Annotated in this window: 48 protein-coding genes (1 of these 48 running past the window's edge); 15 read left to right on the forward strand and 33 right to left on the reverse strand. The window is 62.1% G+C overall.

Annotation, left to right across the window (positions count from 1 at the left end; translation table 11 throughout):
* Positions 1 to 346 precede the first annotated feature (346 nt).
* From QWZ03_RS06915 to QWZ03_RS06925, 3 genes are all read left to right on the forward strand, one after another.
* Positions 347 to 718, forward strand: coding sequence for a hypothetical protein (locus QWZ03_RS06915; protein WP_290332058.1), 372 nt, complete (start codon positions 347 to 349; stop codon positions 716 to 718).
* 329 nt (positions 719 to 1,047) lie between these two features.
* A complete protein-coding gene (locus QWZ03_RS06920) occupies positions 1,048 to 1,917 on the forward strand; it encodes a LysR family transcriptional regulator ArgP (RefSeq protein WP_290332230.1) in 870 nt (289 codons plus the stop codon).
* Between the two features lie 2 nt (positions 1,918 to 1,919).
* Complete coding sequence (locus tag QWZ03_RS06925; RefSeq protein WP_290332059.1) at positions 1,920 to 2,813, forward strand: cation diffusion facilitator family transporter; 894 nt, start codon at positions 1,920 to 1,922, stop codon at positions 2,811 to 2,813.
* Between the two features lie 86 nt (positions 2,814 to 2,899).
* Here QWZ03_RS06925 and QWZ03_RS06930 read toward each other — a convergent pair whose 3' ends face one another.
* From QWZ03_RS06930 to QWZ03_RS07005, 16 genes are all read right to left on the reverse strand, one after another.
* A complete protein-coding gene (locus QWZ03_RS06930) occupies positions 2,900 to 4,870 on the reverse strand; it encodes a PhoX family protein (protein WP_290332060.1) in 1,971 nt (656 codons plus the stop codon).
* A gap of 224 nt (positions 4,871 to 5,094) precedes the next feature.
* Positions 5,095 to 6,390 (reverse strand): condensation domain-containing protein, encoded by a 1,296-nt coding sequence (locus QWZ03_RS06935; protein ID WP_290332061.1) that lies wholly within the window; start codon positions 6,388 to 6,390, stop codon positions 5,095 to 5,097.
* Positions 6,391 to 6,606: 216 nt separating this feature from the next.
* A complete protein-coding gene (locus tag QWZ03_RS06940) occupies positions 6,607 to 6,903 on the reverse strand; it encodes a hypothetical protein (protein WP_290332062.1) in 297 nt (98 codons plus the stop codon).
* Positions 6,904 to 7,424: 521 nt separating this feature from the next.
* Positions 7,425 to 8,270, reverse strand: coding sequence for a sulfurtransferase (locus tag QWZ03_RS06945; protein WP_290332063.1), 846 nt, complete (start codon positions 8,268 to 8,270; stop codon positions 7,425 to 7,427).
* Positions 8,258 to 9,199: a DMT family transporter gene (locus tag QWZ03_RS06950; RefSeq protein WP_290332064.1), complete on the reverse strand. Its 942-nt coding sequence runs from the start codon at positions 9,197 to 9,199 to the stop codon at positions 8,258 to 8,260. The genes QWZ03_RS06945 and QWZ03_RS06950 overlap by 13 nt, the downstream gene beginning before the upstream one ends.
* 177 nt (positions 9,200 to 9,376) lie before the next feature.
* A complete protein-coding gene (ispF, locus tag QWZ03_RS06955) occupies positions 9,377 to 9,856 on the reverse strand; it encodes a 2-C-methyl-D-erythritol 2,4-cyclodiphosphate synthase (RefSeq protein WP_290332065.1) in 480 nt (159 codons plus the stop codon).
* The gene (ispD, locus tag QWZ03_RS06960) at positions 9,853 to 10,548 is read right to left on the reverse strand and encodes a 2-C-methyl-D-erythritol 4-phosphate cytidylyltransferase (RefSeq protein ID WP_290332066.1); all 696 of its coding nucleotides are present in this window, start codon (positions 10,546 to 10,548) and stop codon (positions 9,853 to 9,855) included. The genes ispF and ispD overlap by 4 nt, the downstream gene beginning before the upstream one ends.
* The gene (gene dnaQ, locus QWZ03_RS06965) at positions 10,545 to 11,285 is read right to left on the reverse strand and encodes a DNA polymerase III subunit epsilon (protein WP_290332067.1); all 741 of its coding nucleotides are present in this window, start codon (positions 11,283 to 11,285) and stop codon (positions 10,545 to 10,547) included. Before dnaQ ends, ispD begins: the two co-directional genes overlap by 4 nt.
* A 15-nt stretch (positions 11,286 to 11,300) precedes the next feature.
* Positions 11,301 to 11,648: a hypothetical protein gene (locus QWZ03_RS06970; RefSeq protein ID WP_290332068.1), complete on the reverse strand. Its 348-nt coding sequence runs from the start codon at positions 11,646 to 11,648 to the stop codon at positions 11,301 to 11,303.
* A 132-nt stretch (positions 11,649 to 11,780) separates the two neighbouring features.
* Positions 11,781 to 12,221 carry a ribonuclease HI gene (gene rnhA, locus QWZ03_RS06975; protein ID WP_284194612.1) on the reverse strand — a complete coding sequence of 147 codons (441 nt, stop codon included), beginning with the start codon at positions 12,219 to 12,221 and terminating at the stop codon, positions 11,781 to 11,783.
* Positions 12,218 to 12,793 (reverse strand): GNAT family N-acetyltransferase, encoded by a 576-nt coding sequence (locus QWZ03_RS06980; RefSeq protein ID WP_290332069.1) that lies wholly within the window; start codon positions 12,791 to 12,793, stop codon positions 12,218 to 12,220. Before QWZ03_RS06980 ends, rnhA begins: the two co-directional genes overlap by 4 nt.
* 57 nt (positions 12,794 to 12,850) lie before the next feature.
* On the reverse strand, positions 12,851 to 13,462 hold the full coding sequence (locus QWZ03_RS06985; protein ID WP_290332070.1) for an NUDIX hydrolase: 612 nt from the start codon (positions 13,460 to 13,462) through the stop codon (positions 12,851 to 12,853).
* Positions 13,463 to 13,550: 88 nt separating this feature from the next.
* Positions 13,551 to 14,186, reverse strand: a complete 636-nt coding sequence (locus QWZ03_RS06990) for a trimeric intracellular cation channel family protein (protein WP_290332071.1) — start codon at positions 14,184 to 14,186, stop codon at positions 13,551 to 13,553.
* Positions 14,186 to 14,722 (reverse strand): GNAT family N-acetyltransferase, encoded by a 537-nt coding sequence (locus QWZ03_RS06995; protein WP_284194616.1) that lies wholly within the window; start codon positions 14,720 to 14,722, stop codon positions 14,186 to 14,188. Before QWZ03_RS06995 ends, QWZ03_RS06990 begins: the two co-directional genes overlap by 1 nt.
* Positions 14,719 to 15,276 (reverse strand): cob(I)yrinic acid a,c-diamide adenosyltransferase, encoded by a 558-nt coding sequence (locus tag QWZ03_RS07000; RefSeq protein WP_284194617.1) that lies wholly within the window; start codon positions 15,274 to 15,276, stop codon positions 14,719 to 14,721. The genes QWZ03_RS06995 and QWZ03_RS07000 overlap by 4 nt, the downstream gene beginning before the upstream one ends.
* Positions 15,273 to 16,763 (reverse strand): pyridoxal phosphate-dependent decarboxylase family protein, encoded by a 1,491-nt coding sequence (locus QWZ03_RS07005; protein ID WP_290332072.1) that lies wholly within the window; start codon positions 16,761 to 16,763, stop codon positions 15,273 to 15,275. The genes QWZ03_RS07000 and QWZ03_RS07005 overlap by 4 nt, the downstream gene beginning before the upstream one ends.
* Positions 16,764 to 17,211: 448 nt before the next feature.
* Here QWZ03_RS07005 and QWZ03_RS07010 point away from each other — a divergent pair, with 448 nt between their 5' ends.
* The 4 genes from QWZ03_RS07010 (at position 17,212) to QWZ03_RS07025 (ending at position 22,348) form a co-directional block, all read left to right on the forward strand.
* Positions 17,212 to 18,522 (forward strand): putative bifunctional diguanylate cyclase/phosphodiesterase, encoded by a 1,311-nt coding sequence (locus QWZ03_RS07010; RefSeq protein ID WP_290332073.1) that lies wholly within the window; start codon positions 17,212 to 17,214, stop codon positions 18,520 to 18,522.
* 21 nt (positions 18,523 to 18,543) lie between these two features.
* A complete protein-coding gene (locus tag QWZ03_RS07015; RefSeq protein ID WP_290332074.1) occupies positions 18,544 to 19,425 on the forward strand; it encodes an HDOD domain-containing protein in 882 nt (293 codons plus the stop codon).
* A 51-nt stretch (positions 19,426 to 19,476) separates the two neighbouring features.
* Entirely contained in the window at positions 19,477 to 20,952 is a 1,476-nt protein-coding gene (locus tag QWZ03_RS07020) for an amidase (RefSeq protein WP_290332075.1), read from the forward strand.
* A 658-nt stretch (positions 20,953 to 21,610) separates the two neighbouring features.
* Complete coding sequence (locus QWZ03_RS07025; RefSeq protein WP_290332076.1) at positions 21,611 to 22,348, forward strand: helix-turn-helix transcriptional regulator; 738 nt, start codon at positions 21,611 to 21,613, stop codon at positions 22,346 to 22,348.
* Positions 22,349 to 22,542: 194 nt separating this feature from the next.
* Here the strand turns inward: QWZ03_RS07025 and QWZ03_RS07030 are convergent, their stop codons facing one another.
* Entirely contained in the window at positions 22,543 to 22,740 is a 198-nt protein-coding gene (locus tag QWZ03_RS07030) for a helix-turn-helix domain-containing protein (protein WP_290332077.1), read from the reverse strand.
* Positions 22,741 to 22,975: 235 nt separating this feature from the next.
* On the opposite strand from QWZ03_RS07030, the gene QWZ03_RS07035 reads away from it, so the two are divergent.
* A complete protein-coding gene (locus QWZ03_RS07035; protein WP_308446972.1) occupies positions 22,976 to 23,566 on the forward strand; it encodes an acyl-homoserine-lactone synthase in 591 nt (196 codons plus the stop codon).
* Positions 23,567 to 23,734: 168 nt separating this feature from the next.
* Here QWZ03_RS07035 and glgA read toward each other — a convergent pair whose 3' ends face one another.
* The 3 genes from glgA to QWZ03_RS07050 form a co-directional block, all read right to left on the reverse strand.
* A complete protein-coding gene (gene glgA / locus QWZ03_RS07040; protein WP_290332078.1) occupies positions 23,735 to 25,198 on the reverse strand; it encodes a glycogen synthase GlgA in 1,464 nt (487 codons plus the stop codon).
* A 312-nt stretch (positions 25,199 to 25,510) separates the two neighbouring features.
* Complete coding sequence (gene glgC / locus QWZ03_RS07045) at positions 25,511 to 26,794, reverse strand: glucose-1-phosphate adenylyltransferase (RefSeq protein WP_290332079.1); 1,284 nt, start codon at positions 26,792 to 26,794, stop codon at positions 25,511 to 25,513.
* A 152-nt stretch (positions 26,795 to 26,946) separates the two neighbouring features.
* Positions 26,947 to 28,578 (reverse strand): alpha-D-glucose phosphate-specific phosphoglucomutase, encoded by a 1,632-nt coding sequence (locus QWZ03_RS07050; RefSeq protein WP_290332080.1) that lies wholly within the window; start codon positions 28,576 to 28,578, stop codon positions 26,947 to 26,949.
* A 227-nt stretch (positions 28,579 to 28,805) separates the two neighbouring features.
* On the opposite strand from QWZ03_RS07050, the gene QWZ03_RS07055 reads away from it, so the two are divergent.
* From QWZ03_RS07055 to QWZ03_RS07065, 3 genes are all read left to right on the forward strand, one after another.
* Positions 28,806 to 31,979 (forward strand): response regulator, encoded by a 3,174-nt coding sequence (locus QWZ03_RS07055; RefSeq protein ID WP_290332082.1) that lies wholly within the window; start codon positions 28,806 to 28,808, stop codon positions 31,977 to 31,979.
* Between the two features lie 220 nt (positions 31,980 to 32,199).
* Positions 32,200 to 32,487 carry a hypothetical protein gene (locus QWZ03_RS07060; RefSeq protein WP_290332083.1) on the forward strand — a complete coding sequence of 96 codons (288 nt, stop codon included), beginning with the start codon at positions 32,200 to 32,202 and terminating at the stop codon, positions 32,485 to 32,487.
* A 177-nt stretch (positions 32,488 to 32,664) separates the two neighbouring features.
* The gene (locus QWZ03_RS07065; RefSeq protein ID WP_290332084.1) at positions 32,665 to 33,738 is read left to right on the forward strand and encodes a SagB family peptide dehydrogenase; all 1,074 of its coding nucleotides are present in this window, start codon (positions 32,665 to 32,667) and stop codon (positions 33,736 to 33,738) included.
* Positions 33,739 to 33,800: 62 nt separating this feature from the next.
* Here QWZ03_RS07065 and glgX read toward each other — a convergent pair whose 3' ends face one another.
* Both glgX and glgB read right to left on the reverse strand, forming a co-directional pair.
* Complete coding sequence (gene glgX, locus QWZ03_RS07070; RefSeq protein ID WP_290332086.1) at positions 33,801 to 35,885, reverse strand: glycogen debranching protein GlgX; 2,085 nt, start codon at positions 35,883 to 35,885, stop codon at positions 33,801 to 33,803.
* The gene (gene glgB, locus QWZ03_RS07075; protein WP_290332087.1) at positions 35,882 to 38,041 is read right to left on the reverse strand and encodes a 1,4-alpha-glucan branching protein GlgB; all 2,160 of its coding nucleotides are present in this window, start codon (positions 38,039 to 38,041) and stop codon (positions 35,882 to 35,884) included. Before glgB ends, glgX begins: the two co-directional genes overlap by 4 nt.
* A 433-nt stretch (positions 38,042 to 38,474) precedes the next feature.
* On the opposite strand from glgB, the gene QWZ03_RS07080 reads away from it, so the two are divergent.
* Positions 38,475 to 38,666: a hypothetical protein gene (locus QWZ03_RS07080; RefSeq protein ID WP_290332088.1), complete on the forward strand. Its 192-nt coding sequence runs from the start codon at positions 38,475 to 38,477 to the stop codon at positions 38,664 to 38,666.
* A 123-nt stretch (positions 38,667 to 38,789) separates the two neighbouring features.
* Here the strand turns inward: QWZ03_RS07080 and QWZ03_RS07085 are convergent, their stop codons facing one another.
* Complete coding sequence (locus tag QWZ03_RS07085; protein WP_290332089.1) at positions 38,790 to 39,755, reverse strand: M14 family metallopeptidase; 966 nt, start codon at positions 39,753 to 39,755, stop codon at positions 38,790 to 38,792.
* A gap of 341 nt (positions 39,756 to 40,096) precedes the next feature.
* On the opposite strand from QWZ03_RS07085, the gene QWZ03_RS07090 reads away from it, so the two are divergent.
* Positions 40,097 to 40,831, forward strand: coding sequence for an RCC1 domain-containing protein (locus QWZ03_RS07090; protein ID WP_290332090.1), 735 nt, complete (start codon positions 40,097 to 40,099; stop codon positions 40,829 to 40,831).
* A 54-nt stretch (positions 40,832 to 40,885) separates the two neighbouring features.
* Here QWZ03_RS07090 and QWZ03_RS07095 read toward each other — a convergent pair whose 3' ends face one another.
* The 10 genes from QWZ03_RS07095 to QWZ03_RS07140 all read right to left on the reverse strand — a co-directional run bounded on the left by QWZ03_RS07095 (position 40,886) and on the right by QWZ03_RS07140 (position 54,979).
* Positions 40,886 to 42,898: an ATP-binding protein gene (locus QWZ03_RS07095; protein WP_290332091.1), complete on the reverse strand. Its 2,013-nt coding sequence runs from the start codon at positions 42,896 to 42,898 to the stop codon at positions 40,886 to 40,888.
* 66 nt (positions 42,899 to 42,964) lie between these two features.
* Positions 42,965 to 43,510 (reverse strand): response regulator, encoded by a 546-nt coding sequence (locus QWZ03_RS07100; RefSeq protein ID WP_290332092.1) that lies wholly within the window; start codon positions 43,508 to 43,510, stop codon positions 42,965 to 42,967.
* Between the two features lie 40 nt (positions 43,511 to 43,550).
* Positions 43,551 to 44,879, reverse strand: a complete 1,329-nt coding sequence (gene nosR / locus QWZ03_RS07105; RefSeq protein ID WP_290332093.1) for a response regulator c-di-GMP phosphodiesterase, NosR family — start codon at positions 44,877 to 44,879, stop codon at positions 43,551 to 43,553.
* A gap of 17 nt (positions 44,880 to 44,896) precedes the next feature.
* Positions 44,897 to 45,760 (reverse strand): HDOD domain-containing protein, encoded by an 864-nt coding sequence (locus QWZ03_RS07110; RefSeq protein WP_290332094.1) that lies wholly within the window; start codon positions 45,758 to 45,760, stop codon positions 44,897 to 44,899.
* Positions 45,757 to 46,578: a response regulator gene (locus QWZ03_RS07115; RefSeq protein ID WP_290332095.1), complete on the reverse strand. Its 822-nt coding sequence runs from the start codon at positions 46,576 to 46,578 to the stop codon at positions 45,757 to 45,759. The genes QWZ03_RS07110 and QWZ03_RS07115 overlap by 4 nt, the downstream gene beginning before the upstream one ends.
* 29 nt (positions 46,579 to 46,607) lie before the next feature.
* Positions 46,608 to 47,996, reverse strand: coding sequence for an ATP-binding protein (locus QWZ03_RS07120; RefSeq protein WP_290332096.1), 1,389 nt, complete (start codon positions 47,994 to 47,996; stop codon positions 46,608 to 46,610).
* Positions 47,989 to 50,490, reverse strand: coding sequence for an EAL domain-containing protein (locus QWZ03_RS07125; protein ID WP_290332097.1), 2,502 nt, complete (start codon positions 50,488 to 50,490; stop codon positions 47,989 to 47,991). Before QWZ03_RS07125 ends, QWZ03_RS07120 begins: the two co-directional genes overlap by 8 nt.
* A gap of 12 nt (positions 50,491 to 50,502) precedes the next feature.
* Entirely contained in the window at positions 50,503 to 51,621 is a 1,119-nt protein-coding gene (locus QWZ03_RS07130; protein WP_290332098.1) for a sensor histidine kinase, read from the reverse strand.
* Positions 51,618 to 52,067 carry a response regulator gene (locus tag QWZ03_RS07135; RefSeq protein ID WP_290332099.1) on the reverse strand — a complete coding sequence of 150 codons (450 nt, stop codon included), beginning with the start codon at positions 52,065 to 52,067 and terminating at the stop codon, positions 51,618 to 51,620. The genes QWZ03_RS07130 and QWZ03_RS07135 overlap by 4 nt, the downstream gene beginning before the upstream one ends.
* Complete coding sequence (locus QWZ03_RS07140) at positions 52,064 to 54,979, reverse strand: ATP-binding protein (RefSeq protein WP_290332100.1); 2,916 nt, start codon at positions 54,977 to 54,979, stop codon at positions 52,064 to 52,066. Before QWZ03_RS07140 ends, QWZ03_RS07135 begins: the two co-directional genes overlap by 4 nt.
* A gap of 293 nt (positions 54,980 to 55,272) precedes the next feature.
* On the opposite strand from QWZ03_RS07140, the gene QWZ03_RS07145 reads away from it, so the two are divergent.
* Positions 55,273 to 57,189 carry a TOL_0244 family TonB-dependent receptor gene (locus tag QWZ03_RS07145; RefSeq protein ID WP_290332101.1) on the forward strand — a complete coding sequence of 639 codons (1,917 nt, stop codon included), beginning with the start codon at positions 55,273 to 55,275 and terminating at the stop codon, positions 57,187 to 57,189.
* Positions 57,190 to 57,310: 121 nt separating this feature from the next.
* Positions 57,311 to 57,671, forward strand: the 5' portion of a protein-coding gene (locus tag QWZ03_RS07150; protein WP_290332102.1) for a TOL_0243 family YfiR-like periplasmic protein. It continues 155 nt past the right edge of the window; the window shows 361 of its 516 coding nt (coding positions 1–361); it begins with the start codon at positions 57,311 to 57,313; the stop codon falls past the right edge of the window.

Genomic DNA, 57,671 nt, shown 5'->3' on the forward strand with positions numbered 1-57,671 from the left:
TTCTGGCTGGCGACGAAAGGGCGGCACTCTACCCGAGGCGGGTGAATGGTGGCAAGTCATTGTTATTGATAGATTTGCTGCAAAGCAGCAGGAATGAGGCTGGGTGCGGGTTTCGGGGCAACCGCTGTATCGATGGTGGGGGCGATGTGCGATCACGTAAAAATACGTCTGCTTGTCTAACCCCTTCCCCATTGCTTCCTGTATGTCTTCTTTTGCAACTTCCTCGGTGTGGCAGCCCGCGCCCAGATTTCGGGTCCGTACCAGTGGCCGGTTTGTGACCTGCCGGTTAGCGGAAGCCATTACTGGTAAAGCCAAAGGCGATATCCGGACCCGCAGCGGACGGCAGATGCTGATTGATACGGGGCTGACCGCGCATGAGCTGATGCTGGCTGCCCGCTTTGCGGGTTGGGAAATCGAGATGAGTCGATTGCAGGCTTGGTGCAAACCGCCACTCAGTGGCGGCGATGTGGCCATCACCATACCGGAAATGGCTGCCCTGCTCTGGGCCGTCGAGCGCATGCAGCGTGTGCTGCAGGCTGGCTATACACCGTCTGGCGATACACGTGAACGGGCATGCCGGCACTGTGGCCGTGGCTATCAGCTCACGGGCTATAGCGTGGGCGAAACGGCGGTCGATGAATTGTATTGCCAGTGCGGGGAGCTGCTTCAGCGCGTCACGGGGGATTGTGTTTGGGGGGCGCGCCACGAGAGTGCGTAACAAGGGTAGCCCGAATAGAAACCTTGCCATGAGCTACCCGCTGGTCAAATCCGATCAGCGAGGCGTCCACGAGTGCCAGTACGATGGGGGCTTGGCTGTTTGCGTAAAAAGCAATCACCGAGTGACGTTGTCGGGGATGCGATCTGCTAAATTGAGACCCAGTTCTAGCAAGGGTTTGCCGGTTGCGACCAAGAATTTTTCATTTACTGTGGCACGGGATTCGGATCTTTGCGGTAACTGTGACACAGGGGTCATGAAAGCGTGTCAGAGATAGTGAAAAACGCCTTATGAATCAATGAGCCATTTTTCACTAACCTTGGCACCCGACAATACTCGATGAAGGCGGCTTCGAGCGCGCAGCCCAACACCTCCACCTATCACAAAGCGCCATCTCGCAGCGCCTGCGCACCTTGGAGCAGACCCTGGGCTGCGCCCTGCTGATACGCACATCGCCGCCACAGCCCACGGCGGCCGGCCATACCCTGCTGCGGCACATACGCCAGCTACGCCTGATGGAGGCAGCCGTGGCCGATCAGCTACGTCCGGCGCCGGGCCGCAACATCAGCCTCAGCGTGGCGGTAAACGCCGACAGCCTGGCCACCTGGTTTCTGCCTGGCGTACAGCCAGCGTGCGCGCGCCAAAGCCTGCTGCTGGAGGTGATGCTCGATGACGAAAACTACACACACAGCTGGTTGCAGCGCGGTGAAGTCAGCGGCTGCATCACGGCCCTGGCCACACCACTGGCCGGGGGCGTGGCAGAACCCCTGGGCATGATGGAGTATGCCTGCGTGGCCACCCGCTGCTTTGCCGCGCAATGGTTCCCCCACGGTTTACAGGGCCTGTGCTGGCAGCAGGCCCCCGCCATCAGTTTCAATCGCAAGGACAGCCTGCACGCCCATTTTATCGAGCAGCATTTTGGCGTAACGGCAGCCCAGTTTCCGCGCCATCTGCTACCCTCGCCAGAGGCTTTCCTGTCTGCCATACGGCTGGGGCTGGGCTATGGTTTTGTGCCGGTATTGCAGTTGCCAAACCTGGCCCATGAGGCCGAGCTGGTCGAACTCGCCCCCGCGCAGCGCCAACGGGTGATGCTGTACTGGCAGCATTGGCGGCTGGAACCCGAAGCCGCACAGCGGCTGAGCCAGGCCGTCATGGCGGCAGGGCAGCAAGTCCTTGTTCAACTCCCCTACATCACGCACTGATCATGTCCAGCCCGCACCCCGCACCATCCGGCCTGCAACCCCGCCACCTGGCCATGCTCTCCATCGCGGCGGCCTGCCTTACCCTGGGGCTGAAATTCTGGGCCTACCATCTGACCGGCTCGGTCGGTCTGTACTCCGATGCCATGGAGTCTTTCGTCAATCTGGCCGCCGCTATCGCAGCGCTCGTGGCGCTGACCATCGCCGCCCAGCCCGCCGACCCAGGCCACCCTTTCGGGCACGAAAAAGCCGAATACTTTGCCAGCGGTCTGGAAGGTGGTTTGATCTTCGTCGCCGCTTTGGCCATCGCTTACGAAGCCGTGCAGCGGCTGCTGCATCCCGCGCCAGTGGCACAACTGGGCATGGGCATGCTGATTTCGTTGGTGGCCAGCGCCATCAATGGTGGGCTGGCCTGGCTGATGCTGGGCTACGCACGCAAGCACGACAGCATCGTGCTCGAAGCCGATGCCAAGCACCTGCTGACCGATGTCTGGACCTCGGCCGGCGTTGTAGCCGCGCTTTGCCTGCTGCTGGTGCTGCCGCCGAGCTGGTGGTGGCTGGACCCCCTGATCGCCATCGTGGTGGCCGCCAACATTGTCCGTACCGGCGCCGACCTGCTGCGCCGATCGGCCGACGGCCTGATGGACGCCGCCCTGCCCGCCGAAGAGCAGGGCAGCATACGACGGATACTGGAGCAGCAACTCGCCCCTGGCCTGCGTTACACCGGCCTGCGCACCCGCAAGGCAGGCAATCGGCGCTTTGTCGAATTCAAGCTGCTGGTGGCACCCGCAATGACCGTGGCCGATAGCCATGCGCTCTGCGACACCCTGGAGGCGGCCATCATGGCTGAGCTGAACCGCTGCCAAGTCACTATCCATGTGGAACCACTGACTTCCTGATCTCCTCGCTGGGCCGCTGGACGCAAAAAGGCCGGTCTCATCACCGGCCTTTTTGTCCATGCCGTCCTGTCGGCGTGTTACACAAGCTACAGGCCGATTACACCGCCATCGAGCTTACGCACCACCACGGTTGCCGAGCGTGGCCGGCCTGCTGGATTGGCATCGGGCCAGGCAGAAACCGCCGTCGGCTTGGCAGGATCCGACACTTCGCTGGCCGGTTCGCCAGGATGCTGGATATTGATGAACAGCGTGGTTTGATCGGGAGTGAAACTGATACCGGTGATCTCACTGCCATTCGGGCCGGTCAGGAAGCGCCGAACCTCGCCAGTCTCGGGCAGCGCGGCCAGCATCATGTTGTTGCCCATGCCCGCATATTCCTTCTGGTTCAGTATGCTGGTGCTGATGTCGGTCTGTATCCAGAGGATGCCGCTATCTGAGAAGGCCAGGCCATCGGGGCTGCCAAACAGATCGCCCAGCTGCTTGTGGTTCTTGTGCTCTTCGGCTGCCGCATCAGGCCGGCCACCCATGGCGAAGATATCCCACTTGAAATCTGCTGCGGCCACATCGCCGTCGCGCTCCTGCCAGCGGATGATCTGGCCGAACAGGTTGTTCTTGCGTGGATTCGCGGCATCCACTCCAGGCTTGCCCTCCGCGCCGCGCTGGTTGTTGTTGGTGAGCGTGCAGTAGACCTCACCCGCCTTGTGCGGGTTGACCGATATCCATTCCGGCCTGTCCATCTTGGTGGCACCCACCAGATCAGCCGCCAGGCGGGTCTTGATCAACAGCTCACCCTGGCTGGCGAAGCCCTTGTCGGCCGTCAGGCCGTTCTTGCCCTGGGTCAGTTCCAGCCAGCTGCCGCTGCCATCCTCGTTGAAGCGGGCCACATACAGCGTGCCTTCGTCCAGCAGATCGCGGTTGGCCTTGCGGTTCTTGGGGTTCCAGGCCTTGGCACTGACAAACTTGTAGATGTACTCGAAGCGCTGGTCATCACCCATATAGATCACCACCCGGCCATCCTTGGCCAGTGCAGGCGTCGCCCCTTCGTGCTTGATGCGCCCCAGGGCGGTACGCTTCACCGGCTTGGAAGCGGGATCATAGGGGTCGATCTCTACCACCCAGCCAAAGCGGTTGATCTCGTTGCGATTGATCTGCCTGTCCCAGCGCAGGTCGATATCGGCCCACTTGTAGAGCTTTTCTTCGTCCTGCACGCCATAGCGGGTCTTGTTGAAATCGTGATCCTGCTTCTGGCTGAAATCACAGAAAGCAGCGTCGAAGTTCTCTTCGCAGGTCAGATAGGTACCCCAAGGCGTCCAGCCATTGGCGCAGTTGTTAAAGGTACCCAGCACTTCACGCCCTGTGGGGTCGTCCTGGGTCTGCATCAGCGGATGGCCAGCGGCCGGCCCCTGCAGCGCCATCGGCGTCTCCAGCGTGATGCGGCGGGCATAGCGGGAAGGACGCACCACCTGCCAGCTGCCGTCTTTCTGCTTGGCCACCTCAATCACCGATGCCCCTACCGCCGCCAACGCCTTCTTGTACTTCTCTTCGGTCATCTGCTTGTTGCCGTCAGTCGTCAGCAAACCCGGATCAATGTACTCGTGATTCATGCACAGCAGGCCATGCTTGGCTGCCCGCGAGCCCATGGGCAACGGAAAGAAGTGCATGCCATCATGGTGCATGCCGGCCTGCACCCCCTGCTCTGCCGCACTGTTGCTGGCATCGTGCTTGAAAGCCGGCATATTGCCCTTGATGCCGACGGGGTCACCCCAGGCATAGAGCACTTCTGCCGTGTAGCCATCGGGTACCACCACCTTGTCAGCGTTCGAGAACGGCACGGATTGGAAACCCAGGGCCGTGGCCTTGCGCGGCATGGCCGGCAGCACGGGCTTGGCCGCCTGCGCCTGCATGGGTAACAGTCCGGCGAACAGGCCCGCCGCCGACAGGCTGGCGCCGCCGGCCAGCACGGTACGGCGGCTCAGATGGGCATCGATCAATTGCGACAGGCTGGGATTATCCGAGCCATTGCTGACCAGCTCGTCGTGTTTGTTGAGGTGCGACATGGGGCGCGTCCTGATCGGGAAGAAGACGCAGCACGCTAATACCGGAGCATGACAGGACCGTGACAGACAGCACACACAGGGCCACATGGTGACTTCCTGTTGCAGACACGCCATACAGAAAACCCCGCAAGGGGTGACACCAGGCAGACACTGGAGCCAGCCGTACAGCCACAGCACAACAGCTGGGCAACAGACAACACCGCGCGCAACCCGGCACCTGCTGGCTAGTGACAGGCCTGCCGCAACCAGGTCTCCATATCCCGCAGGACCACCGCCAAGGCATCGGCCTGCCAGCGGCTGCCGTCGTAGTTGATGTTCAAACCCAGCCTGCCGGCATGGGTGGTCACGGCGGTGAACAGGGGTTGATTCGGCATGGGGAACAGCACAAAGCCCACATCATCGAGCGCCAGCGGGTAATCCCCCGCCAGCGCCAGCCTGCCAACATTGCTGACCAAGCTGGTCTGTGGGCTGGCCGCCAGTAATTCGGTAAACCGTAGCTGCCCTTGCTCCCCCGCGCCAAGGCGTGCGGCGCCAGGCATCAAGCGGTAGAGCAGATGCCCGTCACCACGCTGCAGGCAATGCTTGAGGTCGGCCGACAATGTGCGCGCCAGGGTCCAGAAATCCAGGCCCGAAGCCACGCGGGCGCGGCTGGTCAGCAAGGTCACGCCAAAGGCCGGGGTATCCGCCGCCAGCCGATGGGCCAGCTGGCTGCGCAGATCCACCGGGCTGGTCAATGCCAGGGTATGGGCATCTCCATCAGCAAAACGCCCGTACAAGGCCTGCAGTTGTGCCGCGCAGATGGCGCCATGCACGGTGGTGGCCGCCGCCCGCGCCCGGTGCTGCAGGCAGTCCAACTCAGTCACATCCAGTTGCAGCACATGCGTAGCAGGCTGCAGCGCCTGGTTTGAATGACCATCGTAACCCGGCAGTTCAGCCGGTTTGCCCAGCGGCCCGAACTCGGCCTTGCGCGCAGCCTTGATCGCCTGCGCCGCCGCCTCTCCCGCTTGGTCCTGCCATGCGGCGGGATAGCATGCGTGCAGCGGCATTGCCGGCAGCCTGGATGGCGCAGTGGTCTGCCGCTTGACCGCCAAGGCCAGCAATTCAAGCAGCAATGCCAGGCCAGAACGGCCATCCGCCACGCTATGGTGGAACAGCAGTGCCAAGCGCCAGCGCCCGTCAGGCCAACGCTGCCATAGCACCCGCCACAAGGGGGCGCTATCGAGGTCGAAGGGTTGCACCACCCACCGCGCCAGCGCCTGCCTGCCGTCATCCGCCGGATGGCTGATGTCCAGCCCCACCGCGCCTGCCTGGGGTACAAATTGCAGCTGCTCTGCCATATCAAGATGGATGGCCACATTGAGCAGAGGATGAGCCGCCTGGACAGCCTGTAGCGCCGCCCGCAAGGCCTCTTCTTCCAGCACCGTCTGCCCCTCGGCGTAGACGGCAAAGTTCATGGACGACACCCGATCCAGCATCCAGAACAGGGACTCGGCGGGGTCCAGCGGTCGTGCGATAGACATGGCGGCAAACCTGGGCGGCAAGGCCACCACTATAACCAGCACCTGCCGGCTTGGCAGCAGTTTTACGGGGTGCGGCGCGTGGCGCGCGGGGTGCGGCATTGCCCGCCAGTCAGCCAACACCAGGCGAGCAGGCCGGCAACCCTCACTAGGGCTGCATTCTGGTATTCAACGATCTGAATTCATCACAGGCTGTAACCCGGCTCGAAGCGACTGCTGTCACTGCTCTGTCATCTCGTAGCTCATCTTGAGCAGACCGGTGATCAGGGTCGCCAGCACCGTCGCCAGTGTCGCCCCCGCCAACCAGGACCAATATGGCAGCACGGGCGCCAGCAGCGACTCGGACAGCACCCCGACATTGACCAGCAGCACCAGGATAAACAAGGCAATGCCCGCAAACACCAGCAGCAACGTCAGTTTCAGCAAGCGGCCAGCCCAGCGGTCTGCCTTCTGCGCCGGGCTTATCTCCTGCGCGATCAGCCCCGCCAGCGGGTCTATCCTGTCTGTTTTGCTCATGGCCGCCCCCTTTTCTCGCTAGTGTGTAACAACTCAGACAGCATAGCCGGGCTGGCGCCAGTTGCCAGCCGCTTCAGGCGCTAGCGACACTACAGGCTGGCTGGATGCAACAGCCAATTGCAGCGCGCTCACAAGACTAACCCAGGGTAGATGCAATCGCTCATCTGCAGGCTTTGATTGGCTAGCCTCCCCGTTGCGCCAGTCTAACTCGCCACACCACTCCCGCCGCCAACCGCTGGCCACTTTACGATAATAATCAATTACTTAAAATCTCGCCCCGGCCCTCTCTCGCGGTGTATCGAATCCAGAAGCACCGTACCCAGAACCGCAAGCAGAATCCTTCCCACAGGTTTTTCAAGCTCGCGTAATCTTGCACCGCCAGTTACCCCCCTGATGCCACACTTAGAGCTTGCTCAAAGTCTTTTCACCGTGTCGCGGCCCGCAGGGCTCGCAGCCCTGCCGGATGAAGGGCAAGGCGCGAGACAAAAAGACCTTGAACAGGCTCTGAGGCCCTTTGGCATTTATTCAGCGCCGACAGCAACCGGCCTATCCGGGCTGCTGCACCATTCGCTCCAGGAACCGGGATACAGCCGTGCGCCAGGTAAACCCGCCACTTCCAGCGCCAGCAGATTGTGGCAGGCCGTGACGCCGGAACCACATTGCTGCACCGTATCGTGCGCATCCTGCCCGGCCAGCAAAGCCTGCCATTCGGCGCGCAACTCACCTGCCGGCTTGAAACAGCCGTCAGCCTGCAGATTAAGCTGAAAGAAGCGATTCAGCGCCCCAGGGATATGGCCTGCCACCGGGTCTATGGTCTCGCCCTCGCCGGCATATCGACCTGGTGCGCGTGCATCGACCACGGTGAAGTCGCCCCTATCCAGGTTGGCCAGCACGGTATCAACGTCAACTATCCAGCCATCCTGCACCCTGGCACTGAGCTGCTGTGCCGGCAAGGCAGGCACGCTGCTGTCCATGCCGCCGCCTGCGGCCAGCCAAGCGGGCAGGCCACCATCGAGCACCTGCACCGTCTCATGCCCCAGCCAGCGCAGCAGCCACCACAACCTGGCGGCATAGGGGCCGCCGTGGGCATCGTAGGCCACCACGTGGCTGTCACCACCTATGCCCAGTTGCCCCAGCCGGTCAGCCAGCGCTGCAGGATCTGGCAGCGGATGGCGGCCGTTGCTACCGGTCTTGCTGCCAGACAGGTCTGCGTCCAGATGGGCAAACACTGCACCCGGCAGATGGCCCAGGGCATAGGCCTCACGACCGGCCTGCGGATTCATCAGGTCGTGCCGGCAATCCACCAGCACCACCTTGGCGCGCCCTTGCAGCGCCAATAGTTCTGTTACGGAAATCAGGGGGGACATACAGCCTTCTCCGTCTTATCAGCACCGCCCAGGCCCAGGAGCCGGGCCGGCACGGTTGCCAGTATCACGCCCAACAGGGCAAAGCCAAAAGCCAGCAACTGCATGCCACCCAGTTGCTCGCCCAGCCACCACACCCCCACCAGGGCAGCCGAAACCGGCAGCATCACGGCAAATACACCGCCCTCACTGGCGGGAATCGCCTTGAGCCCCGTCATCCATAGCCAGACGGTCCAGACACTGGCGGCCAAGGCGTAGAACACCAGCAGCACCCAGGTAGGGCCTGCCACCCCGGCAAAATCAAACTGCAAGGCAACATAGAAGCCCATGGGCGTCATCAGTACAAAGCCCCAGAGATTGATCAAGGCGCTGATGCGGCGCGGCCCCAGGCTGCCTGTCAGTTTCTTGCCGATAACGGCATAGGCTGCTTCGCACAGCACGGCGCCCAGTACCAGCAGGTTGCCCAGCCAGCCCTGGCCATGCTGGCTGGCAGTCACCGCATGTGCCGGCTTAGCCAGTGCCAGCAGCCCTATGCCCAGGGCTGCACAGGCTATCGCCAGCCAGATGCGCAGGCTGATGCGCTCGCCCAGGAAAACCCAGCTCATCAGTGCCACCACAGCGGGGATGGCCGCCATGATAACGCCGGCCGAGACTGCGCTGGTCATGCTGACACCAAACAGCATGCAAAGTGAGAACAGGAAGTTGCCGACAAATGACTCCAGGAACAGCAGCCAGCGGGTGTGGGAGGTCATGGCCGGTTCGTCTGCTGGTTTCCTGAGCCAATGCAGCATGGCAAGGCCGCCGATGCCAAAACGCAGCCAGGCAAGCAGAAAGACGGGGAACACGGTCGTCAAAGGCTTGGAGAGGGCGACATAGCTCCCCACTAGCGACATACTGAGGGCAAGACAGGCACAGGCGAGGGTGCGATTCATGGGCGGCTCGGGCTAGCCGGTACGACAGGCCGCCCAGGGGCGGGATCACCTCCGATGGGCGACACTTGTACCGACGTCCTATTGTGCATCAGTCGCCGGCATAGCCGGCATCACAGCAGCAGAATATAAGCCGTAACAGGCAGCACCGTTGCTACCAAGCGCCAGTCTGTGGTCGATTCAGGCCTGGTGCAGCAGGCAGATAGCCTGCGCCTCTATGCTGTCGCCCGCACCCACAGGACCCAGCTTTTCATAGGTTTTGGCCTTGACGTTGATCTGCCCTTGCGCCACCCCCAGGTCGGCCGCGATATTGGCCACCATGGCCGGGATATGCGGTGCCATCTTGGGTGCCTGCACCAGGATGGAGGCATCGACATTGCCCAACTGCCAGCCTGCAGCCTGCACCCGGCGATAGGCCTCGCGCAGCAAGGCACGGCTATCGGCCCCCTTGAAGCTGGCATCCGTGTCGGGAAAATGCCGGCCGATATCGCCCAGGCCCGCAGCACCCAGGATGGCGTCGGTAATCGCGTGCAGCAAGGCATCGGCATCTGAATGCCCCAGCAGCCCCTTGTCGAAGGGAATGGTCACGCCACCCAGTATCAGTGGCCGCCCCGCCACCAGGCGGTGCACGTCCCAGCCCTGGCCTATACGTATGCTCATCGTGTCGTCCTTGCTTGCAGGTATAGCGCGGCCAGCGCTAGATCCTGCGGATAGGTCACCTTGATATTGCGCTCGTCGCCCATGACCAGGCTGGGCGACATGCCTGCAGCCTCAATGGCGCTGGCCTCGTCGGTAATCGCCTCGCAGGCGCCCTCAGCCAAGGCCCGGCACAGCGCGCCATGGCGGAACATCTGGGGTGTCTGGGCGCGCCACAGACCATCACGTGGCACCGTGGCGGCTACCCGGCAGGCCGCATCGGCACGTTTGAGGGTATCGGCCACCGGCACGGCCAGCAGGCCTCCCACGCTGTCATCACCCAGGGTGGTGATCAGGCGGGCCACATCGGCGGGGTCGATGCAGGGTCGGGCTGCATCATGTACCAGCACCCAGTCGTCTGCCGCCAACTCGCCAGCCAGCGCCTGCAAGCCATTGCGCACGGTCTCGGCGCGGCTGGCGCCACCGCAACGCAGCACGGTCAAGCGGGGCATATCCACCACCCAGTCCGGCTCGAACCAGCTGTCGTCTGCAGACAGCACCAGTACCACCTTGTCCAGCTCGGCCACCGCCAGCATGGCCCGCAAGGTATGCAGCAGCAACGGTTCGCCCAACAAGGCCAGGTATTGCTTGGGCACACTGGATGCCATACGGCTGCCAGCACCCGCAGCGGGCAGTAGGGCGACGTAGCGGCTCATGCGGCCGCTTCCGGCTTGGGCTCCAGGGTACGCCACAGGCAGCTGCCCTTGACCGCTTTGTCCAGCCCGTCCAGATAGGCTGCATGTTCGGCCAGCTCGGCCGCGGTAGCTGCGCGTACCCGGAGCGGGCCACGGGCCACCTTGGCCAGCCCCAATGCGGCCTCCTGGGCCGAGCCGGCGTCATCGGCAGCGACAAAGTCCATCAGCAGGCTGTCCTGACCACGCGTCATGCACAGATAGACTTCGCTCAGCAGCTCGCAGTCGATCAGAGCGCCGTGCAAGGTACGGGCGCTTCTGTCCACCTCATAGCGATCGCACAAGGCGTCCAGATTGTTGCGCTTGCCGGGGAACAGCTCCTTGGCCTCTTTCAGCGTATCGATGATGCCGCTGACGTAATCGGTGATCTTGCCCAGACCCAGCTTGCCCAGTTCCATATTGAGAAACCCCACGTCAAACGGGGCGTTATGGATAATCAACTCGGCATCGCGCACGAACTCGATGAACTCCTGGGCGATATCAGCGAACTTGGGCTTGTCGGCCAGAAAACTGGTGGTCAGGCCGTGCACATTCAGCGCCCCTTCCTCGCTGTCGCGGCCGGGGTTGATATAGCGGTGCAGGTGGCGGTCTGGCGGCGACAGTTTGCGGTTCACCATCTCGACTGCGGCGATTTCCAATATGCGGTTACCGTCTTCCACCCGTAGGCCGGTGGTTTCGGTATCAAGAATAATCTGGCGCACGGGGTGTTCCTTTGTTCAGTCCAGCGGCAGGGTATCCAGCGGCAGGTTATCGTCGTAATGGTAAAGCAACAGGTAGTCCTCCCACCCCTCCTCACCCGTGCACATGGCCATGGAGGTGGCGCGCAAAGCATCGCCCAGGGCACCGGCACCGTAGAACGCGGTTTCCAGCAGGGGCCAGACACGGCCAGGCTGTTCAGTCTCGAACATCAGGTTCACGTAAGGGCCATCGTCGTCCCCTTCTTCACGCTGAAAACCACTGATCAGCGGCTTGTGTACCCGCATAGCTTCGCAGGCCGCCACCACGGCGGGGTGATCGAAGTCTGCAATGCGATCAGGCTGTATCTGTATGCAAAGCGTGGCCATGGGGCTTCCTTGATGCGTGTTGGTTGGTAGGCTAGCTGGTGAGGTGTGCTCAAAGGCTCGACGCTAGACTGGCGCGGGCAGACCCGTACAGCCGCACCGCGCGGGCGCCACGCCGCTGTGCCGGGCATGCGATCAACGCAGGGAGTCGACCCCGCGATTGGCCAGGCTGTCTGCCCTTTCGTTACCGGCATGGCCAGCATGGCCCTTCACCCAGGCCCACTCGACCTGATGCTGGTTGCGGGCGATATCCAGCCGCTGCCATAGCTCGGCGTTCTTGACCGGCTTCTTGTCGGCGGTCTTCCAGCCATTGCGCTTCCAGCCGTGTATCCAGGTCTCGATGCCGTTCTTCACATACTGAGAATCCAGCCAGACCTTGACCTTGCATGGCCGCTTCAGGGTTTCCAGCGCCATGATGACGGCCATCAGCTCCATGCGGTTGTTGGTTGTATCGCGCTCGCCGCCGAATACCTCTTTCTCCTGGCCCTTGTAGACCAGCAGCGCCCCCCAGCCACCGGGGCCAGGGTTACCCTTGCAGGCGCCATCGGTATAGGCGACAACCACATCCTCGTTCATCGCTTGGCCTTTTTTGCACCGCTGCTGGCCTTGGCCGCAGCCGGCTTGAAGCTGTAGCGGTATTCATCGCTCTTACTGCCCTTGAAGTTGTCGGCATTGGGCAGCAAGGCCTCGCGCTTGAAGCCCAGCGCTTCCACCAGGGCAATGGAGGCCTTGTTGCGGGTATCAATGAATATCTTGAATTCCTCGGCCATGAACGGGCCCATCAGGTGCTCGCGCAGCTTGGCCACAGCTTCGGCTGCATAGCCCTTGCGCTGGTGCGGGGTGAAGATGAACCAGCCCATGCTGGCCACATTGTCTTCATCCACCGTCGCCTCCACCAGGCCAACATACTCGCCATCGGTCAGGCGCACCGCCCAGTTCAGCCACCATTCGGCGCCATCGGGCGAACTGCGGCTTTCCAGCCGCTGATAGCGTGCGGTCAACGCCTCCAGTGAGGCAGGCGGGTTCTGTGGCACAAAGCTGAACAGGCTGGCATCACCAAAGCCATCGTATAGCGAGGCGGCATGCGCAGCGGTAAGAGGTTCGAGCGTCAGGCGCTGGGTGGTAAGTACAGTATTGGCTGCGCTCATGGTGTTCTCTTCAACTCTTCAAATAAAACAAACAAAAACGAAACCCCAGCCATAAAGCTAGGGGGTGACAGGGGGTTCATCCAGCAAGGTCCGATACAAGGTCATCAGCATCCCTGCGGTCGCCCCCCAGATGATCTTGCCTTCCCAGTTGAGCGCGTAGGTCACCGCCCGCCGCTCCGGGAAATTCAACACCCGCTCGGTGTAATTGGCCTTGTCCAGCAAAAAAGCCAGCGGCACTTCAAACGCCTCGTCCACCTCATCGGCTTGCAGGCGCATTTCAAAACCCGGTGCCAGTAGCCCCACCACCGGGGTCACCCGGTAGCGGGTAATCGTGGTGTACTGGGCCAGGCGCCCTACCGGCTGCATCAGCCCGACAGCGATACCGACCTCTTCCTCGGTCTCGCGCAGGGCAGCCGCTTCCGGGGTTTCACCCAACTCCATGCGCCCCCCCGGAAAACTGATCTGGCCGGCATGCTTGGCCAGCTTCTCAGTTCGCTTGGTGAACAGCACAGTGGGGCCAGCAGTATGCATGACTATGGGCACCAGCACCGCTGCGGGCGTGGTGTCATCGTCAGTGTGTACATCACCACCTGCCGGCAGCCTGACGGTATCGAGCCTATGCGCGAGCCAGTCGCGGGCGGCGTCGAAATCGGGGGGCAGTATCAACATCGGGTTATTTTACCAGCCTGCAACCTGCTACGGCAGAACACCGTTCAACATCAGGTCCATAGGCAGCTGATAAAAAATGCCATCACCCCTACACCTGCGGCAGCCGGAAATCGCGCCAATGGGCAATCAGCCTGATGGCCAGGCCCAGGGCAAACAGGCTCCAGATGACGGCGGCGCCCTTCCAGCCCAGGCTGTTGGCGGCGTAGAGCAGGCCAGCCACCAGCATGGACACGGTGCCGTAGACATCCTTGTGCAGGATGAAGGGCACGTCGTTGACCATCATGTCGCGCACGATGCCGCCGCCTATGGCAGTGACAAAACCCACGAATAGCACGCCAAAGAAATTGAGGCCGTAATGGATGCCCAGCTCGGCTCCCGCCAGACTGAAGGCAATCAGGCCGATGGAGTCGGCCACGATAAACACCCGGTACATGCCCACGCCATAGACCTTGTGCAGGCTCATGGCCCAGCTCACCAGCAAGGTGGCGGTGATGACCCAGACGGAGCTGGCATCAAAGAAGATGACCGGTATGCGATTGAGGAGGATGTCGCGTATCACCCCGCCGCCTATAGCCGTGAGCAGGGCGACGATCAGCACACCCAGCAGGTCGAAACGTTTCTTCACGCCTATCAGGTAGCCCGAGACACTGAACGCCGCCGTTCCGACCAGGAACAGCCAGTCCATATCGAACAGCAGGCCGGACAATCCTTGCCAATCCACCATCAGCCCCCATCCTGCCGGCTGGGTTGCAGACTGCGGTAGAGCACGATGTTCTCGTGCTGCTCGCCATCCAGCTCGAACACCGTCTTGCCCAGGGCGGTAAAACCGCGTGCCGCATAGAAACTCAGCGCATCGGCATTGCCGTGGTAAACCCGGAGCCACATCCCGGCACCACCCAGCTCGGGCAGCAGGCTATCGGCCGCCTGCAACAGGGCCGAGCCCAAGCCTTGCCGCTTGAAATGGCGTGAGAGATAGAGCGTTTCCAGTTCCACCGACCCGCCTTCGGCTTGCGGGCAGGGCGTTGCCATACTCAGCTTCAAGTAACCCAGCAGGTAGCCTTGGGCTTCGACCACCAACACCCGCCGCAGCGGGTGGGCCAGCACCTGCTCAAAGTGCGCTGCCGTGTAGGTATCCAGCACATAGCGGGCAATGGCGGGGTTGACCCCGTCAAAAGCATAGGTATCGAGCCATACCTGTATGGCCAGTGCGGCCAGTGATACCGTGTCTTGCGGCGTTGCCGCGCGTAGCGTGTAATTCATGCTGCGTTCAATCCAGGTTGCCAGCACACATCGGCTTGGCCTGCGGCCTTGTTGGCGCTGCGTGCCAGCACGAACAGCAGGTCTGACAGGCGATTGAGATATTGCGGCGCCAGTGTCGATACCGATTCGTTCACGGCCAGTGCCACCAGCGCACGCTCGGCGCGGCGGCAGACCGTACGGGCTACATGCAGCGCGGCCGCTGCACGGCAGCCGCCGGGCAATATGAATTCCTTCAGGGGCATCAGGGCGCTATTGAACGTTTCCACATCGGCCTCCAGCCGTGCCAAATGCACCTCCTGCAGGGCAATGCGGCCCGGTATGCAGACCTCGCCGCCAAGATCGAACAGATCGTGCTGTACCCGCACCAGGCTGTTGCGCAAGGTATCAGGCAGGTTCTCGGCCAGGGCCACGCCCAGATGGCTGTTGAGTTCGTCTATCTCACCCATTACATGGATGCGGTGGCTGGCTTTGGATACCCGGCTACCATCACCCAGACCGGTACTGCCATCATCGCCGGTACGCGTCACGATCTTGCTGAGTCGGTTTGCCATCATATTCCTTGCGAGTTCATTTGCGGATTAGCCGCCGTGCGACGACGGCCTGCGGCCAGTAGGCCATCCACCAGCAAGGCCAAGTCCGCCTCGCTGGTACGATGATTCACCAAGGCCACCCGTATAGCCAGTTGGCCGTTGATCATGGTGGTGGAGGGCACAGCCAGTCCATCTTCCTGCAGATCGGCCACAATGTCGGCATTCAGTTGGTCCAGGTCGGCTGCGGCGGCCCGGAAACGGAAGCACACCACGTTGAGCGCCACGGGCGCCAGCATCTCCAGTTCGGGCTCGGCCGCCACCCGCCGCGCCAGTTGCTGCGCCAGTTCACAACTGCGGTCTATCACGGCACCCAGCTTGTCTGCACCATAGACCTTGATGGTCATCCATACCTTGAGCGCCCGGAAGCCACGTGACAGATCAGGGCCGAAATCGGTTGGCCAGGGCCGGCCTGCAGCCAGGCCCCGCTCCTCCCGCCGCAGATAGGCGGGCTGGGTAGCAAAGGTGGCCGCATGCAGGTCGGCATCCCGTACCAGTATGCAACCCGCGTCATAGGGCACCTGTGCCCATTTATGGAAATCAAACGCCACCGAATCGGCTTCGCTGATACCGGCCAGCAGGGGCCGCTTCTGGGCCGACAGCATGGCCAGCGCACCAAAGGCGGCATCGACATGGAACCACAAGCCATGCAGGCGGCTGAAGCGTGACAATGCCATCAGATCATCAATGGCGCCGGTATCCACCGTACCCGCACTACCCACCAGCATAAAGGGCTGCAGACCCTGAGCCTGGTCATGGGTCACGGCTGCGGCCAGTGCATCCATATCCATCCTATGCTGTGCATCGCACGGTATCAGCCGCAGGGCGGCCGTACCCAGGCCGGCCATATCCATCGCCCGCGATACGCAGTTATGTGCCTCAGTCGAGGCATAGGCCACCAGGGGACACCCCTGCAGACCGTCCTGGCGTACGGCCCCACCCAGGGCGCGGGTGCGTGCGACCAACACGGCGATCAGATTGGCCAGCGAAGTACCGGTAACCAGGACACCGCTGGCGGTGGATGGAAAGCCCAGCATCTCGGCAGACCAGCGTATGACCTGCCGCTCCACCTCCACCGGGGCGTGATCCCGCCCACCCAGATTGGCGTTGAGCCCACCGGCCAGCAACTCGGCCAGCATGCCCACCGGGTTGCCGCCGCCATGCACCCAGCCGACGAAGCGTGGGTGGATATTGCCGCCGATATAGGGCTGCACCAACGCCTGGAAATCGGCATAGCTACCCGCCAGATCACCGGCCTCTCGCGGCAGCGGCGTCTTGAATGCCTCTCGCACCTCACCCGGCATGGCCTGCCAGACCGGGCCATCGCCCACACCGGCCAGCAACGCCACCATATCGTCCACCATGCGGTGGCCCAGGCTGCGTACCGCCTCCCAGTCCTGAGGGTCCAGCGTGTCGGGTTTGGCGGTAAAGGGAGTGTCGTGGGTCGTACGCATGGTTGTCTGGCCGGGGCCGTAGTTCTGGTGCAAGGGGGGCGAGTCTAACGCAGCCAGCGCGGGCTTTCTCATGAAATCCACCATGCCGCCGCACCATCGCGGTGCATAATCCAAGCACGCACGCCGCTCGCCATTATTACCACTGTAAAAACAGGACATACGGTCAGGCAAGCACTTGATTATTGCTGGTTTTATGCCGACGCTAAGAGGCCTGATATAAAAAGTCCGCCGGCATTGATAATGCGCCGCCAACAAAACCCAGCCTAGCCGTTCAGCTTGTATGTGCAAACGATGGCCTCAAGCTATACGGCAGGTTTGCGCAACCACCCAGGCAGGGGTATCTGAGCGGTGTCACTGGGCAGGATCAGCCCGCCACGACGCGTGCCATCCCGACTCGGCCAGGACGTGACTGCCAGGGCGATCAACAACAACGAACGGGCGCGCGACGTTGGATACTGCTGGCATCGACCCTCTCACCGGTTTTCTGGACAGGCACGGATGCCTGCGCAATGCGGCACGCCTGACCGAGCACGCCCATCGCGATCAAAAGCCGCTGTCGGCCATCTGGGTCAACCTGGACCGCTTCCGTAAAATCAATGGCTCACTGGGCATGGGTGGTGGTGATGCCGTCATCGCCAAGATGGGCGACCGCCTGCGCAGCCGCAACGAGCACCGTGCCCATATTGCCCGCATGGGTAGCGATGAATTTCTGCTGCTTGCCCCCGCCCACGGTTGCGAGGAGGCCGCCAGCCTGGCCAGCGAATTGCTGCAACTGATTGCGCAGCCCATGGAAGTGGGCGCCATGAGTCTCTACCCCACCTGCTCAGTGGGCGTGGCCTCGCTGGAATATGCCGAGGAAGCAGAAAGCCTGCTGCAACGGGCCGAGCATGCCATGCACGAGGCCAAGCGCCAGGGCGGCGGCCGGGTTGTGCAGTCGGGTGACGAGCAGTTACCAGGCCGCCTGGGCATCAAGCTGGCCAGAGAGGAACTCGAAGTCGAACACAAGCTGCATGCCGCTCTGCAGATAGGTGGGCTGTACCTGCATTACCAGCCCATCGTCAGCTTCAATGGGCGTATAGAGGCCATCGAGGCATTGATGCGTTGCGAACTCAATGGCGAGATGGTGCCGCCGGTCAAGTTCATCCCGGTGGCAGAAAAAACCGGCCTGGTCATCCGCCTGGGTGAATGGAGCCTGATGCAAGGCGCCATGCAGGCCAAGCGGCTATCCGACCTGGGCCTGCCCACCAAGGTGGCTGTGAATGTCTCCCGCGCCCAGCTTACCGCCCCCAAGTTCTCCCAGGCGCTCTATGCGGCCCTGCTCTGCAGCGATGTAGAACCCAGGCTGATCGAGCTGGAAATCACCGAATCGCTGTTCATGGACGTGTCCGAACTGGTGCAGTCCAATATGCGTGCCGCCATCGCCATGGGCGTCAGCCTGTCCATAGACGACTTTGGTACCGGTTACTCCTGCCTCGCTACGCTCAAGGATATCCCCGCCGGCAAGCTCAAGCTCGACCGCGCTTTCGTGGTGCCCCTGCCCGAGGACAGGCGGGTGTACGCCGTGGTCAAGGCCATCAGCCAACTGGGACGCGAGCTGGGCATGACGGTGGTGGCAGAAGGCGTGGAGAACGAACAGCAATCCTGCGCGCTGCAGGACGCCGGGGTCGATGCCATACAGGGTTATCTGCACGCCCGCCCCATGAGCGCCGATGCCGTCACCGGCTGGCTGGATCATCAAGCCGCCCTGCTGAAAGCCTAGTCAGATGGGGACCGATCACACATGACTACGGAAACCACCCAATCGCCCTCGGTGGAAGAAATCTATGCCAGAACGGTGCTGGATATCGGCATACCGCCACGGCCCACCATACTGGACATCCTGGCGCGCGAATTGCGCAGTGGCGAGCCCGACTTCGGCCGTATCGCCCAGTGCGTCAGCGAAGACGTCAGCCTGTCGGCCGGCCTGATCAAGACCGCCAATTCGCCTTTTTTTGGCTTCCGTGTCCGCGCCCGCACGGTCTCCCATGCGCTGACCATGCTGGGCATCAATATCGCAGGCAAGGCCATCGCCGGGGTGGCGCTACGCAATGCCTTCCCGGCCAGCCCGGCACTGGAACGCTTCTGGGACGCCTCCGCCCGCATTGCCGAATATTCCGGCCATCTGGTAGGGCTATTGGGTGTGCGTGAAGGCATACGCAGCGATGATGCCTATACCTTCGGCCTGTTTCGTGACTGCGGCATGCCAGTGCTGATGCGCAAGTTCCCCGCCTATCGCGACACCTTGCTGCGCGCTAATGCCAACCCCGACAAGCGCTTCACCGCCATAGAAGACGAAGACTTCCCCACCAATCATGCCATTGTGGGTTGCATGCTGGCCCAAAGCTGGTCGCTGCCTGAGGAAATCTGCCTGGCCATCCGCCACCATCACGACTTTTTATTGATGCAGTCAGGGGCAATCAGCCTGCCGCCGGCCAGCCGACGACTGGTGGCGCTGGCGCAACTGGCCGAGTACATACACCAGCAACATAGCGGCATGAACCAGACCGAGGAATGGGCAAAGCTGGGCATGGCCAGCCTCAGCACCCTGGAGCTGGGACAGGTACAGTTGGACGAGTTGGCAGCACAGGTAGTGGCGCACAGCGCACAGGCAGATATCGAATAGTTAGCCGCCGGGCACTTCCAGTTTTGCGCCAGGCAGGCTACAACAGAGGCCATGCGCGAATACCAAGACTACGATGCCCTGGGCCTGGTCCAACTGATACAGACTGGCGAAGCCACACCGTCAGCTTTGCTGGAAGCAGCCATTGCCCGCTGTGAGGCAGTAAATCCAGCACTCAACGCCGTGATCGTGCCGCTCTACGAGCAGGCCCGCACCCTGGCGCGCCAGCCACTACCGCCAGCACCCTTTGCCGGCGTACCCTTTCTGCTCAAGGATCTGCTGGCCGCCCTGCAGGGAGCGCCCCTGGCCAATGGTTGCCAGGCACTCAAAGGCTGGGTATCCGATTACGATAGCGAACTGGTCAGGCGGTTCAAGGCGGCAGGCGTCGTGATCTTCGGCAAGACCAATACGCCGGAGTTCGGCCTGCTGGGCTATACCGAACCCGAAGCCTGGGGACCGACCCGCAACCCCTGGTCGCTTAGCCACTCACCGGGTGGCTCCTCTGGCGGCGCAGCAGCAGCCGTCGCAGCCGGTATCGTGCCCATGGCGCACGGTGGCGATGGCGGTGGGTCCATACGTATTCCTGCCAGCAATTGCGGCCTGTTCGGGCTCAAACCCAGCCGTGGACGCATCCCCCTGGGGCCGGATTTCGGCGAGGTCTGGGCCGGTGCCGTGCAGGAAGGCGTGGTCAGCCGTAGCGTACGCGACACCGCCGCCATGCTCGATTGCATTGCCGGGCCCGAGCATGGTGCCCCCTATGTGATTGCCGGCCCAGCCACTACTTTTGCCCATGCCGCCAGCCAACCGCCCCCCCGGTTACGCATAGGTGCGGTATTAAGCACGCCCGACACGCCCATGCACGCAGACTGCCGCGCAGCCGTTGAAGCCGCCGTGTCACTGCTGCACGAATTGGGCCACGAGGTCGAAGAGGTTGCCCTACCTTACGACCATGCACAGCTGCTGGATTGCTACCTCACCATGTACTACGGCGAAACCGCCACCGATCTGCGTTGGCTGGCACGCCACCTGGGCCGGCCATTACGCCGTGGCGATGTAGAGCTGGAAACCTGGATACTGGGACGCATGGGCGAGCAAATGCGCGCCGCCGATTTCAGCGCGGCCAAGCGCGACTGGAATCAACTGGCACGAGCAATGGGGCATTTTCACCAGCAGTACGACCTGCTGCTCACCCCCACGCTGGCAGCACCTCCTACCCGAATAGGTGAACTCAAGACACCACCATTGCAGCGCGCAGCCTTGTCGGCCATCGCAACCCTGGGTGGCATAGGCCTGCTGCGCAAGGCCATACACGAGCAAGCCTGCATCAACTTCGCCCGCATGCCCTACACCCAGCTGGCCAACCTCACCGGACAACCGGCCATGTCGGTGCCGCTGCACTGGAACGCCGCCGGCTTACCCATAGGCGTGCAGTTCGTCGCTGCCATCAACCGCGAGGACTGCCTGTTGTCCCTGGCTTGCCAACTGGAAGCCGCTCGCCCATGGGCACATCGGCGTCCAGTGCTAGCGTAAGAGCCTGTTATGCACTCAAATCCTTAATGTGGGGTAACGGGCCGAGCGAGCGCCAAGGCCCCCCTGGCGCTAGACCTAGGTGCCCCCAGAACCAGTTGGCGCTCGCCGCCAGATTGAGTCGGCATCCGGGGCGTTGCGACCATTTGATTGAACCACCCTGCCAGAGCTGGTCGTATCGCAGCCGGTGCAGACAAGGTTATGCTACGGTCAGGCGAGCCGGTTATGAGGCAGTAATAGCTGGTGCCGGTTAGTCTTCTGAAACACACAGATTCACGTTCAACAAAGCCTGCTTCACCCCAGCCTCGGTAGTTGGGGGTATCCTGCGTTGTGGTGGCTTTGCATCGATTGCCGCAAGGCCATATCAAGTAGCGAACTGCTTCAATACACTGGCAACGCCGGACAAGTATCATCGTCTGGCAAGGGGTTTCACTGCGCGTTAGATGGAGGACGCATGAAACGCCTGCAACACCTGCCTGGATAGAATCAACTCGGCATCCAGGTGGCAGCAGCAATGATTGCGTCGGTAGACGGGTGGATAAACCTGCACCGACGGTAGTTTGCAATCAGGGGAGAAATGGATCAGACACTGGTAGCGCACTCGGGCGCCGACAGCTGTTTGGTGAAGCGTAGTGTACGAAAGCATCTATGAGCACAGAGAATGCTGTACCTAGAGAAATATCAAAGCCTGATCTCGGCTTCAACCGAAGCAGAGGCCTTGCAGCAACTGAGCAATGTCGCCAGCCAGTATGGTTACGACAGCATCTTGCTGGCAGCCGTGCCCACGCCCGGCCAACCACTCGAAACGGCCTATCTGCGCAGTACCTACGATACGGCATGGCGCGAAACCTACGACAAGCGGGGTTTCGGCGCCATCGATCCTACCGTGTCGCATTGCTTCTCGCATTCAGCCCCCATGGTGTGGAGCCCGGATAGCTTCAAGACGCAGGACGAGCGCGCCCTGTATGAGGAAGCGTCTGGCTATGGACTCAAGGCCGGCATCACCCTGCCCTTTCACGGGCCCGGGGGCGAGGTCGGCATGTTGACGCTGGTACGGGATGAGTTGGCCAATCAGGGATTCTACGAGTCGCTGCGATCTTCAATGAGCGATCTGGCCTTGCTGCGCGACTTGGCGTTCGAGGTATTGCGCCCGCATATCCACGCCCAGACGCCGGCCAAGCAACAGCCGGAAGCCATACTGCCCAGCCTCACCAGCAAGGAAATGGAGTACCTGAAGTGGCTGACCGCAGGGAAAACCGACTGGGAGATATCCCGCATCATGGGGGTGTCGGTCGCTGGCGCACGTTTCCATATCGCCAATCTGCGACGCAAGTTTGACGTCAGCCGACGTACCGACGTGGTCGTCCGTGCCCTGCAGATGGGTCTGGTTGCGCTCTAGGGTTGCCAGGCGGCCGGCCGAGCCGGCTGCGCGGCATGGCTGGCGTGGGCCACGCCGGTACTTAATCAGCGGCAGGCGATATCCGAATAGGGTATCGCACGCCTGAACGACACGTAGGGATAACAATGCACCTCAACAGCAGAGTGCGCCTGGGCACACCCTGCTGCTCGATCAGGCTGCAAGCCGGACTAGGTTCAGTCGCAGGCTACTTCTACCTTTGCCATCGCCAAGGATAAGTCATGATCGGTCACACGACCATCCAGGTACAGGTGTATCAGGATCTGCAGCGATGCCGGCAAGGGCAGGCCTTGCTCGAAACGGCTACCGCTGGACTGGCTGACGCCAAAGCGCCGCCAGAACTCGGTCTGGTTCTCTCCCAGGATCTTGCGCAAGCAGCGCAATTTGTCCTTATGAGCCAAAGGAAGGGCAAAGCCCCGCTTATCTCGTGCATTCAGCACGTACATTGCCTGTGCGGACATACTGCCTCGCTATTCTGCCGTGAACGACGGGCGCAAAGTCTGTCATGCACCCCATCCATCCACACCTAGCAAGGTAGCTAGTACCGCTATTAACCTAACTGCATATATTTTATGCGGCCTGGGTATGCCTAATCACGGGAGGATGTAAATGCAAACCATGTCTCAAACCATACAGATCAGTCGGCGCCAGCAGTTCAATGGCGGCGACTTGCGCGCCATACATTGCCTGCGCGCCCGCGTCTTCAGGGACAGGATGGGTTGGGAGGTTCCGGTGCTCGCAGGCATGGAAATCGACGGCTATGACGCCCTTGAGCCCCACTACATGGTGTTGCGCAATCACAGCCAGGATGTCTATGGCTGCTGGCGCCTGCTGCCCACGCTAGGCCCCTATATGCTCAAGGACACCTTCCCCGAGCTGCTCCACGGCCAGCAGGCGCCGGAACAAGCCGACGTGTGGGAGCTGAGCCGCTTTGCCATAGAAACGGACGGCTCGCACACCTTCGGTTTTGCCGACCAGGCACTGGATGCCATGCGCGAAATCGTCCGCTTTGCTGACGAGAACGGCATACGTCGCTATGTCACCGTCACCACTACCGCCATAGAGCGCATGCTGCGCCGCGCAGGTATCGAGATCAGCCGCTTCGGCCCACCTATCCGCATTGGTGTCGAGAACGCTGTGGCGCTGACCATAGAACTGGGCGATCAGACGCACAATGCCTTGTTCGGCTTGAAACACTAGCCACGCAGGTAGGAGGTGATGGACTGAACAGGCGCCCGATGTCGAAGCAGCCTGATACCGCAGGCACCTAACTGGATCAAACGCAGCACGGAGCAAGAGCAGGAGGAGAAAAGAGGCAGGCGCCCCACCCACAGGTGGGGCGCACTGACCCTGCCCCTGCAGCAGCGATCACGCCACCTGCTTCAGTGCAGCGCGATACAAAGCCTGGTAAGCCTTGGCCGGGCCCGCCCAGCCAAAATGCTGCTGCATGGCATGCCGCCTCACCTCGCGCCAGGCCTGGGGCTTGGCATACAAGGCGAAGGCCCGTCGCACCGCCGCGTCGAAATCAGCCTGCTCAAATCGCTCGAACAGCATGCCAGTGGCGCTGGCGTCCTGCAGGTTCTCCAGGCTGCAATCCCGCACACTGTCGGCCAGTCCACCGGTGCGGCGCGCCAACGGCAGGGCACCATAGCGCATGCCATACATCTGGGTCAGTCCACAGGGCTCAAAGCGCGAGGGCAGCAGCACCACATCGCTACCGGCAAACAGCCGATGTGACAAAGGCTCGTCAAAGCCCAGCCTCACCGCCACGCGGCCTGGATAGCGGCCCAGCAGTTCGCTAAAGCCCGCTTCCAGTTCAGGCTCACCACTCCCCAGCACAGCCAGTTGGCCGCCTTGGGCCAGCAAGGCCTCAGCCCCGGCCAGTACGAGGTTCAAACCCTTTTGCTCGGTTAACCGACTCACCACACAAAACAGCAGGCCCGTCGGTTCTGCCACCAGCCCCAGTTCCGCCTGCAAGGCGGTCTTGCAGCGGGCCTTGCCACCGGTTTTGTCGGCATCGAAATGGCCCGGCAAGGTGGGGTCGGTAGCCGGATTCCACAGGGCTTCATCCACACCGTTGAGTATGCCGCTCAAGGCAGCCCGCCTATGCCGCAGCAAGCCTTCCAGGCCGCAGCCATGTTCGGCGGTCTGGATCTCAGCGGCATAACTGGGGCTTACCGTCGCCAACCGGTCGCTGTAGTACAGCCCGGCCTTGATAAACGACAGCTGACCGTGGAACTCCATGCCATCCATGGCATAGCACTGCGCCGGCAAGCCCAGCTCGGCAAACAGGCTGGCTGGGAACAGACCCTGGTAGGCCAGATTGTGTATGGTGAACACACAGGCTGCGTCGGCCATATCGGGTGCCGGCGTAGTCTGTTTCAGGTAGGCCGCTGCCAGGCCGGCATGCCAGTCATGACCATGCAGTACATCAGGCCGCCAATCCGGCAACAAGCCCTGCGCCATACGTGCTGCCACCCACCCCAGCAAGGCGAAGCGTCGATGGTTATCGGTATAGGGATGATGCTCGGCATCGGCATAGGGATTGCCCACGCGGTCATACAGCCCTGGTGCATCGATCACAAAGGCAGGTACGCCATCAGGCAGGTAGCCTTGCCACAGGGTTAAGGGGCCACTGCCCAAGCGCGGCGGCATGCTGGCCTGTACCTTGGCGTCCTGCAGCCCTGCCCGTATGGCCGGAAAGCCCGGCAACACGATACGGGCGTCCAGCCCCAGCTGGCGCTGCGCCGCCGGGAGCGCTCCCACCACATCGGCAAGGCCGCCAGTCTTGAGCAGGGGGTAACATTCAGCAGCGACGTGCAAAACCTTCATCAGTGGTCACTCGGTAGGTAAAGCGCAGGGGCATGGCACCCTAAACGGCATCTCGGCATCTCGGCATCTCGGCATCTCGGCATCTCGGCATCTCGGCATCTCGGCATCGGACCAGACCAGTGCGCTTGGGTTCAGCCAAACGCTGGTGCTGGTAGCCTGCCATGAAAGAGATCGTTGAAACGACAGCCTATCCAGTTGAAAAGGGGCAGCTGCGAGGGAGAACGCAATCTGCGGAGCGCCCGGCGCCATGGCTTCACCGATGCCCGTCCAGTCCGGCACCACCCACCCATGAGCTGAGCCCATGGCAAACGCTCACGACACAGCCAGTCCCGCCAGCATGTCACGGGTAATCAACACCACACCACCCTCGCTGCGGTGGAACGACTTGGCATCTATGGCGGCATCGTCCCCCACGACTAGGCCTGCCGGTATCTTGCAGCCACGGTCCACGATCACTTTGGTCAAGCGAGCGCCCTCGCCCACATCCACATCGGGCAGCAGCACTGACTGATCAATCACACAATGCGGATGCACCCGCACCTTGTTGAACAGCACGGAGTTGGTCACCTGCGCCACAGAGACGATGCAGCCACCCGACACGATGGTGTTGTAGACCCGATGCTCGCCGCCCGCATCCTGCACGAACTTGGCCGGCGGTAATTGCTCCTGGTAGGTCCATACCGGCCAGTTGCGATCGTACAGGTCCAATTCCGGTGTAATCGAAGCCAGGTCCAGGTTCGCGGCCCAGTAGGCATCGATAGTGCCCACATCACGCCAATAGGGCTTGGCATGGGGATAACTGGCCACACTGGAAAGTGAGAACGGATGGGCCACGGCCCGGCCTTCCGCCACCGCAGCCGGGATCAGGTTCTTGCCGAAGTCGTGCTCGCTGCTGCTGTCATGGATATCCTCCTCCAGCAGGTGGTAGAGGTAATCCGCGTCGAATACATAGATGCCCATGCTGGCCAGCGCCCTATCGGGCTTGCCGGGCATGGCAGGTGCCTGAGCCGGCTTTTCGACAAAGGCCACGATCTTGCGGTCGGCATCGGCCTCCATCACGCCAAAGGCCTTGGCCTCGGCCAGCGGCACCTCGATGCAGGCCACCGTGACACCGCCCTTCACGCCCAGGGTCTCCAGCGATTTGACGTGATCCAGCAGCATGCGGGCGTAGTCCATCTTGTAGATGTGGTCACCGGCCAGGATGACCACATACTCGGGCCGGTAGCTACGGACGATATCCAGGTTCTGGTACACGGCATCAGCCGTGCCACGGTACCAGCTGTCTTCATCCACCCGCTGCTGGGCGGGCAGCAGGTCGATGAACTCACCCATCTCCGAGCGGAACATGGCCCAGCCACGCTGCAGGTGGCGCAGCAGAGAGTGGGACTTGTACTGGGTTACCACGCCTATGCGGCGTATACCGGAATTGAGGCAGTTGGACAGGGCGAAATCGACAATACGGAACTTGCCGCCAAAGTACACTGCCGGCTTGGCCCGCTTGTCGGTCAGCTGCATCAGCCGCGAACCTCTCCCCCCGGCCAGCACCAGGGCAATACTGCGGCGCGGCAATTGCCGCGCAATGATCAGGTCATCCATATGGCTCCCATGCACTACCGGCACGCTGTTCCGCCTCCTGGCCGGGACGGCAGCACCTCTGCCGCCTCGCCTGTTGCCGTCCTGTCATGCAAGCCGGCCTACCCGTTCATTGTTGGCAGAAAATCCGGCCTTGGGAAATTTGTTATGCCGAATCAGGTGACTACATCAGCCCTTACCCTGCCGGTGTGCGCCTCGATCTCGCCCAGTTGTGCAGCAAACCGGGCCACTTCGGCCAACGCCGCCTGTGCTGGCTGCGCATGTTGCGCCACATCGGCCAGATAGCGCTCCAGGTAGACCCGCAATGTGGCCCCCTCGGTGCCCGTGCCCGACAGGCGAAACACGGCGCGCGATCCATCGGCCAAGGCCACCCGTATGCCTTGCTGCCCACTGACCGTGCCGTCGACCGGATCGGTATAGGAGAAATCATCCGCCAGGCTTACCTGAAGGCCATGTACCATCTGCCCAGGCAACGCAGCCAGCTTGCCGCGCAAGGTCGCCATCACAGCCTCGCCTGCCGCCAGCGGCAAACCTTCGTAGTCGTGTCGGCTATAGCAGTGCCGGCCATAACTGGCCCAGTGCTCGCGCACGATCTCGGCCACCGGCTGCCGCCTTACTGCCAGCAGGTTGAGCCAGGCCAGCGCCGCCCAGATGCCATCCTTCTCCCTGACATGGCTAGCACCCGTGCCATAGCTCTCCTCACCACACAGGGCTATCCGGCCTGCATCGAGCAGATTGCCAAAGTACTTCCATCCCGTGGGGGTCTCATAGCAATCGAAACCCAACCGTGCCGCCACCGCATCCACCGCGCGGGAGGTGGGCATGGAGCGGGCCACGCCAGGCAGTCCATCGCGAAACTGCGGCAAGGTGCGGGCATTGGCCGCCAGAATGGCCAGGCTGTCCGACGGCGTTACCACGCAGCCCCTGCCCAGTATCATGTTGCGGTCTGCATCGCCATCAAAGGCGGCCGCAAAGTCTGCCGCGCCCGCTCCCATCATGTGGGCCACCAGGCCCGCGCAGTGCACCGGATTCGGATCGGGATGCTCGCCCGCAAAATCGGCCTGGGGCGCTGCATTGCGCACACTGCCCAAGGTGGCGCCCAACAGGTCTTCGAACAGCTTGACGGCGTAGGGGCCGCCTACCGCATGCAGGGCATCCAGCCGCACGCGGTGGCCTGCGCGCAGCCAGTCACGTATGGCATCGAAGTCCACCAGGGTCTGCATCAGGCCGGCATAGTCGGCAACCGGGTCTATCACCTCGACCTGCATGGTTTCCAGCTGGCTGCGGCCCAGGCTACCCAGGTCGATATCCTGGTTATCGCAGCAGTAAAAGCACTGCAGCACCTGGCTGGCAGCATGCATGGCCTCGGTCAGCCGTTCCGGTGCCGGTCCGCCGTTAGCCGCATTGAACTTGATGCCAAAGTCCCCCTCCGGCCCGCCTGGGTTGTGGGAGGCCGACAGGATGATGCCGCCCACCGCACCATGGCGCCGTATCAACAGCGAGGCCGCCGGGGTGGACAACAGGCCGTGCCGACCCACGATGACCTTGCCTACGCCATTGGCCGCCGCCATGCGCAACAAGGTCTGTATGGCCCCATCGTTGAAATAGCGGCCATCGCCCCCCACCACCAGCAAGCCACCTTTGAGTGCCGGTACCGCATTGAATATGGCCTGGACGAAGTTCTCCAGATAGTGCGGCTGGCTGAAGGTGGTGACCTTCTTGCGCAATCCCGAGGTACCGGGCTTCTGGTCCAGGAAGGGGGTAGTGGCAAATCTCAGTACGGCCATGGAATGGTTCTCTCCGGGTAAGCAGAGGGATTATCCGTCCACACCCGCCATCCGTGCCAGAAAAGGCAACAGTCGGCGCCATCGCAGCAAAGTGTTCATCACGCCTGCAGGCTGCTTGTTGTACCCTGTTGATTGCACCGCGCCAATACCCCTGCTGCGTGAGGCCACACCGGCCCAGGGGTCGGTTTTGGTGCAGCGCCCAACCCTGCTGATACCCGAACCAGCCCATGACCACCCGCTCCCAAGCCAGCCAGTTGATCGAACAGTATTGGCAGTATCGCTACAAGGACGCGGGTGAGGCGCGACGGCTGGCCGAAGCCGCGCTGGCCAGTTGCGCGGGGCCAACGGCACAGCGTGACGCGGCGATGGCGCGCTTCCTGATACTGACCCACTCCACGCTGGAAAACCCCCACGCCTCCCACGTCAAGATCTGTGAGCGCCTGCTGCAGACCTTCCGTGAGCAAGGCGATGAGGAAGCCGTGCTGCTGGCGTATGCACAGCAGGGCATGACACTGTGGAGCACCGGCCGCAGCGACGAGGCCTGGGCCATACTGCGAGACAAGGTCGAGCCGCAGCTGGACCGACTGTCGCCGTTGCACCGCTATACCGCCTATATCGCACTGCATTGCGTGGCCGGCGGCGTCAAGGATGAAGTCACCCGGCTACGCCATGACTACGCCTCGCTGCAGCTTGCCCGGCAGTTGGACGACCCGCCCCGTATCGCCCTGGCCCTGCACAATATTGCCGAAGTCCACCTGAACTACGGCAACTTCGAAGAAGCCCGCGACTGCCTGCGTGAGGCGCTGGCGCTGGCTCAGCAGTTCCAGTTGCGTAACCGGCTATGGGGCGTCCCCCCCTATCTGGCCATGGCCAATATCGCCCTGGGCGATGCCGCGACCGCTGCCAGCCTGATGGATGACTGGATGCGTCGCGAGAGCAATCGCACACCCGGTTATTTCGACTTCATCGGCAACCTGATGGCCATCTACCTGGGCGGGCTGCAAGAATCGCAATGGGCTGCAGCGGAGATCTGGCTGAAACGGGTCGAGATCGAAATTGCCCGTCGCCGTGCCAGCGACGATATGGGTAGCCTGGACTTGTTCGGTGTTTTCTACGCTTGGGCCAAGGGCAGCCTGCGGCGCAGGCAGGGTCGTTTCGCCGAGGCCATCATCGCTCTGCATGCCGCAGACCTGGTCTATGACCTGTGCGAATCCATGTTCATCCAGGTAGACGCACGGCACGAGCTCTACCTGTGCCACGCCGCCCTTGGTGACAGCGCCGCCGCACTGGCGGCCCATGTCGACTACGCCCGGCGCCAGGCCGCCATGCTCAACAGTGCCAACAGCCTGCGGCTGCAAAGCATGTCCATACAGCATGATGTGGAAACCGAAAGGCTGAAGCGGCAAAAGGCAGAAGAATCGACACGCCTCAAGAGCGAGTTCCTGGCCAATATGAGCCACGAGATACGCACGCCGATGAACGCGGTGATCGGCCTTGCCCACCTGGCCTTGCAAACCGAACTCAGCGCCAAGCAGCGCGACTATGTCAGCAAGATCCACCGCGCCGGTAAATCCCTGCTGGCCATCATCAACGACATCCTGGATTTCTCCAAGATCGAGGCCGGCAAGCTGGATGTAGAGAGTGAGCCCTTCACCCTCGACGACGTGGCCATCAATGTGGCCACCGTGACCAGCCAGAAGGCCGCAGACAAACAGATAGAGTACCTGTTCCACATCGCCCCCAATGTGCCGCGCAATCTGATGGGCGATGCACTGCGACTCACCCAGGTGCTGATCAACCTGATCAACAATGCCATCAAGTTCACCGAACCCGGCGGCGAGATCGAACTGGCCGTCAACCTGCTGGGGACAGAGGCCGGCAAGGTGCAGCTGGGCTTCGAGGTGCGCGATACCGGCATAGGCCTGACAGCCGAGCAGCAGGCGCGTCTGTTCCAGCCCTTTACCCAGGCCGATGGCTCTACCACCCGCAAATATGGGGGTACCGGACTGGGCCTGTCGATATCGCGCCGCCTGGTGGAACTGATGGGGGGACAGATAGGCGTACGCAGCGACACCGGCGTGGGCTCCACCTTCCACTTCCAGTTGACGCTGCCCCTGCCCACAGGGCCGCAAGCCAGTCTGGTACTGCCGGCCCGCTTCAACGACGCCCGGGTACTGGTGGTGGACGACAGCGAGCACGCTCGCGCCATCATGGCGGAGATGCTCACATCGCTCCCCCTACGGGTGGATGAAGTAGGCTCGGCCCGCGAGGCACTGGCCTATCTACATACAGCCGACCAGACCGACCCCTACGACGTAGTGCTGACGGACTGGCACATGCCCGACATGGATGGCATGGAGCTGATCCACACCCTGCAGCGCGACGCCAGCTTGAGCCACCCACCCAAGCTAGTGCTAGTGACCGCCTTCGGGCTGGAATCCGTCGTCAATGCGGCCGAGCAGGCTGGTATCGACGGCCTGCTGTTCAAGCCTGTCAGCCCATCCACCCTGGTCAATACCCTCACCGGCGTATTCCACCAAGCGCCCACGACCACCACCCCTGCCGAGCACACACCGCCTGCCCGCAGCTACGCCGGCAAACGCATACTGCTGGCCGAGGACAACGCCATCAACCAGCAGATTGTGGTGGAGCTGCTCAGCGCCATGGCACTGGAGGTGGACCTGGCCGAGCACGGCCAGCAAGCCGTGGAAATGGCGCTGGCCGCTGCACCGGGCGACTACGCCATGATATTGATGGACCTGGAAATGCCGCAGATGGACGGCCATGCCGCCACCCTCACCTTGCGTCAGCACAGCCAGCTGGATGCCATCCCCATCGTGGCACTGACAGCCCATGCGATCTCCGATGTGCGTCAGCGCTGCATGGAAGAAGGCATGCAGGATTACCTGACCAAGCCCATACAGCCCGAACAGTTGTACAAGCTGGTAGGGCATTGGCTGGATCGCGGCCACCAGGCAGTACCCGCACCTGGTGACGAGGAGGTAGGCGACATGCCGCTGCCAGTGCTGCACGGTGTCGACGTTGCATTGGGGCTGCGCTATATGGGCGGCAAGCAGCACCTGTATTTGCGCCTGCTGACCCGGTTTGCCACCGGCTATGGCAATACCGTCGCGCTACTGCGCAACCAGTTGGCACAGGGGCAGTATGAGGAAGCCAAGCGGCTGGCCCATACTCTTAGAGGCTTGGCCGGCAGCATGGGCGCCACCCAGGTCTCGGAGGTGGCGGCCGAGCTGGAAGCCACTTTGCCCGTGGTCGGTGAAGCACCGACCGATCACTGCCTGTCCGTGTTGGCAGAGCTGGATCGGGTATTGCAGCCACTGCTGACCGACCTGGCAAAACTGGCCAGCCTAAATGCCTCGGCCTCGATAGCGGCCACTTGATATCCATCACCGCCACCAATGCACAGCGTTGCAAGTGCGGAACAAACCCCGCAAACCCGCACAAAATATGGACATGCAGGATTGCTAATCTTTTGCCCGCGTACAATACTCAAGCAGCCCGCACACCAGCGCTTGGGCGCGAGTGCTAACGGACTGAACCACCACCTCTAAATAGGAGAGAGCAATGGCAGAAAAAAAGGCCGCCCCCAAGAAAGATGACGTGCTCGCCGCGCTGCAAAATGCGGTCAAACACATTGAGACCCTGGAACTGGAGCTCAAGACCATCAAGAAGCATGTGAAAGGTGTTGCGGATGGCGTCAAGCTCGCTCCTTTCCATGTCGATCCTCCCGTCAAAGCTGCGGCCAAGCCAGCAGCCAAACCCACTGCCGCGAAGCCTGCTGCTGCTGCCAAACCCGCAGCAAAACCGGCAGCCAAGCCGGCTGCCAAACCCGCAGCAGCAAAACCTGCTGCCAAGCCCGCAGCAAAGCCCGCCGCCAAGAAGAAGTAAATCTCGGCGCGAGCAATCTACTGGCTCGTCTGCGGCGTTATCGTACTGCGGTACATAACGCCGCTTTTATTTGGCCTGTTAGTACGGGGGCCGAACAAGACAGCGCAGTACATCGCCACCAGACACGATGGCGGCACACTATCCCTGCCCTAGTCCAGCCACCGGAGCCTAAACACCATGCGCTATAAACGCGCGCTAGCCCTGAGCATCCACTGGCAGGACGAGCAACTGGCATTCAGCAACTACCTGCAGCACCACTGTGTCAGCGGGCATCCGCTCACCGTACAGGTACTGGACTACTTTTCGGACTGGCGCAGCCTGGACGAGATAATGGCCCACTTCACCCAGTATTCCCCGCAGAGCCTGCGCAAGACCTTGGAGCAGCTGGTGGCCGAACAGCTACTGCTGGAGGAAGGGTCTGCCCAGGCTGCCAGCGATGCCCTGCTGGCCGATCAATGGGCACCCTGGCTACCCGAGGGGGCATTTCACTTCGCCACCAAGGACACGCCGTTCGCCTCGGCGGCCTCGTCAGAAGAAGAGCTGGCTGCCGTCGTACCCGTGACCGAGCCACCGGCCCTCTACCGTTCCGCCCTGGGCGGCGAACCCATCAACCTGCCCCGCGCGCCCAGCCCCAAGGATGCCTTCCACCAGACACTGCTGGCACGCCGCACCCATAGGGCATTCTCGCCGCAAGCCTTGGCCCTGGATGAACTGAGCCGTTTGCTGGGTTTGGTCTGGGGGGTGCAGGGGCATGTCGACAGCGCAGCCTTTGGCCGCTTGCCACTCAAGACCAGCCCCTCGGGCGGCGCCCGCCACCCGGTCGAAGTCTACGTCATGGTGCTCAGGGTGGCAGGGCTGGCGCCAGGTATCTATCACTACCACCCCTTGCACCACACACTCACCCTGGTCAATCCGGTCGCCACGCCGGCGCAAGCCAGCCTGTATTGCGCCGATCAGGAATACTTTGCCGATTCTGCGGCGCTATTCCTGATGACGGCGGTGTTTGAGCGCACCATGTGGAAGTACCACAAGCCGCGCGCCTACCGCGTGGTCATGCTGGATGCCGGCCACCTGGGCCAGACCTTCTGCCTCACCGCGACTGCCATGGGCCTGGCGCCGTGGGGCACAGCCGCGCTACGCGATAGCCTGATCGAGCAGGACCTGGGTATAGATGGGATTAGCGAGTCCGTCCTGTTCGTGACGGGTGTGGGCCATCCGACCGAGGCCGCAGACGCAACCGAGCCGGAATAACCGCCACCACCGCCGGCATCACGGTCGCCTGGCGATGAAGCGACGCGTCCTGGCAGGCAGGGCTACCAGGTCACCCTGCCGCCGGTATCGAGTACCAGTAGCCATACGGTATTGGCTGGCAGCACCACCTGTTGCTGGAACAGCGCATCACCGGCATCGGGCTCAGCGGTATCCAGCACACGCAGCCAGCGGCCTGGTCGCAGATTGAACTCGGTGGCAACTGCCTCGGCGTTGATTAGCAGCAGGCAACGGTCACGGGTCCCCTCCGGCCCCAGCTCCACCGCCAGGCTGAACTGCTCGCGGCCATCCCACTCGGCTGGCGTCATCGCACGGCCTTCGGCATTGCGCCAGTCCACATCGCGGCGTTCGTAACCGCCGTGAGCCTCGGCGCTGAACCAGCGGCCGTGGCGCAGTGCCGGATACTGGCGGCGCAAGGCCAGCAGCCTTGCCACATATGCCGCCTGGGCAAGGTCGATATACTGCCAGTCCAGCCAGCTGATCGGGCTATCCTGGCAATAGGCGTTGTTATTGCCCTGCTGGGTGTGACCCATCTCATCCCCTGCCAGCAGCATGGGCGTACCCTGGCTGAAGATCAGCGAGGCCAGCAGCGCCCGCTGCAAACGCCCCCTGATCTGCAGGATGCCGGGGTCGTCAGAAGGCCCTTCCACGCCGCCGTTCCAGCTGTGGTTGTTGCCATGGCCATCGCGGTTTTCTTCGCCATTGGCCTCGTTATGCTTCTGGCTGTAGCTGACCAGATCACGCAGGTTGAAGCCATCGTGGGCGGTCAGGAAATTGACACTGGCCCACGGCGGCCGGCCGCGCCGCTCGAACAGGTCACTGCTGGCTGTCAGCCGCCGGGCGTATTCACCCCGGGTGGGGCCGTGATGCAGCCAGAAGCTGCGCATGCTGTCGCGGTAGCGATCATTCCATTCCGCCCAGCCGGGCGGAAAGCCCCCTACCCGGTAGCCATCGGGGCCGATATCCCAGGGCTCGGCCACCAGTTTCAGGCGGCATAGCAGGGGATCGGCCTGTATGGCAGCGAAGAAGCTGGACCAGGCCTCGAATGGCCCATGCATGCCACGCGCCAGTATGGGCGCCAGGTCAAAGCGGAAACCATCGACATGGCACTCCAGCGCCCAGAAGCGCAGGCTGTCCAGCACCAACTGCAGGCAACGTGGCTCGGCCAGGTTGAGGGTATTGCCGCAGCCCGTCCAGTTCTCACAGTGGCCGTCTGGCGCCAGCCGGTAATAGCTGCGGTTGTCCAGCCCGCGCAGGTTGAATGCAGGCCCACCGACGCCCCCTTCGGCCGTGTGGTTGTAGACCACGTCCAGCAATACCTCGATGCCTGCAGCATGCAAGGCACGCACCGCCGACTTGAATTCCGTCACGGGGTCGCTGCCAGCCGCATAGCGCTCCTCTACCGCCATCAGTGCCACCGGGTTGTAGCCCCAATAGTTCACCATGCCACGGGCCAGCAAATGCTCCTCATCCGCGCAGGCCGCCACAGGCAGCAGTTCCACCGTGGTCACGCCCAGCCACTTGAGCCAGTCTATGCTGGCGGGGTGTGCCAGGCCGGCATAGCTGCCGCGCAATGCCTCCGGCACTGCCGGGTTCAGCCGGCTGAAACCCTTGACATGCAGTTCGTAGATCACCGTATCCGCCCAGGCTATCCCCGGCCGTCTGTCATCCTGCCAGTCAAAGGCATAGCTGCCGTAGTCGGGTGCATCAACCACGCCCTTGATCGCATGGGCGGCGTTGTCACGCGGGTCGGGCCGGCTAGGGTCGCCCGGCAGGTGATCGCAGAAATCCCCCTGCCCCGCATAGCGCCCGTGCAGGCGGCGGGCATAGGGGTCCAGCAGGAGTTTGGCCGGATTGTAGCGATGGCCGCGTTGCGGCATCCACAGGCCATGGGCACGAAAACCATAGATCAGGCCGGGCTCAGCCTCGGCCAGATAACCATGCCAGACGCCCGCATGGTGGCCGGGCAAGGGCAAGCGCGCCAATTCCCGGTGCCCCGCAGGGTCGAACAGACAGAGCTCGACACGGTCTGCATTGAGCGCATAGACGGCAAAGTTCACCCCTGCGCCATCCCAGTAGCTGCCCAGTCGGAACGGATCTCCCGGTACCAGTCCAAGCGCCAGTGTCATGATGGCATCCAGCGAAAGAACTGGGTCGCCAGTGGCCCCAGCGTCAGCGCTACCGTATGCGTACGGCCATGGCCGGGCTGCGGCTCGCTATGGGCATCGCCATTGCCCACATCACTGCCGCCATAGTGGCGCGAATCGGTGTTCAGTATCTCTACCCAGCAACCGGCCTGCGGCACCCCCACCCGGTAACCGGTACGCACCTCGGGGGTAAAGTTGCACACCACCAGAACCATGCCGCCCTGCCCATCATGGCGGACAAAACTGAGCACCGAATTGGTCTGGTCGTCCCAGCATATCCACTCAAACCCAGCCGGATCGCAATCGAGCCTATGCAACGCCGTTTCCTGCCGATAGCAGCAGTTGAGATCCCTGACCAGGCGCTGCATGCCCGCGTGGCGCTCATCCTCCAGCAGGTGCCAGTCCAGGCTGGCATCATGATTCCACTCCGCCTGCTGGGCAAACTCCCCCCCCATGAACAGCAGCTTCTTGCCCGGATGCGCCCACATATATCCCAGATAGGCACGCAGATTGGCGTAGCGCTGCCAGTCATCGCCCGGCATCTTGCCCAGCAGCGAGCCCTTGCCATGCACGACTTCGTCGTGGGACAGCGGCAGCACATAGTTTTCGCTGAACGCGTAGGTCAGGCCCAGACCCAGCTGGCCATGGTGATGACTGCGATGCACCGGCTCGCGCCGCATATAGTCCAGCGTGTCGTGCATCCAGCCCAGGTTCCACTTGTAGTGGAAACCCAGGCCACCGTGCTCAGGCGGCCGGCTGACCTGCGGGAAAGCGGTGGATTCCTCGGCCAGAGTAATGGCCCCCGGCTCTGCCACGCCTACCCAGTGGTTGGTCTGGCGCAGGAAAGCAATGGCCTCCAGGTTCTCCCGCCCGCCATGCACATTGGGCACCCACTCGCCGTCGGCCCGGCTGTAGTCGCGGTAGAGCATGGAGGCCACCGCATCGACCCGCAGGCCATCCAGGCCGTACTGGCTGAGCCAGAACAGGGCATTGGCACTGAGGTAGTTGGCCACTTCCCGCCGGCCGTAGTTGTAGATCAGGGTGTGCCAATCGCGATGAAAGCCCTCGCGCGGGTCGGCATGCTCATACAGATGCGTACCGTCGAAACAGGCCAAGCCGTGCTCATCGGCCGGAAAATGCCCCGGCACCCAATCGAGCAGCACGCCCAGCCCTGCCGCGTGGGCGGTCTCCACAAAATGACGGAAATCCGCAGGCGTGCCAAAGCGGGCACTGGGTGCATACAAGCCGGTAGGCTGATACCCCCAGGAGCCATCGAAGGGATGCTCGCTGACCGGCAGCAGCTCGATATGGCTGAAACCCATCTCGCGCACATAGGGCACCAGCGTGTCGGCCAGCTCCCTGTAGCTGAGCCAGCCTCCATCGGCACGCCGACGCCAGGAGCCCAGATGCACCTCGTAAATACTGACAGGCTGATCCAGCCCCCCCTGCCGCTGCCGCGCTGGCAAAGCAGGGGGTAGTTTCGTCACCACCGAGGCATTGGCCGGACGCAATTCGGCCGCGAACGCAAAGGGATCGGCCTTCTGCAGCGCCACACCGTCCCAATCGAGCACCTCGAACTTGTATTTCTCGCCTGCCGCCACGCCAGGCAGAAACAGCTCCCACACCCCACACTCGCGCCGCAGCCGCATGGGATGGGCCGCACCATTCCAGAAATTGAAATCCCCCACCACGCTGACCCGCTTGGCATTGGGCGCCCAGACACAGAACAGGGTGCCATCGATGCCATCCAGGCATTGCGGATGGGCGCCCAAGGTCTGCCAGAGCTGGCGATGGCTGCCTTCCCCTATATGCCACATGGCCTCGGCCGAGAGCTGCGGCGGAAAGCGGTAGGGATCATCCAGCTCCAGCTGTACTGCCTGCCAGGCAACTCGCAGACGGTAGTGCGGCGGCAGACTGGGCAAGCAGCCGGCGAACAATCCACGCGCATCCAGCTGATCAAGCACCGCCAGGGGCGCCCCAAGGGCATCGGTCACCTCAACCCGGCAGGCCTCCGGCTGCCAGCTACGCAGCCATACCCCCAACTCGCCAGGATGGGGGCCCAGCACGGCAAAGGGGTCGCCATGCTCACCACGGCATATCGCCTCCACCACCCAGTGATCGAGCATCGCGCCCGTCATGCCAGCTCCCCAATTCAACGCCGCCAGATCGACGTCTCCTTATCCTAGATGGGATTGGGCCGGTAGGCACGCTTGGGCAACTACTCGCTACGCATGGACTGAGGCCGGGCAAGGTGAGCGACGGGCTTTATAAGCTGATTGACCGAATATCTTCAGGCAAGTCAGGGGCAGCCAGACACCGGCAGTAGCTGCAAGAATAATGCCCCCCGCACATAGCGCGGGGGCAGGGATTGGTGCCCGGTACCATGGGCTCGTCCGGGCAGGAGCCACATCCGCCCAACGGCAGCGGAAACGTGCGCGGATTCTGCCCTTGCTTTGTTGCAGGCAGTTTGCAGGTACGGGTGTTTTGCCATGGGCCCGAATACCGCTCAACTTCACGGCAATCCTGCCGATAAGACAAGTACGGGGCAACTGCTCCGCCAGGAGCCCCGCCATGCTGATCCAGCTGTTTTGCCGAGCTGATATGCGCACCGTTGCCGAAGTGGCGGCCCAGTATCGGGCACTGGGCTACAAGGCTGAAACGTGCTGCAAGCGTGGGGTGTATTACCTGAAGCTGTGGCAGGATGAACCCGCAAGGCACCAAGGGCCGCATACTGCGAGCCTGACGCGCCTGCAGAGCGGGTAGCAGAAAGCAAGAGGCCGGACAGTTGTCCGGCCTCTTGTCTTAGAGCCTGTTATGGACGCCAGCCATAGCTGGCAGGCAACGCACGGGGCAGATGCCTACCCCATGACGCAGTCTGGCCTGGACTCAGCCCGCAAAACGCGGGGTGGGCCGAGCCAGGTAGAACCATTCCTGCCCTGCCTGCGCCCTGGCGTTCGGGAACAGGATGTAGCCCTCACAATCGGCCTTGACTGGCGTGCCATCGTGGCGTGTGCCAATCAAATCGCCTGCGGACAACCGGTCAAAGCTGGACCAGCCATGGGCAAATGCATCGTCCGGGTGGGCACGATCTATCACCTCATAGATATGCAGAGCCTCGACCTCAGCGACAGGCTGTGGCGCGGTGGCGGCAATCAGGCCCAAATGGGCCAGGGTGTTGTGTATGGCCTGGTAGGCCACCTCAGGTGCATGCGGGTCGTCGTGCTGGCCGCACTCCAGGGTCAGGGCATAGCCGCCCTGGGCGCGCATGTATTCGGTGGTGCCCACGCCATAGCGTGCATCGGCATTCAATAGCTGGCTACGGCTGGCGCCCGGCCCCATGGCCGCGCGGCGGCGTTCCACGCCTCTTGCGTAGGTGCTCAGCCAACCATCCACCAACCGCCCTACCCCCAGCCGCAGTGCCAATGCCTCTTCCGCAGCGGCATGGGCAAAGGGTTCCAGCGTGCCGGTATTGTCTTCCGGCCCCACCATGGCAAACGGGCGCCCCTGTGCCTGGAAGGAATGCAGATCAAGCAGCACGTCGTGTTCTGCCAGCAGGGGGCACAGCCAGTTGGCAATATGGTCTTCAAACTCGACCGGCTGATCGGTAGGGCACAGATTGCGGTTGAGATTGCGATCGCCCATGCGCTGCTTGCGCTCATAGGCCAGCGGGTTGGTTATCGGCACCAGCGTCAGCTTGCCTGCCAGCAGTTGCACCGCACCGCTGTCCAGCTCTGCCATCAGGCGGGTGATGCCCTGGGTGCCGCAGATTTCATTGCCATGAACCGCCCCCAGCACGATCAGACGAGGGCCCGGCTGCAAGCCGGCATAAGTGACGGATTTGAACTGTTGCATGGGTAGGCTGGTCAGGCGAAAAGGGAAAACAAGTATAAGCCGCACCGCACAATGCTGTTGGCATAAACCAACAAATAACCGCAGGTGTGATTTCCCTCACAGCATTCTACCAATGCTATAGGCATAATGGCGCCGCTTTAAGGTGGCTTCCGGCACCTCAGGCTCCAAGCAAGACCATGCGCGAACGGCCAATTTCGACACAGCATAGCTTTGATATGCAAAGAGAAACTGTCTTAAACAGCGCCGTATTGCGACAAAACCGGGGCGCTGAAAGCGCTCTTATGGGCTGCCATCCCCAAGATAAACAGGCCGCCCGCTTTATCCCGCCAGGACCAGACCGCATGAAATTCGATAGCCTGCAGCATCTCAGCACACCAGCCACCCCGCCGCATCGCCTGATGGGCGATACCCCTTCGGCACAAGTGGCCAGCATGATGGCGCATGGCTTGTGGCATCAGCTGCAGCTACGCCGTGACGGCACGTTGTGGGCGTCGGGCGACAACCGCTATGGTCAGCTTGGCGATGGCAGCCGCCAGGATCAGCGCCGGCCGGTGCTGGTGGGGCGTAACTTCTGCGCCATTGCAGCGGGGCGCTTCCATAGCTTGGGTTTGAAGCGCGACGGTAGCCTTTGGGCTTGGGGCTACAATGGCGACGGTCAGTTGGGTGATGGCAGCCTGGTCGACCAGGCTCGGCCGGTACAGATAGCACGTGGCTGCATGGCCATTGCCGCTGGTGCCTTGCACTCCTTGCTGCTGAAGCACGATGGCACGCTCTGGGCCTGGGGCCACAACGGCCAGGGCCAATTGGGCCATACCGTGGATGCCAAGCAGGCACTGCCCACGCCCATGGGCCACGGTTACCGTGAAATCGCCACGACGGACTACCAGAGCATGGCACTGCACCATAGCGGCCAGCTGATACGCTGGGGCGTCACCCCTGGCGAAGAATCCGAAGACGGCAGCTTAGGCACCACGCGCGTCCAGTACGACGATATCAGCCTGGGGGACGAAACCTGCTTTCTGCAGGCAGCCCAGCTGATGGCTCAGGCCGAACCGGCCTATCAGCTACCCCGGTAAGGGCCTTTCTGGCCCTGCCATCGTGCTCCTGCCCATAGGGATGCCTGTACGGCGCTAGGCGCCCTCAATCGGCTCGGGCTGGATAGGCAATACGATGCGGAAGGTCGTACCGTGCCCTGGCTCGCTACGGCAAATGATCTGCCCACGGTGGCGCTGGATGATGCCATAGGAGATCGACAGGCCCAGCCCCGTCCCCTTGCCCACCGGCTTGGTGGTAAAGAAGGGCTCGAAGATCCGGGGGAGCACCTCGGCTGGGATACCGTCGCCATCGTCGCTGATCTCCAGCCACACCTGCTCGCCCTCCACCCCGGTACGTATGCCGATATGGCCTGACACCTGCATGGCTTGGGCCGCATTCACCAACAGATTGAGCAGCACCTGGTTGATCTGCCCTGGCTGGCAATAGATCTCGGGCAGGTCGCCGTAATCCTTGCTCACGGTTGCCTTGTACTTGATCTCGTTGTGGGCGATGCTCAGCGTGCTGTCTATGCACTGGTGTATGTCCACCAGCTGCCAGCCGTCTTGATTATCCAGCCGCGAAAATTCACGCAGATCCTGCACGATCTTCTTGACCCGCATCAGCCCTTCGCGAGACTGCACCAGCAGATCGTCTATATCCTGGCGCAGGAACTCGAAATCAATATTCTGCTTGAAGCGGGCAATGTCCTCACGTTGCTGCTCGGTCAACTGGGCCTGGCTGGCCTCATACCGCCCCAGCAGTTCGAGTATGTCCAGCACATAGCTACTCAGCGTATTGACGTTCGATGAGACAAAGCCTATCGGGTTATTGATCTCATGCGCCACGCCCGCAGCCAACTGGCCTATGGATGCCATCTTCTCGGATTGCAGCAATTGTGATTGGGTACTGGCCAAGCGATTGTTCAGCTCGGTCAATTCGGTATTGCGCAGTTGCAATTGCACCGTACGTTCCCGCACCTGCTGCTCCAGCTTCTCCTGGTAGTTATGCAGCGCCAGTTCGGCGCTTTTCTGCTTTTCTATATTCAACAGATAACCACGGAACACGCCGTCCTGCGCAAATCGGCCACCATGCAAGGCCACCCATTGCTCGCCCCCGTCATCCCGCCGCAGTCGCAACTCGTGCTGCAAGGCAGTGGTCTCCTCTGCCTGCCAGACCGTCATCAACAGAGCATAGTCGTCCGGGTGGGTACGCTGCAGCAGAAAATCTGCCTGCAGCCATGCCGTGGTTTCTATGCCTAGTATTTCTGCACACTGCGGCCCGATATAGCTAAACACCGCGGTTTGGCAATCGGCTATCCAGGGCACGGCATGGGTTGTTTCCAGCAAGGCACGGTTGCGCTCTTCCGACTGTTGCAGTGCAGATTGTATATGGCGGATCGCCGCCACTTCGCCACGCAAGGTCTCTTGCATATTGTTCAAGGCACTGACCAGCACATTCAGCTCGTCATTCTCGCCGGCCCAGCGGGGGCGTGACAGATGCCAGGGCTGATCCAGATTGCCGATATGGCGCTCGCGTATTTGCCTCGACAGCAAGGTGAGCGGGCGGCTGATCCATTGCGTGACGATATAGAGAATGAAGATCGAGACGAAAAAAGTCTTGGCACTTTGGGCCGCCACAATCAGTAGGCCATAATCCAGCACCCGCTCGTACACGCCAGTCAGCGAGGGAATCACGATCAGTTGTCCAACCTGAGTCGTCAGCCCTGTACTGTCCATATAGGTCAGATCCAGCCGGTGCACTTTGCCTGGCAGGACGCTGGGCTTGACCCCCGCCACGATCATAGGCTTGCCTTGCGGGTCGGCCACCTCGGCATATTTGATGTCCGGCAGGTTCACCAAGCCGTTGAGCCGACTGCTGATCTGGTAACGGTCAAAATTCCAGACAGCAGCAGCCAGGCCCGCCTGATTCACATAATTGAATTGTTGTATGCGCAGATCGACCTGCGATACCTCCTGCCGATAATTGAACGCCAGCTGCACACCGCTGGAGAACAAGGCGGCGAAGGCGCTGAAGCCCAGGATGAACACCAACAGGCGCCAGCTCAGCGGGCTCTCCTGGCGATAGGCCCTCAGCGCCTTGAACAGCATCAGCACGCCTTTGCCCGTGCTTGGCCCCTGCGCTGTCCGGCATAGGGCATCCCCTTGTCCGCGCAATCATTCATCCAGCAGCACCTCGCCATTGGGCCCCCACTTTACCTGGGTGATGCCGGGGCTCTCGGCTTCCAGCCTGGCCAGCAGCAACTCATGCTTGTTTACCTTGGCCTGCTCGGCACGCACCATGTCGGCCAGCCGCTTGTTCTCCTGCAATAGCTGCCGGGTGGCCAGGCCCTGCCGCAGAACATGCTTGAGCTCGCCCTCATGCCAGGGCTTGGTGATGTAACGGAATATCTGCGCCTCGTTGATGGCACCGATAATGCCGTCGATATCGGCATAGCCCGAAAGCAGGATGCGCACCGCATCCTTTTGCTTGGTGCGGAAGAACAGCAGGAATTCCACGCCATTCATCCCCGGCATGCGGTAGTCCGAGATCACGGCGTCGTAGGCCTTCACATCTGCCGCCTTGAGCGCCTCTATCGGGTCGGCGTAGCAATCCACCGTCAGCGGTATGCTGTTGCCCTGCTCATCATCCAGATTATTGAGGCTGCGGCGCAGGGCGCTCAGTATGCCGGGCTCATCGTCGACCACCAGTATGTAGAACATCGCTTCCTCCGGGCTATGCCCATCCTGTTTTCAGATTCCGCTACTGAGGTGCCGGCTCTTCAGGCTTATAGATATAGATCGGCAAGGGTTGCCGCGCACTGCGCTCGAAGCTGTATATCTGCTCTATCAGGCGCTCATCCAGGGGGTAATCCTTGGCCAGTAGCAGCATGCCTGCCTGGGTGCTGAGGTCGCGCGCCAACACCATGCCAGGCTTGAGCTCACTGCTGCGCATGGCCATCTCCACCCGTATCGGCTCTGCCAGCGTATTGCCAAGCAATGTGGTGAAGGCCTCCACCACGGCAGGGTCGTAGCGCTTGCCGGCGTGGGCGATGATGCTCTTGTAGGCATCGTCCCGGCTCAAGGCGTGCTCCTCCAGCGTACCGCTCTGCAATGAGTCGAAATCGTTGGCCAGTGCCAATATGCGTGCGCCCATGGGTATCTGCTCCATGGCGAGCCCATCCGGGTAGCCCTTGCCATCAAAGCGCTCGTGATGGTGGCGTATCAGCAATGCCGCCTTCTGCAGCTGTTCTAGTGCCATCAACGCCGCCTGGCCATTGACCGTGTGCTTCTCATACTCGGCCCGCTCGGTCGGGCTCAAGAGGACATAGGGGGTTTGTATCAATTTGTCGGGCAGGCCCAGCTTGCCGATATCGTGCAGCAGGCCCGCCACCATGATCTCCTGCGCATCCGCATCGCTCAGCCCCATATGCCTGGCCAGTTGCTTGGCGAGGTCGGCCACGCGGCGTGAGTGCCCGCCTATACTGCCGCCCCGCATTTCAATCAGAGACGTAAACACCTTGATCGAGGTGACAAAGCTCTTCTTCAGACTGTCGTGCGCGTTGCTCAGCAGGCCCATGGCCTTCTGCAGCTCAGCAGTACGCTCCTTGACCTTCTGCTCCAGCTCCCGGTTCTGCTGCCTGACCAGTTGCTCCAACCTTGCCTTCTCGTCGCGGAGCGATTTCACCACCAGCGCATCCCTGACCACGGCAACAAACTCGTCGTCCTGCCAGGGTTTCAGCAGATAGCGATAGATCTCGCCCCGATTGATGGCACGCATGGTGTCGGTCATGTCGGCATAACCGGTCAGGATGATGCGCAGGGTATCCGGCCAGCGCTCCTTGACGATGCACAGCAGCTCCGCCCCGCTCTGCTCCGGCATGCGCATGTCGGAGACCACCATATCGACTGGGTGTTGTTCCAGATAGGCCAGCGCCTCCCTGCCGCTGCCGGCCGTGGCAACCTCGTAGTCGGCACTGCGAAACAGCCTGCGCATGGCAGACAGGATGTTCGCCTCGTCATCGACAAACAGGATGACAGGTCGTCGGCCGCTCACGGCGGCAGGGGTATCTGGCTGTACATTCGCATCCATGGCGCGCTCCCGTTTTCTTATCCAGCGCTCAGCGCAAACATCGCTGTCGCCTCGGCGTTGACTCGCTTCACCACGCCACCAAAGCGCTTCTCGCCTATTCTCTCCACCAGCTGCAGCCCCAAGCTCTCGGCTTCTTCCCGGTTCTGTCGCCGCAGGCACTCCAGATAACGCGCCAGTTGGTAGGCGGCGAACAGCGTCTGCTTGAGCGGTGTATCGCAGCGACCTATGTCCTGGTAGTCGCGCACGGCCTCTATGATGTTGTCGGGCATATGCCATAGTTTCAGTGTCAGCACCCCCAACTCGATGTGATCAAAGCCCAGCACACCCATCTCATCCGCGGTATAGCCGGTCGCGGTCGCCCCATCCTGATAAATCCGCTCTATCAGCTCTCGCGCGTAAACCAGCAGCATCAGCTTACCCACACCGTGCAGCATGCCCGCCACAAAGGCGACATCTTCGGGGGCCTTCAGCACACCAGCCAGTTCACGTGCGGCCAGACCGGTCACGATAGAGTGGGTGACGAGGTCACCGGCCAGTTGGTCATCCAGTTGCAGGCCAAAGGTATCGAGCAGATAGCCGCGCATCACGATGCTGCGTACCGAGGACATACCCAGCACCGTCAAGGCATGCCGTATCGAGTCCACCCGCTTGCTTAGGCCAAAGAACGGCGAATTGGCGACCCGCAACAGGCATACCACGCTGCCGGGGTCCGTCGCGATCACGCGCTCCAGCTCATGCACATCGCCCGCCTCCCAATCAAGCTTGGCAATCAGGCTGGCAAAGGCCGGATTGAACTTGGGCAGCTCTCCGCTATGCTGCTTCAGCCAGGTTTCGGCGGCCGAAGCAGGCCCTGCCTGGGTCTCGTCAGGCGCCGTAGTCATCGATCAAGTCCTGTCTTTTCAGCGTTATCCAGCAAGGGAATCAGGGTGAGTATCATGCCCAGCTCGGCATCGCCGACCTTGAAGGGAGTGGCTTGGTAAAAGTAGCGGTGGCCATCTGGCATGGCGTGGTAGCCCTGCGCCTGGCCACTGGCAAGCGTGGTGCGTATGGCAGGCGGCAGCGCCCCATTGATGCCGAGGCCAACACACAGCTCCGGGAACAAGCGGCTAGCCATCTGGTTACTGACGGCCACCGTGCCGTCCTGGGCATAACCCACTACAGCCACCGGAGCCTGATGCAGCACCTGCTGGGTGACCTTGAGCACCGACATGCCGAAGTCACGCTCCCCCTCGGCGCCTACCAGCGCGCTTTCCAGCAATTGCGTTGCTTTCTCCAGCGCTGCATTTTTCAGCAACAGCTCTTTTGACAGGTTCTCGTAATTGATCTTCAGCTCATAGTGGGCAAACGCTGCCGCCACCTGCTCACGCAGCAGGTCGTCCTCCCACGGCTTGGTCAGGAAACGGAATACCGACCCCCGGTTGATGGCATCGGTCACCGAATTGAGTTCGGTGTAACCTGACAGCACGATACGCACGCTGTCGGGCTGTATCTCCTTGGCCAGGCTGAGGAACTCGGTACCGGTCATGCCCGGCATGCGCTGGTCCGAGATAATGACCCCCACCGTCGTCTTGTTAAGCAGCGCCAGCCCCTCCTGGCCAGACCCGGCCGACAGGATGGTGTAACCGTCACGGCGAAACAGCCTGCCCAGCGCAGACAGGATGTTGGCTTCGTCGTCCACCACGAGCAGTACTCTGTCCATGGAAATTCCGTCATCGCTATGGGTTGATCTCAGGCTGCTTCCTGCGCTGCGGCCTGGTCCAGCTCAGCCGCATTGACCGGTATTCGTAGCGTGAAACAGGTGCCCTGCCCGACCTCGCTCTGCACCGATACTTCGCCATGCATGCGCTTCATGATGCCGAAGGCCAGTGACAGCCCCAGGCCAGTGCCTGTCCCTATCGGCTTGGTGGTAAAGAAGGGATCGAATATCCGCTTGAGGTTCTCTTGCGGAATGCCGCAGCCGTTATCGACCACATCGACAAACACATTCTCGGCGTCCAAGCGGGTACGGACCGTGATGGTGCCGAACTTTTCGATGGCATGGGCAGCGTTGACCAGCAGGTTCAACACCACCTGGTTGAACTGGGAGCCCAGTACCTGTATTTCCGGTAACTCGGCGTATTCCTTCACCACGTCGGCCTTGTACTTGATCTCGTTACGGACAATGTTGAGGGTGCTGTCTATCGATTTATTGAGATTGACCGATACCCACTCACCCGAATCCACGTGCGAGAAATCCTTGAGGTCCTGCACAATCTTCTTGACCCGGTCTATCCCCTCCATCGACTCCTGCACCAGCACCGGCACATCCTCGGTGATGTAGGCCAGATCGTAGCGCTCCCCAATGAGTTGCTTGGCCCCCTCCTCGATGTTTTCCATCTGCTTGTAGGCATCTAGCGCGCCTATCAGCTTGCGGGTGTAGTCCCGCAGGGTGCCCAGGTTGGAGTTCACGAAACCGATGGGGTTATTGATCTCGTGCGCGACACCCGCCGCCAACTGGCCGATGGAGGCCAGCTTCTCCGCCTGGATCAACTGGCTCTGCGCCGCTTCCAGCCGCTTGATCAGTTGCGCCTGGCTATGGGCCTTTTCTTCCAGTTCCTGCTCGATCTGCCGGCGCGCCTCCACTTCGTCTATCAAGGCCGCATTGGCCTCCTTGAGCCGGTGTGTCTTGCTCTTGATATGCCTATCCATTTGCGCCATGTTCTCGAACAGGTAGTTGAGGCGCTCGGCGATCTTGCTGAACTCATCGTCACCATGTACGCGCAGGCGCAAATCCCAGTCATGGTTGTCGTTGATCTCGTTCAGCCCGTCATAAATCTCGGTAATCGCCTGCCTGGCCCCTCGGGTCAGCATGGCAATCAGGTAGACCCCACCGACGACGGCCAGTACCAACACCAGCAACATATAGAGCTTGGCCTCGCCAGGTGGCAATACCTGTTCCACCCCTTGCAGGGCGATGAATCCCAATATCCCCAACGAGCCCAGGCAAAAAAACAGCAGCAGCTGGAAGCGTTGTTGCAAGCTCAGGTTGGACCAGAAATTGGCCTGCCTAGACGGCATGTCCGTAGCCGATGTCGCCAGCGCGGCCTGCGCGGCCGGTGTGTGCTCGATGTCATCCATGGCGATCCTTGTCCAACTCATATTTGATAAAGGCTTCGGCAACCGCAGCCAGCAACTGCTCATCGTTCCAGGGCTTGGTCAGGAACTTGTAGATCGCACCATGATTTATGGCCTCGGTGACTGTCCTCAGGTCGGTGTAGCCGGACAGGATCATGCGCACGGTTACGGGGTACATATCCTTGACCCGGTTGAGGAACTCAGTGCCGCTCAACTCCGGCATGCGCTGATCGGCCAGGATAACGCCGACCTCATGGGTAGCCAGCAGCTCGAATGCCTCTGTGGGGCTGGAGGTCGTCAGTACGCAGTAACTACCGCTACGCAGCAGCCGGCGCAGTGCTGCCAGCACGTGCTGCTCATCGTCCAGCAGCAGCAAGGTCTGCTGCTCGCGCTCCTTGCGCCAGGGCGGCAGCGTGGCGCGATCCGCCATCATGCTGGCACAGGCATCGGGCGGTAGCGGCCGGCTGAAGTAGAAACCCTGTATCAGGTCGCATCCCGCCTCGGCCAGTAGTGCCAATTGGCCCTCGGTCTCCACGCCTTCGGCCACCACCTCCAGCCCCAGTTGGTGCGCCATGGCCGCCACGGTACGGGAGATGGCCAAGTCATCGGGGTCGGTGGTGATATCGCTGACAAAGCTGCGGTCTATCTTCAGCTTGTCGACTGGGAAGCGCTTGAGGTAGCTGAGGTTGCAATAGCCGGTGCCAAAGTCATCGATGGACAGATGCACCCCCATTTTGCGCAACTGCTTCATGACCTCGATGGTGGTGGTGGGTGCGTGCATGGAGGTCGACTCGGTCAGCTCCAGCTCCAGCCATTGCGGCTCCAGCCCGCTGCTGGATAGCGCAGACCGTACCGTGGCCACCAGCGCGCCCGGTTGCGCCCATTGTGCCGATGCCAGATTGACCGCCATGGTGATGGCAGGCAGGCCGGCACGCTGCCAGTCTGCCGCCTGCTGGCAGGCTGTGTGCAGCACCCGTTCGCCCAAGGCGATGATCAAGCCCGATGCCTCGGCCAGCGGAATGAACTGCGCGGGCGGAATCAGGCCCCGGGTGGGATGACGCCAGCGCACCAAGGCCTCCACCGCCACGATACGGCCTGACGCCAGGCTGGCTTGCGGCTGGTAGTGCAGTTCAAGCTGGCCAGCCCCTTGCAGCGCCTCGTGCAACTGTCCTTCCAGTATCAAGCGCTCATGCGCCTCGTCGGACAGGATGGCACGGTAGAGCTGGAAGCCCGATGCCTGATCGAACACCGCCCGGTGCAAGGCGGCCTCGGCCGCCTGTACCGATGCCATGGGGTCTCCCCCGACACTATGCAACGTGGCACCGAGATAGGCGGGCAGGAAGAACTCGCGCTGATCCAGGCGGTAGGGTTGCCGCAGTTGATCCAGCATGCGCTGCAACTGCCTGGGTAATTCGCCCTCGTCCTGTACTTCCAGCATCAGCGCAAAACTGTTTTCGCCCACCTTGGCCAGCCAATCCCCCGCCTGCTGCCAGGATTGCAAGCGCCGCGAGGCCTCTCTCAGCAACTGGTTGCAGGTGGCAATACCCATGCTGTCGCGCACTTCCGCCAAGCGCTCTATCCCTATCAGCACCAGCGCCAGCTGGTCCGGCTCGCGCTTAGGCGTGGCGCGTTGCAGGCGCAGTTGCAGCAGTTCACGGTTGGGCAGGCCGGTCACGCTGTCGTAGTGGCGCAGAAAATAGGCCTGCTGCTCGGCCTTCTCCTGCTCGGTCACATCGATGCCTGCCAGCACTGCATATTCGGATTCCGACCCCAGCCGCTGCAGCCGGCCGGCCGACCAAAGTATGGCGCGGCAGCCATCCAGAGTAGTGCGCCAGGGCGAATGCCCACCTGCCTCCTTGGGCTCGTCTGTATCCAATTGGGCAAACTGCTGCCGCAGCCCTTCGCGCTCCTCTTCAGCGGCAAACAGGTTCCAGTAATCCAACCCAGCCACCGCCTCCTGCGTCTGCCCTATTGCGCTCTCTGCCGCCGGATTCAACCGGGTGATGCGCCCCCCGTTATCCAGCACCACGATCAACGCGCCCGTGGTGTTCAGTACCGCTCGCAGCAACTGCCGCTCGTGGTCCAGCTCCTGCTGCATGCGGCGCTGGTCCCGCATGGCATCACTTTCTGCCAGCGCGCGCAGCACCACGACCGGTAGCCGGGCCAGATTCTGCTTGAGCACATAATCGGTTGCCCCCATCCGCAGGGTTTCCACCGCCCGCTCTTCGCCCAGCGACCCTGTCACAAACACAAAGGGCACATCGGGTGCCAGCTCACGCCTCAGCAGCAAGGCCGAGAGGCCGTCATACTGCGGCAAGGTGTAGTCGCCCAGAATCAGGTCTGGCTGCCAGCTCTGCAAGGCAGAGCGGTAGTCGCTCTCGTTGCTGACATGCTGTATTTCCATCACCAAGCCAGCCCGCCTCAATGCGTCGCTGGTCAGCTCCACATCTGCCGGCACATCCTCCAGCATCAATACCTTGATCAGTGAGCGCTCCATGACAAATCCGTCTCAATGCCCGGATCGGGCAGGTGAATACATTTCGCCCGGCGCAGGGAAAAGCGCCTCTTGCGGTAGTGCAAAGCCAAAAGTCGCCCCCTGCCCCCGCTCCCCCTGTGCCCATACGCGTCCACCGTGGCGGCTGGCGATACGCGCCACGATGGCGAGGCCGATGCCATCGCCAGGAAACTCATCGGGCCCGTGCAGACGCTGGAATACCTTGAACAGCTTGGCGGCGTAGCGCGGGTCAAAACCCACACCGTTGTCGCATACCTCGTACAAGCACTCGCCCTCCTCCCGCCGTCCCCGTATGGTGATATGGGCATCGCTCCCTGCTTGCCGGTACTTGATGGCATTTGCTAGGAGCTGCAGCCAGAGTTGCTTGAGCAGGGGTCGGTCGCACCAGACCGAGGGCAGGGTGTCCACCTCGAACGCGCCACCGAACTCCCCCCCTACATCCAGCCAGGCATCCCGTACCAGCGAGGTCATATCGGTAGTGGACGGCGCCATCGGCTGATTGGTGATACGCGATAGCAGCAGGAGCTTGTCGATCAAGCGGCACACCGTACGGCCGCTGTCTCGCACGACGCCCAGCAGGCGTTTGTCCTCCTCGTCCAGTCGTTCTGCCGCCCGTCGTTCCAGCATGCCGGAGAACCCGTCTATGGCGCGGAGCGGTGCACGCAGATCATGCGAAATCGAATAGCACAGGTCATCCAGTTCACGAGTCACGGTCTCGAGGCGAGCCTGCAGCAGCTGCTCGCGGCCATCCGACTTGGCCGTATCGCGTACCACGCGGCAATTCAGCAGCAGGGCAATCACCTGACCCTCGCGGTCCTGCAAGCCTTCTATGGCTATCTGGTAGTCGCAGCCCACCCCTTGCCGGTCGGTCAGTTGAATGCGGGTATTGATCACCTCACCCGCCCATGCCCGCGCCAGGTGCGGCGACAGCAGATTGCTCATGCTGGCCGGCCCCACGCCGCTACGCTGCATCAATAGCTGCCAGGCATGGTTAGCCAGCAACAGTTCGCCTTCTCGGCCAAAGGTGGCGGTTGCCACACCCTGTGTGCAGTCAGTCAGCGACATGGGCGGCCTTGTCGAGTTGAGCACGGCATTCGAGCTATCGGCATTCATACATCCCTCCTGGGCGCGGGACGGTTCAGTACCAGCCAGTACAGCCCCAACTGGCGGGACGCCTGGACAAACTGGTCGTAATCCACCGGCTTTTGCACATAGCTATTGGCAAAATGGTCGTAGGCCTCCAGCCGGTCTTTATCTTCGTTGGATGAAGTCAGTACGATCACCGGCAGATGCCGTATGCGTGTGTCGCCCCGTATCGCCCGCAATACTTCCAGGCCGGACATCAGTGGCAGATTGAGATCCAGCAGCACCACGGCCGGTATATCCGTCACATCACGGCCAGCATGGGCACCCTGGGCAAACAGGTAATCCAGCGCAGCCAGGCCGTTGCGCATACGCAGGATGGGGTTGCCTATGCGCGCCTCCTGGAAAGCCATGGCCGTCAGCTCGGCGTCGGCATCGCTGTCTTCCACCAGCAAGATGATCTGCTCGTTGCTCATGCCGCGGCCTCCAGCGTGAAGTAAAAGCAGGCGCCCTGGCCGGGCGTTGCCTCGGCCCAGACCCGGCCCTCATGGCGGGTCACGATGCGCTGGACGATGCTTAACCCTATGCCGGTGCCACTAAACTCACTGTCGTCGTGCAGGCGATGAAAGGGGCTGAACAGCTTGCTGGCATAGCGCATGTCGAAACCTGCCCCGTTATCCCGCACATAGAATGCCGCGCGCCCGTCTCGTAATGTTGAGCCCACCTCGATCAAGGCAGCTTGCTGGCGGGCAGTGAACTTCCAGGCGTTTCCCAGCAGGTTCTCCATCAGGATGCCCACCAGCCGTGCATCAGCCTGTACCGGCAGCGACCCGGCCAGGGTGGTGGCAACCTGGCGCGTCGGATCTCGCTCGGCCAGCAAGGCCAGCAAGCGTGTGGCCACGGCCGCTAGGTCCACCTGCTCGCGGTGGACGTGCTGCCGGGTAATGCGGGCAAGGTTGAGCAGGTCGTCTATCAGCTGTCCCATCTGCTGCGCTGCCGTACGCACGCGGGCCAGATAGTGCTGCTCCTGGGCGTCCAGCTTGTCGCCGGCGTGGCTGAGCAAGGCACGGCTGAAGCCATCGATGCTGCGTAGCGGGGCCCGCAGATCGTGCGATACCGAATAGCTGAACGACTCCAGCTCGGCATTGACGCCCTCCAGCTCCCTGGCCCATTGCCTGCGCCGCTGTGCCATGCCCAGATGAGTGCGTACGCGGGCTAGCAACTCGCGAGTGGAGAATGGCTTGACCATATAGTCGTCGGCACCGGTATCAATACCCTCCAGCATCGGCTCCTCGCCGGCCCTGGCCGACAACAGCAGCACAGGTATCTGCGCTGTGGCGCTGGCCCGCCGGAGCGCACGCAGCAGGCCTACGCCATCCAGCCTGGGCATCATCACATCGCTGACCACCATATCGGGTGGCGCCGCCAGTGCCTGGGTCAGCGCGTCCTCGCCATCCACCGCCAGGCTTATCTGCCAGTGGGCAGACAATATCCCGCTCAGGTAATTACGCATGTCCAGGTTGTCGTCCACCACCAGGATGCGTGCCATATGGGAAGGTGCAGCTTCGGTAGGCAGTGCCGCCACGGCGGCCTGACCACCAGCGGGCTGCCCCAGCCAGGTTGCAGCATGCAGCAGGTAGGCCTGCTTGCCGTCCGATGCAGCTATCAATGGTTCATCCTGGCACTGGGTGGCAGCCAGATGGGCACGGCCGCTGGGCAGGAAGACCTTGAAGCGGCTGCCCTGCCCCTCCACGCTGTCTACCGTTACCCGGCCGCCATGCAATGCCACGAACTCCTGCACCAGTGACAAGCCTATGCCGCTGCCTTCAAAGCTGCGCCCGCGCGTGCCCTCCACCCGGTGGAAACGCTCGAACATGCGCGGCAGCTCGGCGGCGGGTATGCCACAGCCGGTATCCCAAACCGCCAGCTCAGCGCCCTGCCCCAACCACCGCAGCCTTACCCCTATCTCGCCCTGCCAGGTGAACTTGAAGGCATTAGACAGCAGGTTGAGTACGATTTTTTCCCATAGTGCCGCATCAACATAGAGCGGTTCCGGCAGGGCCGGGCAATCCACCACCAGCCGCAAACCGGCTTGCTCCAGCAGCGATTGGAAGCTGCCTGCCAGCCCCGTGGTGAGGCTAGCCAGATCGGTCGGCGCAAAGCGCCCCTGCAGGCGACCCGATTCGATGCGGGCAAAATCCAGCAAGCTGTTGACCAGGCTGAGCAAGCGCACCGCACTGCGGTGTGTCGCCTGCAGATGGTCACCATCCAGCGTGCCACCCGGCTCGGACAATGCCGACTCGACATGGCCCAGTATCAGGGTCAGCGGCGTACGGAACTCATGGCTGACATTGTTGAAGAAGGTCGTCTTGGCCCTGTCCAGCACCGCCAGTTGCTCTGCCCGCCGGCGTTCATGCTGGTAGGCATCGACATTTCCCAGCACCCGCGACAGGTGTTGTGCCGTCAGGCGCAGGAAATCCATATAGGACTCATCCAGCGCGCGCCTTGGGCTGATGCCGGCAATCAGCAAGCCATAGGGCAAGCCGGCGCCGGCGCGCACCAGGGGGAGGATCGCAGCCGTGGTGGTTGATTCCGGCCACGGTCCGCCTGGCAGGTGGCCAAACCGCTCGAACAGATCGCGCCGCACCAGTACTTGCCCACCTTGCAGCACCACACCCGGCGCCCATCCATCAGCGCCGTCCAGTGGTATCTCCAGGGGCGCTCCCGCTGCCCCGGCCACCATATTGGCCTGCGCAGCCAGACGTGCCGTCTGGCCATCTTCGGACAGCAGGTAAAACAGCACAAAGGGCAGATCGTGTTGATGGTGCGACAGCACCGTGGCGGCCTGTACGCAGGCCTCGTCAAAACCAGGGGCGGCCAGTTGCTCGCCCAGTTCTCGCAGTGCTGCCAGCCGGCGATGCGAGATCACCTGTTCGGTCACCTCGGCAACGGTCTCGAATATGCCGCCCACCGCGCCGCCCTCGGCACGCGCAGGGGTATAGGAAAACGTAAAGTAGGCTTCCTCAAGATAGCCATTGCGCTCGACCGAGAACGGGGAGGCCTCGACCCATACCGCTTCGCCGCTGTCGAACACACTGGCCATCATGTCGCGTATCAGATGCCATATCTCGGACCAGCAGTCAGCCGCACGCTGGCCCAGTGCAGCAGGATGCTTGGCACCGAGGATGACCCGGTAGGCGTCGTTGTACAGCTGGACCCGCTCATCCCCCCAGAAGATCACCGAAGGGAAACGGGATGCCAGGCAGAGTTCCGCCAGGGTCTGGAGACTTTGCGGCCAGAGCGCCATGGCGCCTAGCGGGGTGCGCGACCAATCCATCTGCTGAACCAGCTCGCGCATGGGAACGGTGGCACTGGCCGGCATGACCATACACAGACTTCCTCTCTCCGATACCGATCTCGCTGCCGTAGCGGCGATCCGCGCCTCCCGTCGTTGCAGGAAGTCTTGGTAGGTGTGGCCTTTGCCTTTTCGGCATGGCTTTGCTCTCCTTGCAGTCAAGTTGGCGACAAGGGAATAGTCAAGGAATCAGATACATCCAGGCAGTCCAAAGCGCCTGCACTAGTCCAGACAGTTAGAACTTGCGTCACCAAGGGCAACACCTATAGTCGATAGACCTGCCGGATAGAGCAGGCGCCACCCATAAATCAAGCCGGAGGATAGCGATGCGGGACGACCCCCTTGGTGGATCAGTGCGCCTGAACCACCACTCTGCCCTGTGGGTAGTCGCCCTGGCGTGCTCGCTGCCTACGCTGGCCAACGGCATGCCTGCGGCCGAGCTGGCCGACCTCAGCATAGAAGAGCTGGCCAATATCGAGGTCACCTCAGCATCCAAGCAGGCCGAATCCCTGTCACTGACCAGCGCCTCGCTGTTTGTCATCACCGGCGAGGACCTGCGCCGCAGTGGCAAGACCACTCTGCCAGAAGCCTTGCGCCTAGCCCCCAATCTGCAGGTGGCGCGTATTGATGCGCGCAACTATGCCGTCTCGGCGCGCGGCATGAACGATGCCTTCTCCAACAAGATGCTGGTACTGATCGATGGCCGGGTGATCTACTCGCCTCTGTTTTCTGGCGTGTTCTGGGATGCTCAGGATGTGGTGCTGGAAGACATCGCCCGCATCGAGGTCATCAGCGGCCCTGGCGCCACGCAATGGGGTGCCAATGCCGTCAACGGTGTCATCAATATCATCAGCAAGCGGGCGCAGGACACCCAGGGCGGCCTGCTCAGCCTGGATCGCAGCCACCAGCAGGGCAATGGCGTCGTCCGCTGGGGTGGCGCCCTGCCCGGTAACGGCCATTACCGCCTGTACGCCAAGCATGCCGAACAGGACGACACCTACCGTGCCAACAGCACCCGCACAGCCACCGGCATGCGGCGCAACCAGTATGGTTTTCGCGCCGACTGGGAGGGTGGTTTCAGGTTGCAGGGCGATACCTACCAGGCTGCACTACACCAGGCTGGCACCCGCAATATCCTGACCCGAGGCCACAATCTGCTGGGACGCTGGGAGCAGGCATCGGACCAGGGTGGCCAGTTCTACCTGCAAGCCTATATCGACCGCACCCGGCGGGATCAACCCGCTGCCTTTATCGACAAGCTGAACACCACCGAACTGGAATACCAGCATCAGTTGCCGCTGAACGCCCAACACAAACTCAGCTGGGGGGCCGGCTACCGCCAGGCCAGCGACCATATCCGGGCACAGACCCGGGGTTCTGCCTTCCTGCCGGAGAAACAGGATCTCTACTGGGGCCACCTCTATGTGCAGGACGAGATCAGCCTGAGCAGTACCTTGCGGCTGATACTGGGTGTCAAGCTGGAGCGCAACAGCTACAGCGGGTTGGAGGCCATGCCCAATCTCCGTTGGAATTGGGCACTCGATGAAAAGCATCAGCTATGGGGAGCCGTGTCGCGCGCCGTCCGTGCACCCTCGCGCATAGACCGGGATTTTCACGTCCCGGCCGTGGCCCCCTACCTGATTGCCGGTGGCCCCAACTTTGCCGCCGAGATCGCCGACACGGTCGAACTGGGCTATCGCGGCCAGCCCAGCGGCGTGCTGTCCTATTCCACCACCCTGTTCTACACCCGCTACGACAAGTTGCGCAGCGGCGAGCCCAACCCCAGCGGCGCCGGCAATGCCGTGTTGTCCAACAAGATAGCGGGCCATATCACCGGCGTGGAGATGTGGGGCATCTGGCAGGTATCGCCCTCCTGGCGACTCAGCGGTGGCTGGGTGGCCCAGCACAAGCGCCTGAGCCGCAAGGCCGACAGCCGGGACAACAACGGTGCGCAGAACATGGGAGCCGACCCCAACCACTATTGGAACCTGCGCTCGCAGCACGACCTGGCAAGCAATATGACGCTGGACCTGGCCCTGCGCAGGGTGGGCGCCATACCGCGGCCGGCCGTACCTGCCTACACCACGCTGGATGCCAGTTGGTCGTGGACGCCCCAGCCAGGGCTGGAGCTGGCGCTGACCGCCCAGAACCTGCTGGGCGACCGCCACCCCGAGTTCGCCAACGCCCCGGCACGCAGTGAATACGGACGGGAGGCGCATGTACAGCTGCGCTACCGATTCTAGGCACCAAGGCATACCCCGACCCGGTGTGCCATCGCCCTACCATGCCGCACGCCCACATATTTGCAGGCTACGGCCAGTTGATGCCGTGGCTGCCCGGCGCTGGTGTACATGGTGCCTGCTGGTGCTGTGCTGCCTGCTGCCCATGGTCGCCGCCGCCTCGGATGGCGCGCTGGAATACAAGGTCAAGGCGGCCTACCTGTACAAGTTCAGCAGCTATATCGAATGGCCGGATAGCGCCTTTACCTCGCCCGACGCCCCGCTGATCATCGGGGTACTGGGCGCCGATGCGGTAGCCCACGAGCTTGAAGCGCTGTTGGCGGGCCGCAGCAGCCAGCAGCACCCGCTGGCGCTCAAGCGCCTGCAGGCGGGGGCAGACCTGGCCGGCATACACATACTCTTCATCGGCAAGCGCGAGGCAGACAACCTCAAGCCCTTGCTACAGCCACTGCAGACACGACCCGTGCTGGTGGTAACCGAGTCGG

The sequence above is a fragment of the Chitinimonas viridis genome, from assembly GCF_030409555.1.
GTDB lineage: Bacteria > Pseudomonadota > Gammaproteobacteria > Burkholderiales > Chitinimonadaceae > Chitinimonas > Chitinimonas viridis.

Excerpts from the sequence above, each read along its gene's own strand:
- QWZ03_RS07115 (WP_290332095.1), bottom strand. The coding sequence starts at position 46,578 with ATGGACAGAGTACTGCTCGTGGTGGACGACGAAGCCAACATCCTGTCT.
- QWZ03_RS07035 (WP_308446972.1), top strand. The coding sequence starts at position 22,976 with ATGCAAACCATGTCTCAAACCATACAGATCAGTCGGCGCCAGCAGTTC.
- nosR (WP_290332093.1), bottom strand. The coding sequence starts at position 44,879 with ATGGATGCGAATGTACAGCCAGATACCCCTGCCGCCGTGAGCGGCCGA.
- QWZ03_RS06930 (WP_290332060.1), bottom strand. The coding sequence starts at position 4,870 with ATGTCGCACCTCAACAAACACGACGAGCTGGTCAGCAATGGCTCGGAT.
- QWZ03_RS07110 (WP_290332094.1), bottom strand. The coding sequence starts at position 45,760 with ATGACTACGGCGCCTGACGAGACCCAGGCAGGGCCTGCTTCGGCCGCC.
- QWZ03_RS06945 (WP_290332063.1), bottom strand. The coding sequence starts at position 8,270 with ATGTCCCCCCTGATTTCCGTAACAGAACTATTGGCGCTGCAAGGGCGC.
- QWZ03_RS06935 (WP_290332061.1), bottom strand. The coding sequence starts at position 6,390 with ATGTCTATCGCACGACCGCTGGACCCCGCCGAGTCCCTGTTCTGGATG.
- QWZ03_RS07135 (WP_290332099.1), bottom strand. The coding sequence starts at position 52,067 with ATGAGCAACGAGCAGATCATCTTGCTGGTGGAAGACAGCGATGCCGAC.
- QWZ03_RS07120 (WP_290332096.1), bottom strand. The coding sequence starts at position 47,996 with ATGGATGACATCGAGCACACACCGGCCGCGCAGGCCGCGCTGGCGACA.
- QWZ03_RS06980 (WP_290332069.1), bottom strand. The coding sequence starts at position 12,793 with ATGAGCGCAGCCAATACTGTACTTACCACCCAGCGCCTGACGCTCGAA.
- QWZ03_RS07005 (WP_290332072.1), bottom strand. The coding sequence starts at position 16,763 with ATGCGTACGACCCACGACACTCCCTTTACCGCCAAACCCGACACGCTG.
- QWZ03_RS06985 (WP_290332070.1), bottom strand. The coding sequence starts at position 13,462 with ATGTTGATACTGCCCCCCGATTTCGACGCCGCCCGCGACTGGCTCGCG.
- glgA (WP_290332078.1), bottom strand. The coding sequence starts at position 25,198 with ATGAAGGTTTTGCACGTCGCTGCTGAATGTTACCCCCTGCTCAAGACT.
- ispF (WP_290332065.1), bottom strand. The coding sequence starts at position 9,856 with ATGAGCATACGTATAGGCCAGGGCTGGGACGTGCACCGCCTGGTGGCG.
- ispD (WP_290332066.1), bottom strand. The coding sequence starts at position 10,548 with ATGAGCCGCTACGTCGCCCTACTGCCCGCTGCGGGTGCTGGCAGCCGT.
- glgB (WP_290332087.1), bottom strand. The coding sequence starts at position 38,041 with ATGACGGGCGCGATGCTCGATCACTGGGTGGTGGAGGCGATATGCCGT.
- QWZ03_RS07140 (WP_290332100.1), bottom strand. The coding sequence starts at position 54,979 with ATGGTCATGCCGGCCAGTGCCACCGTTCCCATGCGCGAGCTGGTTCAG.
- QWZ03_RS07095 (WP_290332091.1), bottom strand. The coding sequence starts at position 42,898 with ATGCTGTTCAAGGCGCTGAGGGCCTATCGCCAGGAGAGCCCGCTGAGC.
- QWZ03_RS07125 (WP_290332097.1), bottom strand. The coding sequence starts at position 50,490 with ATGGAGCGCTCACTGATCAAGGTATTGATGCTGGAGGATGTGCCGGCA.
- QWZ03_RS06915 (WP_290332058.1), top strand. The coding sequence starts at position 347 with ATGCTGATTGATACGGGGCTGACCGCGCATGAGCTGATGCTGGCTGCC.
- QWZ03_RS07080 (WP_290332088.1), top strand. The coding sequence starts at position 38,475 with ATGCTGATCCAGCTGTTTTGCCGAGCTGATATGCGCACCGTTGCCGAA.
- QWZ03_RS06925 (WP_290332059.1), top strand. The coding sequence starts at position 1,920 with ATGTCCAGCCCGCACCCCGCACCATCCGGCCTGCAACCCCGCCACCTG.
- glgC (WP_290332079.1), bottom strand. The coding sequence starts at position 26,794 with ATGGATGACCTGATCATTGCGCGGCAATTGCCGCGCCGCAGTATTGCC.
- QWZ03_RS07000 (WP_284194617.1), bottom strand. The coding sequence starts at position 15,276 with ATGATGGCAAACCGACTCAGCAAGATCGTGACGCGTACCGGCGATGAT.
- QWZ03_RS07100 (WP_290332092.1), bottom strand. The coding sequence starts at position 43,510 with ATGTTCTACATACTGGTGGTCGACGATGAGCCCGGCATACTGAGCGCC.
- rnhA (WP_284194612.1), bottom strand. The coding sequence starts at position 12,221 with ATGAACGAGGATGTGGTTGTCGCCTATACCGATGGCGCCTGCAAGGGT.
- QWZ03_RS07090 (WP_290332090.1), top strand. The coding sequence starts at position 40,097 with ATGAAATTCGATAGCCTGCAGCATCTCAGCACACCAGCCACCCCGCCG.
- QWZ03_RS06995 (WP_284194616.1), bottom strand. The coding sequence starts at position 14,722 with ATGAATTACACGCTACGCGCGGCAACGCCGCAAGACACGGTATCACTG.
- QWZ03_RS07055 (WP_290332082.1), top strand. The coding sequence starts at position 28,806 with ATGACCACCCGCTCCCAAGCCAGCCAGTTGATCGAACAGTATTGGCAG.
- QWZ03_RS07020 (WP_290332075.1), top strand. The coding sequence starts at position 19,477 with ATGCGCGAATACCAAGACTACGATGCCCTGGGCCTGGTCCAACTGATA.
- QWZ03_RS07085 (WP_290332089.1), bottom strand. The coding sequence starts at position 39,755 with ATGCAACAGTTCAAATCCGTCACTTATGCCGGCTTGCAGCCGGGCCCT.
- QWZ03_RS06990 (WP_290332071.1), bottom strand. The coding sequence starts at position 14,186 with ATGGTGGATTGGCAAGGATTGTCCGGCCTGCTGTTCGATATGGACTGG.
- QWZ03_RS07015 (WP_290332074.1), top strand. The coding sequence starts at position 18,544 with ATGACTACGGAAACCACCCAATCGCCCTCGGTGGAAGAAATCTATGCC.
- QWZ03_RS07145 (WP_290332101.1), top strand. The coding sequence starts at position 55,273 with ATGCGGGACGACCCCCTTGGTGGATCAGTGCGCCTGAACCACCACTCT.
- QWZ03_RS06950 (WP_290332064.1), bottom strand. The coding sequence starts at position 9,199 with ATGAATCGCACCCTCGCCTGTGCCTGTCTTGCCCTCAGTATGTCGCTA.
- QWZ03_RS07065 (WP_290332084.1), top strand. The coding sequence starts at position 32,665 with ATGCGCTATAAACGCGCGCTAGCCCTGAGCATCCACTGGCAGGACGAG.
- glgX (WP_290332086.1), bottom strand. The coding sequence starts at position 35,885 with ATGACACTGGCGCTTGGACTGGTACCGGGAGATCCGTTCCGACTGGGC.
- QWZ03_RS07025 (WP_290332076.1), top strand. The coding sequence starts at position 21,611 with ATGCTGTACCTAGAGAAATATCAAAGCCTGATCTCGGCTTCAACCGAA.
- QWZ03_RS07050 (WP_290332080.1), bottom strand. The coding sequence starts at position 28,578 with ATGGCCGTACTGAGATTTGCCACTACCCCCTTCCTGGACCAGAAGCCC.
- QWZ03_RS07130 (WP_290332098.1), bottom strand. The coding sequence starts at position 51,621 with ATGAATGCCGATAGCTCGAATGCCGTGCTCAACTCGACAAGGCCGCCC.
- QWZ03_RS06940 (WP_290332062.1), bottom strand. The coding sequence starts at position 6,903 with ATGAGCAAAACAGACAGGATAGACCCGCTGGCGGGGCTGATCGCGCAG.
- QWZ03_RS06970 (WP_290332068.1), bottom strand. The coding sequence starts at position 11,648 with ATGGCCACGCTTTGCATACAGATACAGCCTGATCGCATTGCAGACTTC.